53 protein-coding genes (2 of these 53 running past the window's edge) are annotated in these 56,763 nt (G+C 66.1%); 40 read left to right on the forward strand and 13 right to left on the reverse strand.

Features of this window, described 5'->3' with window-relative positions; genetic code table 11:
- Together AC0KXH_RS16810 and AC0KXH_RS16815 are read left to right on the forward strand one after the other, a co-directional pair.
- Window positions 1-1,271, forward strand: partial view of a peptidoglycan DD-metalloendopeptidase family protein gene (locus AC0KXH_RS16810; RefSeq protein WP_488223739.1) — the 3' portion only. Its footprint begins 118 nt before the window's first position; the window shows 1,271 of its 1,389 coding nt (coding positions 119-1,389); its start codon lies beyond the left edge, outside the window; the stop codon is at window positions 1,269-1,271.
- A gap of 2 nt (window positions 1,272-1,273) precedes the next feature.
- The gene (locus tag AC0KXH_RS16815) at window positions 1,274-2,365 is read left to right on the forward strand and encodes an anhydro-N-acetylmuramic acid kinase (RefSeq protein ID WP_488223740.1); all 1,092 of its coding nucleotides are present in this window, start codon (window positions 1,274-1,276) and stop codon (window positions 2,363-2,365) included.
- 48 nt (window positions 2,366-2,413) lie between these two features.
- On the opposite strand, the gene erpA is transcribed toward AC0KXH_RS16815, so the two are convergent.
- Complete coding sequence (erpA, locus tag AC0KXH_RS16820; RefSeq protein WP_041107988.1) at window positions 2,414-2,764, reverse strand: iron-sulfur cluster insertion protein ErpA; 351 nt, start codon at window positions 2,762-2,764, stop codon at window positions 2,414-2,416.
- A gap of 112 nt (window positions 2,765-2,876) precedes the next feature.
- Window positions 2,877-3,911 (reverse strand): N-acetyl-gamma-glutamyl-phosphate reductase, encoded by a 1,035-nt coding sequence (argC, locus tag AC0KXH_RS16825; RefSeq protein ID WP_165562711.1) that lies wholly within the window; start codon window positions 3,909-3,911, stop codon window positions 2,877-2,879.
- Window positions 3,912-4,045: 134 nt separating this feature from the next.
- Between argC and hemJ the strand changes: the two genes are divergently transcribed.
- On the forward strand, window positions 4,046-4,474 hold the full coding sequence (gene hemJ / locus AC0KXH_RS16830; RefSeq protein ID WP_043222077.1) for a protoporphyrinogen oxidase HemJ: 429 nt from the start codon (window positions 4,046-4,048) through the stop codon (window positions 4,472-4,474).
- A 34-nt stretch (window positions 4,475-4,508) separates the two neighbouring features.
- Window positions 4,509-5,408 carry a DUF805 domain-containing protein gene (locus AC0KXH_RS16835; protein ID WP_312764337.1) on the forward strand — a complete coding sequence of 300 codons (900 nt, stop codon included), beginning with the start codon at window positions 4,509-4,511 and terminating at the stop codon, window positions 5,406-5,408.
- Between the two features lie 5 nt (window positions 5,409-5,413).
- Here AC0KXH_RS16835 and AC0KXH_RS16840 read toward each other — a convergent pair whose 3' ends face one another.
- Window positions 5,414-6,892, reverse strand: a complete 1,479-nt coding sequence (locus tag AC0KXH_RS16840) for an AAA family ATPase (RefSeq protein ID WP_488223741.1) — start codon at window positions 6,890-6,892, stop codon at window positions 5,414-5,416.
- 79 nt (window positions 6,893-6,971) lie between these two features.
- Here AC0KXH_RS16840 and AC0KXH_RS16845 point away from each other — a divergent pair, with 79 nt between their 5' ends.
- From AC0KXH_RS16845 to AC0KXH_RS16865, 5 genes are all read left to right on the forward strand, one after another.
- Complete coding sequence (locus AC0KXH_RS16845) at window positions 6,972-7,313, forward strand: histidine triad nucleotide-binding protein (protein WP_041107996.1); 342 nt, start codon at window positions 6,972-6,974, stop codon at window positions 7,311-7,313.
- A gap of 49 nt (window positions 7,314-7,362) precedes the next feature.
- The gene (gene coq7, locus AC0KXH_RS16850) at window positions 7,363-8,010 is read left to right on the forward strand and encodes a 2-polyprenyl-3-methyl-6-methoxy-1,4-benzoquinone monooxygenase (protein ID WP_041107998.1); all 648 of its coding nucleotides are present in this window, start codon (window positions 7,363-7,365) and stop codon (window positions 8,008-8,010) included.
- 308 nt (window positions 8,011-8,318) lie between these two features.
- Window positions 8,319-8,798: an Lrp/AsnC family transcriptional regulator gene (locus AC0KXH_RS16855; RefSeq protein ID WP_041108000.1), complete on the forward strand. Its 480-nt coding sequence runs from the start codon at window positions 8,319-8,321 to the stop codon at window positions 8,796-8,798.
- Window positions 8,799-8,940: 142 nt separating this feature from the next.
- A complete protein-coding gene (locus AC0KXH_RS16860; protein WP_488223742.1) occupies window positions 8,941-9,333 on the forward strand; it encodes a globin in 393 nt (130 codons plus the stop codon).
- 175 nt (window positions 9,334-9,508) lie between these two features.
- Window positions 9,509-9,727 carry a DUF2788 domain-containing protein gene (locus AC0KXH_RS16865; RefSeq protein WP_003298283.1) on the forward strand — a complete coding sequence of 73 codons (219 nt, stop codon included), beginning with the start codon at window positions 9,509-9,511 and terminating at the stop codon, window positions 9,725-9,727.
- Between the two features lie 21 nt (window positions 9,728-9,748).
- Here AC0KXH_RS16865 and AC0KXH_RS16870 read toward each other — a convergent pair whose 3' ends face one another.
- A complete protein-coding gene (locus AC0KXH_RS16870) occupies window positions 9,749-10,384 on the reverse strand; it encodes a pseudouridine synthase (protein WP_488223743.1) in 636 nt (211 codons plus the stop codon).
- A 295-nt stretch (window positions 10,385-10,679) separates the two neighbouring features.
- Between AC0KXH_RS16870 and urtA the strand changes: the two genes are divergently transcribed.
- The 11 genes from urtA (at window position 10,680) to ureC (ending at window position 24,347) form a co-directional block, all read left to right on the forward strand.
- The gene (urtA, locus tag AC0KXH_RS16875; RefSeq protein ID WP_110775813.1) at window positions 10,680-11,948 is read left to right on the forward strand and encodes an urea ABC transporter substrate-binding protein; all 1,269 of its coding nucleotides are present in this window, start codon (window positions 10,680-10,682) and stop codon (window positions 11,946-11,948) included.
- A gap of 176 nt (window positions 11,949-12,124) precedes the next feature.
- Complete coding sequence (urtB, locus tag AC0KXH_RS16880) at window positions 12,125-13,696, forward strand: urea ABC transporter permease subunit UrtB (protein WP_488223744.1); 1,572 nt, start codon at window positions 12,125-12,127, stop codon at window positions 13,694-13,696.
- A 121-nt stretch (window positions 13,697-13,817) separates the two neighbouring features.
- On the forward strand, window positions 13,818-14,897 hold the full coding sequence (urtC, locus tag AC0KXH_RS16885; protein WP_041108012.1) for an urea ABC transporter permease subunit UrtC: 1,080 nt from the start codon (window positions 13,818-13,820) through the stop codon (window positions 14,895-14,897).
- Window positions 14,894-15,745: an urea ABC transporter ATP-binding protein UrtD gene (gene urtD / locus AC0KXH_RS16890; protein WP_003283036.1), complete on the forward strand. Its 852-nt coding sequence runs from the start codon at window positions 14,894-14,896 to the stop codon at window positions 15,743-15,745. The genes urtC and urtD overlap by 4 nt, the downstream gene beginning before the upstream one ends.
- A 94-nt stretch (window positions 15,746-15,839) precedes the next feature.
- The gene (urtE, locus tag AC0KXH_RS16895) at window positions 15,840-16,538 is read left to right on the forward strand and encodes an urea ABC transporter ATP-binding subunit UrtE (protein WP_488223745.1); all 699 of its coding nucleotides are present in this window, start codon (window positions 15,840-15,842) and stop codon (window positions 16,536-16,538) included.
- A 105-nt stretch (window positions 16,539-16,643) separates the two neighbouring features.
- Window positions 16,644-20,192, forward strand: a complete 3,549-nt coding sequence (mgtA, locus tag AC0KXH_RS16900; RefSeq protein ID WP_488223746.1) for a magnesium-translocating P-type ATPase — start codon at window positions 16,644-16,646, stop codon at window positions 20,190-20,192.
- A 178-nt stretch (window positions 20,193-20,370) separates the two neighbouring features.
- Window positions 20,371-21,204 carry an urease accessory protein UreD gene (locus tag AC0KXH_RS16905; protein ID WP_125865898.1) on the forward strand — a complete coding sequence of 278 codons (834 nt, stop codon included), beginning with the start codon at window positions 20,371-20,373 and terminating at the stop codon, window positions 21,202-21,204.
- A 170-nt stretch (window positions 21,205-21,374) separates the two neighbouring features.
- Complete coding sequence (gene ureA, locus AC0KXH_RS16910) at window positions 21,375-21,677, forward strand: urease subunit gamma (protein WP_061341417.1); 303 nt, start codon at window positions 21,375-21,377, stop codon at window positions 21,675-21,677.
- An 11-nt stretch (window positions 21,678-21,688) separates the two neighbouring features.
- On the forward strand, window positions 21,689-22,243 hold the full coding sequence (locus tag AC0KXH_RS16915) for an N-acetyltransferase family protein (protein ID WP_488223747.1): 555 nt from the start codon (window positions 21,689-21,691) through the stop codon (window positions 22,241-22,243).
- Entirely contained in the window at window positions 22,240-22,545 is a 306-nt protein-coding gene (locus AC0KXH_RS16920; protein ID WP_312359218.1) for an urease subunit beta, read from the forward strand. Before AC0KXH_RS16915 ends, AC0KXH_RS16920 begins: the two co-directional genes overlap by 4 nt.
- Before the next feature lie 101 nt (window positions 22,546-22,646).
- Entirely contained in the window at window positions 22,647-24,347 is a 1,701-nt protein-coding gene (gene ureC / locus AC0KXH_RS16925; RefSeq protein WP_488223748.1) for an urease subunit alpha, read from the forward strand.
- Window positions 24,348-24,593: 246 nt separating this feature from the next.
- Here the strand turns inward: ureC and AC0KXH_RS16930 are convergent, their stop codons facing one another.
- Window positions 24,594-24,860, reverse strand: a complete 267-nt coding sequence (locus AC0KXH_RS16930) for a DksA/TraR family C4-type zinc finger protein (protein WP_041108026.1) — start codon at window positions 24,858-24,860, stop codon at window positions 24,594-24,596.
- 189 nt (window positions 24,861-25,049) lie between these two features.
- Between AC0KXH_RS16930 and AC0KXH_RS16935 the strand changes: the two genes are divergently transcribed.
- Window positions 25,050-25,772, forward strand: coding sequence for a TorF family putative porin (locus AC0KXH_RS16935; protein WP_312571696.1), 723 nt, complete (start codon window positions 25,050-25,052; stop codon window positions 25,770-25,772).
- Window positions 25,773-25,780: 8 nt separating this feature from the next.
- Here the strand turns inward: AC0KXH_RS16935 and AC0KXH_RS16940 are convergent, their stop codons facing one another.
- Together AC0KXH_RS16940 and AC0KXH_RS16945 are read right to left on the reverse strand one after the other, a co-directional pair.
- Entirely contained in the window at window positions 25,781-26,644 is an 864-nt protein-coding gene (locus tag AC0KXH_RS16940) for an isocitrate lyase/PEP mutase family protein (protein WP_041108030.1), read from the reverse strand.
- Between the two features lie 167 nt (window positions 26,645-26,811).
- On the reverse strand, window positions 26,812-27,696 hold the full coding sequence (locus AC0KXH_RS16945; protein ID WP_041108032.1) for a DMT family transporter: 885 nt from the start codon (window positions 27,694-27,696) through the stop codon (window positions 26,812-26,814).
- A gap of 207 nt (window positions 27,697-27,903) precedes the next feature.
- Between AC0KXH_RS16945 and AC0KXH_RS16950 the strand changes: the two genes are divergently transcribed.
- The 7 genes from AC0KXH_RS16950 to AC0KXH_RS16980 all read left to right on the forward strand — a co-directional run bounded on the left by AC0KXH_RS16950 (window position 27,904) and on the right by AC0KXH_RS16980 (window position 34,859).
- The gene (locus tag AC0KXH_RS16950) at window positions 27,904-28,389 is read left to right on the forward strand and encodes a GNAT family N-acetyltransferase (protein WP_041108034.1); all 486 of its coding nucleotides are present in this window, start codon (window positions 27,904-27,906) and stop codon (window positions 28,387-28,389) included.
- Between the two features lie 171 nt (window positions 28,390-28,560).
- Window positions 28,561-29,061 carry an urease accessory protein UreE gene (gene ureE / locus AC0KXH_RS16955; protein WP_041108036.1) on the forward strand — a complete coding sequence of 167 codons (501 nt, stop codon included), beginning with the start codon at window positions 28,561-28,563 and terminating at the stop codon, window positions 29,059-29,061.
- Window positions 29,058-29,738, forward strand: a complete 681-nt coding sequence (locus tag AC0KXH_RS16960) for an urease accessory protein UreF (RefSeq protein WP_061341414.1) — start codon at window positions 29,058-29,060, stop codon at window positions 29,736-29,738. The genes ureE and AC0KXH_RS16960 overlap by 4 nt, the downstream gene beginning before the upstream one ends.
- A 1,169-nt stretch (window positions 29,739-30,907) precedes the next feature.
- A complete protein-coding gene (gene ureG, locus AC0KXH_RS16965) occupies window positions 30,908-31,522 on the forward strand; it encodes an urease accessory protein UreG (protein WP_041108040.1) in 615 nt (204 codons plus the stop codon).
- Window positions 31,523-31,727: 205 nt separating this feature from the next.
- Window positions 31,728-32,303 carry a HupE/UreJ family protein gene (locus AC0KXH_RS16970; protein WP_165562691.1) on the forward strand — a complete coding sequence of 192 codons (576 nt, stop codon included), beginning with the start codon at window positions 31,728-31,730 and terminating at the stop codon, window positions 32,301-32,303.
- 118 nt (window positions 32,304-32,421) lie between these two features.
- On the forward strand, window positions 32,422-32,793 hold the full coding sequence (locus AC0KXH_RS16975; protein WP_488223749.1) for a glucose dehydrogenase: 372 nt from the start codon (window positions 32,422-32,424) through the stop codon (window positions 32,791-32,793).
- On the forward strand, window positions 32,790-34,859 hold the full coding sequence (locus AC0KXH_RS16980) for a pyrroloquinoline quinone-dependent dehydrogenase (protein ID WP_488223750.1): 2,070 nt from the start codon (window positions 32,790-32,792) through the stop codon (window positions 34,857-34,859). The genes AC0KXH_RS16975 and AC0KXH_RS16980 overlap by 4 nt, the downstream gene beginning before the upstream one ends.
- Before the next feature lie 33 nt (window positions 34,860-34,892).
- Here AC0KXH_RS16980 and amn read toward each other — a convergent pair whose 3' ends face one another.
- The 4 genes from amn to AC0KXH_RS17000 form a co-directional block, all read right to left on the reverse strand.
- Entirely contained in the window at window positions 34,893-36,368 is a 1,476-nt protein-coding gene (gene amn / locus AC0KXH_RS16985) for an AMP nucleosidase (protein WP_488223751.1), read from the reverse strand.
- A gap of 187 nt (window positions 36,369-36,555) precedes the next feature.
- Window positions 36,556-38,067, reverse strand: coding sequence for a succinyl-CoA:acetate CoA-transferase ScpC (scpC, locus tag AC0KXH_RS16990; protein WP_041108048.1), 1,512 nt, complete (start codon window positions 38,065-38,067; stop codon window positions 36,556-36,558).
- Window positions 38,068-38,609: 542 nt separating this feature from the next.
- Entirely contained in the window at window positions 38,610-40,253 is a 1,644-nt protein-coding gene (locus AC0KXH_RS16995; RefSeq protein WP_488223752.1) for an acyl-CoA dehydrogenase family protein, read from the reverse strand.
- A gap of 121 nt (window positions 40,254-40,374) precedes the next feature.
- The gene (locus AC0KXH_RS17000; protein ID WP_488223753.1) at window positions 40,375-42,366 is read right to left on the reverse strand and encodes a sensor histidine kinase; all 1,992 of its coding nucleotides are present in this window, start codon (window positions 42,364-42,366) and stop codon (window positions 40,375-40,377) included.
- Between the two features lie 265 nt (window positions 42,367-42,631).
- Between AC0KXH_RS17000 and AC0KXH_RS17005 the strand changes: the two genes are divergently transcribed.
- From AC0KXH_RS17005 to lnt, 10 genes are all read left to right on the forward strand, one after another.
- Window positions 42,632-43,426, forward strand: coding sequence for a hydroxymethylpyrimidine/phosphomethylpyrimidine kinase (locus AC0KXH_RS17005; protein ID WP_041108065.1), 795 nt, complete (start codon window positions 42,632-42,634; stop codon window positions 43,424-43,426).
- 11 nt (window positions 43,427-43,437) lie between these two features.
- Complete coding sequence (thiE, locus tag AC0KXH_RS17010; RefSeq protein ID WP_488223754.1) at window positions 43,438-44,070, forward strand: thiamine phosphate synthase; 633 nt, start codon at window positions 43,438-43,440, stop codon at window positions 44,068-44,070.
- A gap of 46 nt (window positions 44,071-44,116) precedes the next feature.
- Window positions 44,117-45,400, forward strand: coding sequence for a glutamate-1-semialdehyde 2,1-aminomutase (gene hemL / locus AC0KXH_RS17015; protein ID WP_165562679.1), 1,284 nt, complete (start codon window positions 44,117-44,119; stop codon window positions 45,398-45,400).
- Between the two features lie 197 nt (window positions 45,401-45,597).
- Window positions 45,598-46,008 (forward strand): hypothetical protein, encoded by a 411-nt coding sequence (locus AC0KXH_RS17020; protein WP_488223755.1) that lies wholly within the window; start codon window positions 45,598-45,600, stop codon window positions 46,006-46,008.
- Window positions 46,009-46,120: 112 nt separating this feature from the next.
- Entirely contained in the window at window positions 46,121-46,657 is a 537-nt protein-coding gene (locus AC0KXH_RS17025; RefSeq protein WP_488223756.1) for a tetratricopeptide repeat protein, read from the forward strand.
- An 86-nt stretch (window positions 46,658-46,743) separates the two neighbouring features.
- Window positions 46,744-48,057: a tRNA (N6-isopentenyl adenosine(37)-C2)-methylthiotransferase MiaB gene (miaB, locus tag AC0KXH_RS17030; protein WP_043222142.1), complete on the forward strand. Its 1,314-nt coding sequence runs from the start codon at window positions 46,744-46,746 to the stop codon at window positions 48,055-48,057.
- A gap of 140 nt (window positions 48,058-48,197) precedes the next feature.
- Complete coding sequence (locus AC0KXH_RS17035) at window positions 48,198-49,202, forward strand: PhoH family protein (RefSeq protein WP_061337571.1); 1,005 nt, start codon at window positions 48,198-48,200, stop codon at window positions 49,200-49,202.
- Window positions 49,199-49,681: an rRNA maturation RNase YbeY gene (gene ybeY, locus AC0KXH_RS17040; protein ID WP_041108079.1), complete on the forward strand. Its 483-nt coding sequence runs from the start codon at window positions 49,199-49,201 to the stop codon at window positions 49,679-49,681. Before AC0KXH_RS17035 ends, ybeY begins: the two co-directional genes overlap by 4 nt.
- Before the next feature lie 10 nt (window positions 49,682-49,691).
- Entirely contained in the window at window positions 49,692-50,540 is an 849-nt protein-coding gene (locus tag AC0KXH_RS17045) for a CorC family transporter (RefSeq protein WP_041108081.1), read from the forward strand.
- Between the two features lie 129 nt (window positions 50,541-50,669).
- On the forward strand, window positions 50,670-52,187 hold the full coding sequence (lnt, locus tag AC0KXH_RS17050) for an apolipoprotein N-acyltransferase (RefSeq protein ID WP_488223757.1): 1,518 nt from the start codon (window positions 50,670-50,672) through the stop codon (window positions 52,185-52,187).
- Here the strand turns inward: lnt and AC0KXH_RS17055 are convergent.
- Together AC0KXH_RS17055 and AC0KXH_RS17060 are read right to left on the reverse strand one after the other, a co-directional pair.
- Window positions 52,140-52,961 (reverse strand): YdcF family protein, encoded by an 822-nt coding sequence (locus tag AC0KXH_RS17055; protein WP_488223758.1) that lies wholly within the window; start codon window positions 52,959-52,961, stop codon window positions 52,140-52,142. The genes lnt and AC0KXH_RS17055 overlap by 48 nt on opposite strands.
- Before the next feature lie 63 nt (window positions 52,962-53,024).
- A complete protein-coding gene (locus tag AC0KXH_RS17060; protein ID WP_061337568.1) occupies window positions 53,025-53,471 on the reverse strand; it encodes a hypothetical protein in 447 nt (148 codons plus the stop codon).
- 242 nt (window positions 53,472-53,713) lie between these two features.
- Between AC0KXH_RS17060 and leuS the strand changes: the two genes are divergently transcribed.
- Both leuS and AC0KXH_RS17070 read left to right on the forward strand, forming a co-directional pair.
- Window positions 53,714-56,320: a leucine--tRNA ligase gene (leuS, locus tag AC0KXH_RS17065; RefSeq protein ID WP_213151358.1), complete on the forward strand. Its 2,607-nt coding sequence runs from the start codon at window positions 53,714-53,716 to the stop codon at window positions 56,318-56,320.
- Between the two features lie 45 nt (window positions 56,321-56,365).
- Window positions 56,366-56,763, forward strand: partial view of an LPS-assembly lipoprotein LptE gene (locus AC0KXH_RS17070; protein WP_041108090.1) — the 5' portion only. It continues 208 nt past the right edge of the window; the window shows 398 of its 606 coding nt (coding positions 1-398); its start codon is at window positions 56,366-56,368; its stop codon lies beyond the right edge, outside the window.

Genomic DNA, 56,763 nt, shown 5'->3' on the forward strand with positions numbered 1-56,763 from the left:
CGAAGAAGAGCTTTATCGATCTGAAGCTCGAGTACGCGGCCGAGCAGGCGATGCAAAGCGAAGAATCAGTCGATCAGGCGAACGCCGACAGCGCTCTCGACTCGCCATTCGCCACAGTCGACCCTGCCAGTTCGCCCGCCACGGCCACGGCCGAGCCGGCTACCGAGCCAGCCGTCAAGGTCATCAAGGTCTCAAATGGCGATACGCTGTCGACGCTGTTTGCCAAGGCGGGCCTGCCTCCAAGCACTGTTCATGACGTGTTGGCCAGTAGCAAGGAAGCCAAGCAGCTTGCCCGTTTGAGAGTCGGACAGGCCCTCGAGTTCGACATGGACGACCAGGGCGCACTGCGCAGCCTGTCCAGCCAGGTCGGCCCCTTGCAGAGCGTGCGCGTCGAAAGAAGTGCGACGGGCTACTCCTTCAAGAAAGAAGAGATCAAGCCCAGCGTTGAAACACGCTACGCGCATGGCGAAATCAACAGCAGTCTTTTCCTGGCTGCCAAGCGCGCCGGTTTGAGCCACAACCTCACCATGGACCTTGCCAATATCTTCGGCTACGACATCGACTTCGCACTGGACATTCGCCAGGGCGACCGATTCGAAGTGGTATTCGAAGAGAAGACTGTCGACGGCAAGCGCGTGGGCACCGGCAATATTCTCGCGGCCCGCTTCGTGAACCGCGGCAAGACCTACACGGCCGTTCGCTACACGAGCAAGAGCGGTACGACGAGCTACTACACCGCCGACGGCGCCAGCATGCGCAAGGCTTTCATCCGCACACCGGTCGATTTCGCGCGTATCAGCTCACGCTTTTCCAACGGGCGTAAGCATCCGATTCTCAACAAGATTCGTGCACACAAGGGCGTGGATTACGCTGCGCCACGCGGCACCCCCATCAAGAGCGCTGGCGATGGCAAGGTGATTCTCGCCGGGCGCAAGGGTGGCTACGGCAACACCGTGATCATCCAGCACGGCAATCGTTACCGCACGCTCTACGCCCACATGCAAGGTTTCGCCAAAGGCGTGCGCAGTGGTTCTGCGGTCAAGCAAGGGCAGATCATCGGCTATATCGGAACCACCGGGCTCTCCACCGGGCCGCACCTGCACTATGAGTTTCAGGTCGATGGCGTCCATGTAGACCCACTCGGCTTGAAACTTCCAATGGCTGACCCGATCGCCAAGAGCGAACTACCACGCTTCATGGCCACCAGCCGCCCACTGATGGCACGCATGGATGAAGAACGCGCCACAATGCTCGCTCTGAAGCAGGACTGAGCGTGCTGCACTACCTGGGCGTGATGTCCGGCACCAGCCTAGACGGGCTGGACATCGCCCTGGTCGAGCAATCCGATAGACCCAGGTTGGTCGCCAGCCATTTCGTCCCTATGCCTGCGCGGCTCCGCGCAGAACTCCTGGCGCTGTGTGAGCCAGGCCAGGACGAATTGGCCCGAGCAGCGACTGCCGAGAACGAGTGGGCACGCTTGGCAGCGAACGCAATCGGCGAACTGTTGGACGCACAAGCGCTATCGCCAGCCGCGGTTCGAGCCATCGGCAGTCATGGGCAGACCGTCCGCCACGAGCCCCAGCGGGGCTTCACCATTCAGATCGGCAATCCGGCACTGCTTGCAGAGCTGAGCGGAATCTCCGTGGTCGCCGACTTTCGCCGTCGCGACGTCGCCGCCGGCGGCCAGGGCGCCCCATTGGTCCCGGCCTTCCACCATGCGCTGTTTGCCGATGGCCGAACCCGGCAGGCGGTTCTCAATATCGGCGGGTTCAGCAATCTTAGCCTGCTTGCTCCGGAGCAGCCCGTGCGCGGCTTCGATTGTGGGCCTGGTAATGTGTTGATGGACGCCTTCATCCAGCGTGAGCAAGGCCTCGCCTTCGACCGCGATGGTGCATGGGCTGCAGCGGGAAGTCCCGATAGCGATCTGCTTTCGGCTTTCCTCAAGGATGGCTTCTTCGCCACCAGCGGCCCCAAAAGCACGGGTCGCGAACTGTTCAACCTGGCCTGGCTGGATCGCCACCTCGCCGAGCGAGCCCCCATTGCCGGCCAAGATGTCCAGGCGACCCTGCTTGAACTGACCGCCCGCTCGATCAGCGAAGCGCTGGCGAGCGCCCAACCCGGCACCGAGCGCGTTCTCGTCTGCGGAGGCGGTGCGCGGAACAAAGCGCTGATGCAGAGGATCGCCCAGCTCGTCAGTCCTGCCGAAGTCCTGCCAACCGACTCGCTGGGTATTCCAGCCGACTGGGTCGAGGCGATGGCGTTCGCCTGGCTGGCGCACTGCTGCCTGGAACGAATTCCCGGCAACGAACCGGAGGTAACCGGCGCGGCGGGACCTCGCGTGCTGGGCGCAATCTATCCGGCATAAAAAAGCCGCGCCCAGCAGAGCGCGGCTTTCTTCCGTTCGGCCGTCAGCTCAGATAGAGAACGACTGACCGCAACCGCAGGTAGTGGTGGCGTTCGGATTCTTGATGATGAACCGCGAACCCTCCAGGCCTTCCTGATAGTCGACTTCCGCACCGGCGAGGTACTGGTAGCTCATCGCATCGACCACTAGGCTGACACCCTCTCGCTCGATGATAGTGTCATCGTCGGCGACGTCCTCATCGAAGGTGAAGCCGTACTGGAAACCGGAACAGCCGCCACCCGTCACGAACACCCGCAATTTGAGCCGAGGATTACCCTCTTCCTCGACCAGATTCTTCACTTTGCTCGCAGCCCCCTGAGTGAACTGGATAGCCATGGGCGTGAAGGATTCGACACTCATTCGGTTCTCCTAGCGTGCACGACGCCAAACTGCCTGATGCTGGGCATTATCCGCTTACCCAAGCGAAATGATCAACTATTCAAAGGCCAGCCGTCGGTCGGCACTGGCTCACTCACGGCAGCAGGGCCGGGGCCATAAGGCCCAACCGCTCATCGAGCCCGAAGAGAATATTCATGTTCTGGATCGCCTGTCCCGACGCCCCTTTGACCAGGTTGTCGATCACCGAGAGCACCACCACCAGATCGCCACCCTGCGGCCGGTGCACGGCTATCCGGCACAGATTCGCCCCACGCACGCTTCGCGTCTCCGGATGGCTGCCCGCTGGCATCACATCGACGAACGGCTCGTTTGCGTAGCGCTGTTCGTACAGCGCCTGCAGATCGGCCGAGCGATCCGCAACGGTCGCGTACAGCGTCGCGTGAATTCCCCGGATCATCGGCGTCAGATGCGGTACGAAGGTCAGCCCGACGTCGCCGCCGGCGGCGCGCCGCAGCCCCTGGGTGATCTCCGGCAAATGGCGATGCCCCTTGACCGAGTAGGCCATCATGCTCTCGCCCGCTTCGGTGAACAGCGACCCGATCTTGGCGGCTCGCCCGGCACCGCTGACACCCGACTTGCAGTCGGCAATCAAATGCGCAGCGTCGGCCAGGCCGTTCTCCAGCAATGGCAGGAAGCCCAGTTGCGTGGCGGTCGGATAACAGCCTGGCACCGCGATCAGCCGAGCCCCCTTGATCTGCTCGCGATTCACTTCCGGCAGCCCGTACACGGCCGACTCGAGCAGTTCAGGCGCGCCGTGCGGCTGTCCGTACCACTTGGCCCACTCGTCGGCATCCTGCAGACGGAAGTCTGCCGAGAGGTCGATTACCCGGGTGCCCGCCGCCAGCAGTTCGCCAGCCAGCGCATGCGCTACGCCATGTGGCGTCGCGAAAAACACCACGTCGCAGCTGCCCAGCGTCTTCGCGTCGGGAACACTGAAGGCCAGCTCGTCATAGTGCCCGCGCAAGTTGGGGAACATGTCTGCGACCTTAACGCCCTCTTCCGAACGCGAGGTAATGACCGCCACCTCTGCCTGCGGGTGCTGTGCCAGTAGGCGCAACAACTCCACACCGGTGTAGCCCGTCCCGCCGACGATACCGACCTTGACCATGCACTGCCTCGCGAACAAAAGCGCCATTGAAGGGCGTGATGATAAAGCCGCTTTGTACAGGGGCCAACCGCCGGGATGACGAGCAGTCACCCGAACCACTACTATCGCCCGCTCCGACCTCAAGGATCGCCCCGATGCTCTATCTGTGGATCAAGGCGCTGCATGTGATCGCCATCGTCTGCTGGTTTGCCGGCCTTTTCTACCTGCCGCGCCTGTTCGTGTACCACGCCATGAGTGAGGACGTGCCCAGCCGGGAGCGCTTCAAGGTGATGGAACGCAAGCTGTATCGGGGCATCATGGTGCCATCGATGATCGCCACCCTGATCTTCGGGATCTGGATGATCGTGCTCAACCCGGCGCTTTTCGCCACCGGCGGCTGGCTGCACGCCAAGCTGGCGCTGGTCGTATTGTTGATCGGCTATCACCACCTGTGTGGCGCGCAGCTCAAACGCTTTGCACGGGACGAGAACACCCGTGGCCATGTGTTCTATCGGTGGTTCAACGAGGTGCCGGTACTGTTTCTGATCGCGATCGTCATCCTGGTGATCGTCAAACCCTTCTGAGGCGCGCCTGCCTCCCCTGTGACATGGATGCCACATGACCCAATCGACCTATCGGATCGTCTTTTCCGGCCAGTGCGCGTCGGGCACCGCCCCCGAGGATGTGAAACGCAATCTCGCGACGCTGTTCAAGACCGATGAAGCACGCTTCGCCGCGTTCTTCGACGGGGCCGAACGGGTGTTGAAAAAAGGCCTGAGCGCCGACCAGGCGGCGCGTTACCTGGCCGCCCTGCAGCACGCCGGTGCCTTGGCGCGTCGCGAAGCGGAAGCGCCGCCGCCATCGCTCAGCCTTATGACCATCGAAGCGCCGACCGAAGCCGGCCCCGGCCGGCGCATGACCTGTCCGAAATGCCAGACCGAGCAGCCACAGGCCGAGCAGTGCTCGCACTGCTCGATCTTCATCGACAAGTATCTTGCCAGGCAGGCGGCGCTCTCCCAGACCGCTGCTGCCGCCACGTCAGACTCGCCCTATGCACCTCCTCGCACACAGCTGGACGAGCCCCCCGCTGGCTTTGCCGAGCTAAAGGTATTTTCGCTCAAGGGCCGTATCGGTCGCCTGCGCTACCTGGCCTGGTCGCTGGTCGCGATGATGGCGCTGGTCGCGCTAGTCCTGGCAATCATGCCGCTGTTCGCATGGCTGGCGCCCGCGGCGATCGTTCTGGCGGTTGTCATCATCAGCGCGGCGGCTGTGGTCAACGTCCAGATTGGCGTGCAGCGGCTGCACGACATGAATCTCTCCGGCTGGCTCATGCTGTTGCACTTCGTGCCGGTCGTCGGCAGCCTCATGCCGCTGGTGCTGGCAGCAGTACCGGGCAAAGCCGGCAACAACCGATTCGGCGCGCCGCCTCCACCTAACGGCACGGCAGTCAAGGTGCTGGCCGCCCTGTGGTTGCTGGTATTGATCGGCGCCTTCTTCACGGGCACGCAGCACGGCTAGCCGCGCTAGTCGGCCATGACCGTACGCCCCGCGGCCCACGCGCGCAGGGCTGCGATCTCCTCGGCCATCACCACGGACAACGGCGCAGTGGCACTGATGCAGCTCAGCAGCATGCCCTGGGTCACAGCCTGGCGCTGCGCCTGCCCGGCATAAACCGCACTGACGACCGCCTGTTCGATTTCCGCCCCGGAGAACCCCTCGCTCGCCGCGGCCAGAGCCTCCAGGTCGAACGCCGTGCTGTCCAGCTCGCGCCGAGCCAGGTGAATGCGAAAGATGTCCGCGCGCACCTGGCGATCAGGCAGGTCGACGAAAAACAGCTCGTCGAAACGACCCTTGCGCAGCAGCTCTGGGGGCAGACGGTCGATCGCGTTGGCCGTCGCCACCATGAACACCGGCGCAGTGCGCTCGGCCATCCAGGTCAGGAGCGTCCCCAGAACGCGCTGGCTGACCCCGCCATCCATCTCGCCGGTAGCCAACCCCTTCTCGACCTCATCCATCCACAGTACGCAAGGCGCCATCTGCTCGGCCAGACGCAGCGCCTCACGCAGGTTGCGTTCCGTTTCGCCGAAATACTTGTTGTACAGGCAACCAAAATCCAGGCGCAGCAACGGCAGCCCCCAGAGACCCGCAACTGCCTTGGCGGCCAGGCTCTTGCCGCTTCCCTGCACACCGACCAGCAGGACGCCCCGCGGCAGGTCCGTACCCTGACCGGAAAGAAAGGCCCCTTGCCGCTCGCCCAGCCAGCGCTTGAAGGTGCGCAGACCACCAACCTCGGCGAACCGCGCGGTTTCGTGCTCGAACCCCAGCACGCCGTCCATGTCCAGCAGACGAAACTTCGCACGGTTGAGCTCCGGCAGGTCTTCCTGGGTGATCGCTCCGTCATCGCAGATCAGAGTGCGCGCCAGGCTACGCGCCTCGCCGTGCCCCATACCGCGCAAGTTCTTCACTACCTGCTGCAGGGTGAGGTTGTCGGTTTTCACGCGCAGGCCCTGATTGCGCTCGCTCCAGCGCGCCGCCTCTTCGCGCACGATCGCCAACAGGTCGTCATCACCCGGCAGCGCCAGGGAGAAATGCGCGGCCAGACGCTGGACCTCCGCCGGCAACTTCAGCGCATGCGATACCAGCACAAGCGTGGGCGCATCGACCGCCTGGGCCAGCGCGATTTCCTTGATCAAGCGCACGATGCGTGGATCGTCGAGGAACGGGTGCAGATCGCAAAAGGCATAGAGCCCGGCCTGGGGCGCTCTTCGCAGCCGTTTCAACGCCACCTCCGGCGCCGTACTGTCTTCGTCGCCCAGCGGCTCACCGTCGAACCCAAGGCGGCGCAGCCCTTCGGTCACTGACCAGACGCACAACCCGGTGCCCCGTTTGATCGCCAGCCCGGTCAGCAGCTCCAACACCCGCGGTTCGTCCCAGGACTCGATGACCACCAACCGCACGCGAGACTCGAGCACCAGGCTCAGATCGTGAATGTCATTGCGCAACGCCCACCTCCCTGTCGAGATTCATCGGCTCCGTGACGGGCTGATACACTGTCTGGCATTCGAGCACCGGAGAAACACGATGGATTGTCTGTTCTGCAAGATCGTGGCGGGCGACATACCTGCGCGCAAGCTCTACGAGGACGACGATGTGATCGCCTTCCATGACATCGCTCCTCAGGCCCCGGTCCACTTCCTGGTCATTCCGAAAAAGCACATCCCCACGCTGCATGACCTGAGCGAAGAGGACGACAAGCCGCTCGCCGGCCACATCCTCTTCACGGCACAGCGCCTGGCCGAGCAGCTTGGCTGCGAGGACGGCTTTCGCGTGGTGATGAACTGCAACGACCTCGGCGGCCAGACGGTCTACCACATCCACATGCATGTACTTGGTCAGCGCCAGCTGCACTGGCCACCGGGCTGAGCGGCCACATCGACCGCATGCCCAAGGTAATGACTATCGGGAGCCCAGCATGACAAGCCAGCGTCATTATTCACCCGTCGATCGCCTGCTGATGCAGGCCGACTCAGCCCTGCGCACCCTGCTGCCGTTCAGCGGGCAGCCCGGCCGCCCCTCGCCCGCCGTGATCAAGCCGGACGCCGAACTGAGCGAAAGCGAAGCTCGGCACGTGGCCGGCCTCATGCGCATCAACCATACCGGCGAGGTCTGTGCCCAGGCGCTCTATCAGGGCCAGGCGCTGACTGCGCGCCTGCCGCGTGTGCGCGAATCGATGGAAAAGGCGGCCGACGAGGAGGTCGACCACCTGGCCTGGTGCGAACAGCGCATCCGCCAGCTCGGCAGCCATACCAGCGTGCTCAACCCCCTCTTCTATGGCCTGTCCTTCGGTATCGGCGCCTCCGCCGGCCTGATCAGCGACCGCATCAGCCTGGGGTTCGTTGCGGCGACGGAGGATCAGGTGTGCAAGCACCTCGACGAACATCTGCAGCAGCTGCCGACTCAGGACGAGAAGTCACGGGCTATCCTCGAGCAGATGCGCGAGGATGAAGCCAAGCACTCCACCTCGGCGCTCGACGCCGGAGGCTTGCGCTTCCCGGCGCCGGTCAAATTCGGCATGAGCCTGGTCGCCAAAGTGATGACCAAGACTACCTACCGGATCTGAACCGCGAGCGGAAAAAAAAGACCACGCCTAGGCGTGGTCTTTTACTTCGAGGGGTTGGCCGTGGATAACGGCATCTTCGGCAGCGCCGTAGTGAGGCGGTGCAGCTCCGGAATGCGAACCCTTGTGAGGCGAGCATGGGACACCAGCGGGTTAGCCTGTGTCGCGTTCTGCCGGAAGCGGAAGTTGGGAGTAGCTTACGCGCCGCGGCGCGACAGGTGTTTTCTAAAATTGCTGCTCTACAGATAAATTGCGCAATAAATCTCTACAGAGATAGATTCTGCACAATAAATTTCCATCAGTAGGCAAGCATGAGCAAACTCGATCGCTACGACCTGCGTATCCTCGCGGAATTGCAACGCGATGCGCGTATCTCCAACCAGGAACTGGCCGAGCGCATCGGCCTGTCCGCCTCGCCCTGCTCGCGCCGCGTCAAGCAGCTCGAAGATGACGGCTACATCGCCCGCCAGGTCGCCCTGCTCGAACGCAAGAAACTCGGCCTGACACTGACCGCCTACGTGCTGATCGGCATGGACCGGCATACGCCGGAACGCTTCGAGCATTTCGAAGGCGTGATCGGCAAATGCCCCGAGGTACTCGAGTGCAGCCTGGTCACCGGTATGGACGCCGACTACCAGCTCAAGGTCGTGGTGCCGGATATGGACCACTACCAGCAGTTCCTGCTTGGCACGCTGACGCGCATCGAAGGCGTCTCCAGCGTGCGCTCCAGCTTCGTGCTGCGCCAGGTGGTCTCCAGCACCGAACTTCCGCTCGAGCATTTGCGAAGCTGAGACCGGGCGCACAGCCCATCCCTGGCATTCGAAGGGCTACTGCCTATAATCCGCGCCCTTCTGCGCCGGTCCGCCTGTTATCGACCGGCCACCGTCGCGCGCCCAGACGCGCTGCAACAACCCTTCGTGCCCAGGAAAGACCATGAAAGACACCAACCGCGTCATGCAGAGCTATGGCCGCTGCTGCGCGAGCGCAGGCTTTTTCGACGACTTCTACGCTGCCTTTCTCGCCAGCTCGCCCGCCGTGCGCGAAAAATTCGTGCGTACCGACATGACTGCGCAGAAGCAGCTGCTGCGCGCCGGCATTCTCAACCTCGTGTTGTTCGCCCGCGGCATGCCAGACACCAAGCTTCGCGCGCTGGGCCAGAGCCACTCACGCGCAGGCCTGGATATCCGCCCAGAGCTCTACGACCTGTGGGTCGACGCGCTGCTCAAGACCATCCGCCAGCACGATGGCGAACTGCAGCAACAGGACCTGAAGGCCTGGCACATGGTCTTGAACAAGGGCATCGACGTGATCAAGGCGGCCTACTGAATACCGGTGAGACATTTCGCCGCACCGGCGCCCGGTCGGCGCGATCCGAACGCTTTCCGAGCTCGACCGTCCAACCAGCGGTGGCACACCCACCACTCGCTAGCGGCGTATACTGCGCCGCTTTCGCGCCCGGCCTGCCACGGGCGCATTCGTCGAAGTCACTCAGGAGATCCCTGTGGAGCCCGAAGTTTTCGAAAAGTGGATGATGATCGTGCTCGTCGGCGGGCTGATGGCCTTCATGGCGTTCATCATCTGGGACCTGGCCAAGAAGTCGAAGGCCGGTCGCCTCGGCACTGCCATCCTGTTTCTCGGTTTAGGCCTGTGTCTGTTCGCCTTTCTCGCCAAGCCGGTCATCGGTTACGTCATCGAAGTCACTCAGGGCATCCCGCACTGAGTTGAGGCGCCAGCCGGTGCACTACAGCTGCGCCGGCACCTCCCGCCACTCACCCGGCTGCAGGCCATCGAGCGCCCACGGCCCGATGCGCACCCGCACCAGACGCAGGGTCGGCAACCCGACCGCCGCCGTCATGCGTCTGACCTGGCGATTACGCCCCTCGCGAATCACCAATTCCAGCCAGCTGGTCGGCACGCTCTTGCGAAAGCGCACCGGCGGGTTGCGTGGCCATAGCTCGGGCTCGTCCAGCTGCCGCGCTTCGGCGGGCAGGGTCAGGCCGTCGTTGAGTTCGACGCCATCGCGCAAGCGCTGCACTTGCTCGGCAGCGACCTCACCTTCCACCTGCACCCAGTAGGTCTTGGGCAACTTGTGCTTCGGGTCGGCGATGCGCGCCTGCAACTGACCGTCGTTGGTCAAGAGCAACAGACCCTCGCTGTCGCGGTCCAGTCGACCGGCTGGATAGACGCCCGGCACCTGGACGAAATCCTTCAGCGTCGCGCGGCCATCGGCATCGTTGAATTGCGTCAGCACGTCGAACGGCTTGTTCAGCAGCAACAGCCGCGGCTCGGCCGGCGGTGCCTTGGCGACGCGCCGCGGCGCCTGGGTGCGGCCTGAGCGGGCGGGGCGGGATGCTTGAGCGCGGGGCGGGCGGGACATGATGGGGCGGTCTCGATACGGGCTGGCCATGCTAGAAGCCGGTGCCCGCGGCTGCAACAAAACGGCCGCACCGGCAACGTGCACCGAAAGCGGACCAAAGCGGGCCTTGGCGGTGCACCACGCGCCCCGCGGCGCACCAGCATGGCACCTTCATTGCGCCCGACGAAACCGTGCCCCCCCTGCAAAGCCCCGTCGGCTCTGGCTTTGCGCGACCTGGCACGGATGCTGCCATTGCTCCTGGCGTTCCGATGTTTTCAGCCCACAGTTGCGCACGGACAGCCAAGGAGCCCCAAAAATGAAACGCCGTCCTCTGATCAAGACCACCCTCGCCGCCAGTGCCCTGATGCTCAGCGGTCTGTTCCCCTTCACCCTGCAGGCCGCCGAAACCATCAAGGTCGGCATCCTGCATTCGCTGTCCGGCACCATGGCCATCTCCGAGACCTCGCTCAAGGACATGGCGCTGATGACCATCGATGAGATCAACGCCAAGGGCGGCGTGCTCGGCAAGCAGCTCGAACCGGTGGTGGTCGACCCGGCTTCCAACTGGCCGCTGTTCGCCGAGAAGGGCCGTCAGCTGCTGACCCAGGACAAGGTGGCGGTGACCTTCGGTTGCTGGACTTCGGTTTCGCGCAAATCCGTGCTGCCGGTCTATGAAGAACTCGACGGCCTGCTGTTCTACCCGGTGCAGTACGAGGGCGAAGAGCTGTCGCCGAACGTCTTCTACACCGGCGCGGCGCCAAACCAGCAGGCCATCCCGGCGGTCGAGTACCTGATGAGCGAAGACGGCGGCGGCGCCGAGCGCTTCTTCCTGCTCGGCACCGACTACGTCTACCCGCGCACCACGAACAAGATCCTGCGCGCCTTCCTGATCAGCAAGGGCGTACCGGAATCGAACATCGAAGAGGTCTACACGCCGTTCGGTCACAGCGATTACCAGACCATCGTCGCCAACATCAAGAAGTTCTCCGCCGGCGGCAAGACCGCGGTGGTGTCGACCATCAACGGCGACTCCAACGTGCCCTTCTACAAGGAACTGGCCAACCAGGGCCTGGAAGCCACTGACGTTCCGGTGGTGGCCTTCTCGGTCGGCGAGGAAGAGCTGCGCGGTATCGACACCAAGCCGCTGGTTGGCCACCTGGCCGCGTGGAACTACTTCCAGTCGGTGGAGAACCCGGTCAACGAAGCCTTCGTCAGCAAGTGGAAGGCCTACGCCAAGGCCCAGAACCTGCCGGGCGCCGACAAGGCGGTGACCAACGACCCGATGGAAGCCACCTACGTCGGTATCCACATGTGGGCGCAGGCGGTCGAGAAAGCCGGCACCACCGACGTCGGCAAGGTGCGCGACGCCCTCGCCGGCCAGACCTTCGAGGCGCCAAGCGGCTACACCCTGACCATGGACGAGAAGAACCATCACCTGCACAAGCCGGTGATGATCGGCGAGGTCCAGGAGGACGGTCAGTTCTCGGTGGTCTGGGAAACCGAAAGCCCGGTTCGCGCGCAGCCATGGAGCCCCTACATCCCGGGCAACGACAAGAAGCCGGACTACGCGGTGAAGTCGAACTAACCGCTGCGGTCGTCATGGTGGATGGGTGACGCACCGATTTCGCGTCCCGATCCACCCCACGATCACTCGGCTTTCGTTGGGCGGATCGGAACGCGTAGTCGAGACGTTCTCATCCGCCTGCCCACCGCCGCCAGCTCCGCCAAGAGAGCACGCGGCGCCCCCTGGGGAATGCACAGATGAACACTGCCCTGCACCGATTATTGTTGCTGCTCCTGCTCGCCCTGCCTTGGGCAGTGCACGCCGGAGAAGCGGCCGACTACGCCAAGGCGAGCCCGGCCAAACAGGCCAAGCTGCTGGAAAGCTGGGCCGCCGTGCCCGCGCCTGAGCGCCTGCCGTTGATCGAAGCGCTGCGCGCCAGCCGCGTGGGGATCGACCAGAACAAGACGCCCTTCATCGAGGAAAACGGGGCCTACCGTGCCCTCGAAGGCGACGCCGAGCCGGTCGGCACGCCGAAGAAGCTGCGCCTGAACAACCGCCTGCGTGGTCTGCTCAACACCGCTCTGGCCAGCCACCAGCTGTTCGCCGAAGACCCCGCGCAGCGCCTCGCTGCGGCCAAGCGCCTGCAGCGCAGCGGCAAGCCGGAACAGCTCGAGCTGCTCCAGCAGCGCCTGGACGTAGAGGAAGATGCTGCCGTCAGCGAAGCGCTGACCCTGGCGCTAGCCAACCTGCAGCTGACCGCGAGCGACCCGGCCGTGCGCCTCGCCGCCGTGCGGTTGCTTGGCGAAACCGGTGCTCCGCTGGCGCGGGTAAGGCTGGAAAACCTGCTCGCCGACGAGGCGGAAACCGACGCCGCCGTGCGCAAGGCCGCCGAAACCAGCCTGGCCCAGGTCAAACGCAAGCTCTTGATTGGCGAACTACTCGGCCAGGCCTTCAGCGGCCTGTCGCTGGGCTCGATCCTGCTACTCGCCGCCCTCGGGCTGGCGATCACCTTCGGCCTGCTCGGCGTGATCAACATGGCCCACGGCGAGATGCTGATGCTCGGGGCCTATACCACCTATATGGTGCAGGTGCTGATGGCGCGGCTAGCGCCTGAAGCGCTTGCCTTCTACCCACTGGTGGCGCTGCCGGTGGCCTTTTTCGTCACCGCCGCGATCGGCATGGCGCTGGAGCGCACGGTGATTCGCCACCTCTACGGCCGCCCGCTGGAAACATTGCTGGCGACCTGGGGCATCAGCCTGATCCTGATCCAGCTGGTGCGCGTGCTGTTCGGCGCGCAGAACGTCGAGGTCGCCAACCCCGGCTGGCTCTCCGGCGGCCTGCAGGTATTGCCGAACCTGGTGCTGCCGTACAACCGCATGGTGATCATCGGCTTCGCGCTGTTCGTGGTGCTCTTGACCTGGCTCTTGCTGAACAAGACGCGCCTGGGCCTGAACGTGCGTGCGGTCACGCAGAACCGCAACATGGCCGCCTGCTGCGGCGTGCCCACCGGGCGCATCGACATGATGGCCTTCGGGTTGGGTTCCGGCATCGCCGGGCTCGGCGGTGTTGCACTTAGCCAGATCGGCAACGTCGGCCCGGATCTCGGCCAGAGCTACATCATCGACTCCTTCCTGGTGGTGGTGCTCGGCGGTGTCGGCCAGCTGGCCGGCAGCATCTTCGCCGCCTTCGGCCTGGGCATCGCCAACAAGATCCTCGAACCGCAGATCGGCGCCGTGCTGGGCAAGATCCTCATCCTCGCGCTGATCATCCTCTTCATCCAGAAGCGTCCTCAGGGACTGTTCGCGCTGAAAGGGAGGGTGATCGATTGAAAAGCCTCCACCTCTCGCCGCGTTGTCCCCGTAGGAGCGAGCTTGCTCGCGAACCAGAGCTTGCCGACACCCGCGTGTTTACCCTTTCGCGAGCAAGCTCGCTCCTACAGGAGAGCTGCGCATGAACCAGCCACTCGCAATCACCGCTGCGCGGAAGGCCGGCCCGACACTCACCGCCGTGGCGCTCGGCGTGGTCCTAGCCGTCCTCGTCGCCATGCCGCTGCTGCACCTGCTGCCGGCCGAGCATGCCCTGCACGTTTCGGCCTACACCCTGACCCTGGTGGGCAAGATCCTCTGCTACGCCATCGTCGCCCTGGCGCTGGATCTGGTCTGGGGTTACGCGGGGCTCTTGTCCCTCGGCCACGGCCTGTTCTTCGCCCTCGGCGGTTACGCCATGGGCATGTACCTGATGCGCCAGAGCGCCGGTGACGGCCTGCCGGCATTCATGAGCTTCCTCGCCTGGAACGAGCTGCCCTGGTACTGGTATGGCACGTCGAGCTTCCTCTGGGCCATGTGCCTGGTGGTGCTGGTGCCCGGCGTGCTGGCCTTTGTCTTCGGCTTCTTCGCCTTCCGCTCGCGGATCAAGGGCGTGTACTTCTCGATCATGACCCAGGCGCTGACCTTCGCCGGCATGCTGCTGTTCTTCCGCAACGAGACCGGCTTCGGCGGCAACAACGGCTTCACCGATTTCAAGACCATCCTTGGTTTCTCGATCTCGGCGCCGGCGACCCGCGCCACGCTGTTTCTCGCCACCGTGGCGCTCCTGGCCGGCAGCCTGTACCTGGGCTTTCGCCTGGCGCGTAGCAAGTTCGGCCGGGTGCTCACCGCCCTGCGCGATGCCGAGAACCGGCTGATGTTCTGCGGCTACGACCCGCGCGGCTACAAGCTGTTCATCTGGACCCTGTCGGCGGTGCTCTGCGGCCTGGCCGGTGCGCTCTACGTGCCGCAAGTCGGCATCATCAACCCCAGCGAGATGGCACCGACGCAATCCATCGAGGCGGCCGTCTGGGTCGCCCTCGGCGGACGCGGCACGCTGATCGGCCCGCTGCTTGGCGCCGGCCTCGTCAACGGCATGAAGAGCTGGTTCACCGTGGCCTTCCCCGAATACTGGCTGTTCGCCCTCGGTGCGCTGTTCATCGTCGTCACCCTGTACCTGCCCAAGGGCGTCATCGGCCTCATCAAGCGGAGGGGCGAAGAATGAAAACCGTACCCTGCAGCGCCGTCATCGACGGCTTCGACCCCACCGGGGGCGGCCTGACCCGCGATGCCATCGGCCTCGGCCGGGTCGCCGAGAAGGGCCTGGACGTACGCCACGGCACCATCCTCAGCCTGGAAGACATCAACGTCAGCTTCGACGGCTTCAAGGCGCTGACGGATCTCAGCCTGTACATCGGCGTCGGCGAGCTGCGCTGCATCATCGGCCCCAACGGCGCCGGCAAGACCACCATGATGGACGTCATCACCGGCAAGACGCGCCCCACCAGCGGCAGCGCCTGGTTCGGCGAAACCCTGGACCTGACCCGCATGAGCGAGGTGGACATCGCCCAGGCCGGCATCGGCCGCAAGTTCCAGAAGCCCACGGTGTTCGAGGCGCTTTCGGTGTTCGAGAACCTGGAGCTGGCGCAGAAGACCGACAAGTCGGTGTGGGCGAGCCTCAGGGCCAGGCTTTCCGGCGAGCAGAAGGACCGCATCGACGAAGTGCTGGAGACCATCCGCCTCGGCCAGTCGCGTCATCGCCCGGCCGGGCTGCTGTCCCACGGGCAGAAGCAGTTCCTCGAGATCGGCATGCTGCTGATGCAGTCGCCGCAGCTCTTGCTGCTCGACGAGCCGGTAGCCGGTATGACCGATGCCGAGACCGAATTCACCGCCGAGCTGTTCAAGTCCTTGGCGCGCAAGCATTCGCTGATGGTGGTCGAGCACGACATGGGCTTCGTCGAGACCATCGCCGACCACGTCACCGTGCTGCACCAAGGCCAGGTGCTGGCCGAGGGTTCGCTGCAACAGGTGCAGGCGGATGAGCGGGTGATCGAGGTGTATCTGGGGCGTTGAGCAAAAAAGGTGGATGGCTTCGGCCGCCCACCCTACGCCCACCAAAAACGGCGCAGCCTTTTCCACGCGTCACGAAAGAAACAAGGACATCGACATGCTGCAAGTCCAGCAACTGCACCAGTACTACGGCGGCAGCCATATCCTGCGCGGCCTCTCGTTCGGGGCGAAGGTCGGCGAAGTCACCTGCCTGCTCGGACGCAACGGCGTCGGCAAGACCACCCTGCTCAAGTGCCTGATGGGCCTGATCCCGGCCAAGGAAGGCGCGGTGAACTGGGAGGGCAAGCCGATCACCGGCTTCAAGCCGCACCAGCGCGTGCACGCAGGCATCGCCTATGTGCCGCAGGGGCGCGAGATCTTCGGCCGCCTGACCGTCGAGGAAAACCTGCTGATGGGCCTGTCCCGTTTCAGTGCCAGGGAAGCCAAGGAAGTCCCCGAGTTCATCTACGAGCTGTTCCCGGTTTTGCAGGAAATGAAGCACCGCCGCGGCGGCGACCTCTCCGGCGGCCAGCAACAGCAGCTCGCCATCGGCCGCGCGCTGGCGAGCAAGCCGCGCCTGTTGATCCTCGACGAACCCACCGAAGGCATCCAGCCCTCGGTGATCAAGGAGATCGGCGCGGTGATCAAGAAGCTCGCGGCCCGCGGCGACATGGCGATCTTCCTGGTGGAGCAGTTCTACGACTTCGCCGCCGAACTGGCCGACCAGTACCTGGTGATGAGCCGCGGCGAGATCATCCAGCAGGGCCGTGGCGAAAACATGGCCGCCGAGGGTGTGCAACGCCTGGTGGCGATCTAGCCTTGCTGCAGCGCCCTCACGGGGGTGCCTGATCGGTGTCAATGTCCGGCTCTCCCGCCGGGCCGATGATTGACAGCGTTGGCTCCAGCAGGGGGGGTGTACGGCATGCACGATGCGTTCGACTCTTCCGCCCCGACCGAACATGCCAGGCCGCTGATCTGGCTGTCCTGGCTGTTGGGCGCGGCCATGCTCGGCGCGCTGGTGGTCGGCGTCCTGCAGCTGGCCGACGCCAGCCACTTCGCCCTGGCTCTCAGCCAGGCCGAGCCGGCCTGGCTGCTGGTCGCCATCGCGCTGCAGGGGCTGACTTACGTCGTCCAGGGTCAACTGTATCGCCAGGTACTGACGGCCGCGGGCACGTCGCTGCCGTTGTGGGACGCCACCAAACTCAGCCTGACCAAGCTGTTCATCGACCAGGCCCTGCCTTCCTCCGGATTCAGCGGCGCGGTGGCAGTGGTCGCCCTGCTAAAACAACGCGGCATCGCTGCGTCTCAGGTTTCCAGCTGCTTCATCGTCAGCGTGTCGGCCTATTTCGTGGCCTACCTGCTGGCGCTCGGCGCCGCCCTGTTCATCGCGATCGACAGCGGCCATGGCAGTCTCGCCGTGATCGCCACCAGCGCAGCCTTCATGCTGTTCTGCGGCCTCATGGCGATCGCCGCGCCGTTGATCGCCGGGCTGCCGCAGGGCGCCCTGGCCAGGCGCCTGCAACACGTGCGCTGGATGCAGCGCCTGCTGGCGATGGTGTTCGCGGCCGAGCCCCGGCTCACGCGCAATCCGCGCCTGCTGAGCTGGGCCAGCGGCTATTCCCTGCTGATCGTCCTGCTTGACGCCCTGACCCTCTGGGCGCTGCTTCACGCGGTCGGCCACGCGGCGCCCTTCGCCGGCATCTTCGCCAGCTTCATGCTGGCCAGCGTGTTGCGCAGCGTCGGCATCGTGCCAGGTGGGCTGGGTGCGTTCGAGGCCGCCGCGGTGGCGACCCTCAGCTGGGCCGGCGTGTCGCTGGCGGCCGGCCTGTCGGCAACGCTGCTGTTTCGCGTATTGAGCTTCTGGCTGCCGATGCTGCCCGGCTTCTGGCTCTCCCGGGACGCCTTGCGGGCCGGGGCCGCAGACCACCACGAGACGGTCACGCCGGACTACTGGAGCCAGCCGCTGGATGAGCTCTACGCCAGCCTGAAGAGCGGCCCAGGCGGGCTCGCCAGCGACGCTGCCACCGCGCGTCAGCCGTCGGTCAGGCGTACGTACCGGCCGAACCTGGCGCGACAGGTCGGCGCCTCGCTGCTGCGCCAGCTGTCCAGCCCGCTGGTGCTGATCCTGTTGATCGGCGCGCTGGTGGCGCTGATCGCCCATGACTGGCTGGATGCCCTGATCGTGTTGGCCATCGTCATCGCCAGCGCGCTGGTCGGCAGCCTGCACGAGGTCCGTTCCAACCGCGCGATTGCGCGCCTGCGCGAACAGGTGGCCAGCCGCGCCGATGTCTGGCGCGACGGGCGCCTGCAGAGCCTGACCGCGGATGAAGTGGTGCCCGGCGATATCGTCGAGCTCTCGGCCGGCAGCCTGATTCCGGCCGATGGCCGGCTGGTCGAGGCGCGCGACTGCTTCGTCAACCAGGCCCTGCTGACCGGCGAGACCTTTCCGGTGCAGAAGCAGGCGAGCCGGATCGCCAGCGACGCCGCCCTGGCGCAGCGCGACAACTGCCTGTTCCGCGGCACCTCGCTGCGCAGCGGCACGGCGCGCCTGCTGGCCGTGCGCTGCGGCCTGCATACCGAGCTGGGCCATATCGAGCGCTCGCTGGTGCTGCGCCCGCCGGAAACCGAGTTCGAGCGCGGCCTGCGCCAGTTCGGCGGTCTGCTGCTACGGGTGATGCTGGTGATGGTCACGGCGGTGCTCGGGCTCAACCTGTTTCTCGACCGACCGCCGCTGGACACCCTGATGTTCGCCATCGCCCTGGCCGTCGGGCTGTCGCCGGAGCTGTTGCCGGCGATCCTCAGCGCGACCCTTTCGGCCGGCGCGCGACGGATGGCGGGGCGCGGCGTGATCGTGCGCCATCTCAACGCCATCGAGAATCTCGGCGCGATGGACACCCTCTGCACCGACAAGACCGGCACCCTGACCCGCGGCGTGGTGGCCCTCGACGGGGCGCTGGACGCCGACGGCCAGCCCAGCAGCAGGGTGCTGCGCATGGCCTGGCTCAACGCATCGCTGCAGACTGGCCTGCACAACCCGCTGGACGAGGCGATCGGCGACTACGCCCGCGACAAGGCGCCGGCCATGACTGGCGCCGACAAGCTCGATGAAATTCCCTACGACTTCGTCCGCAAGCGCCTGAGCGTGCTCTTGCGCGACGCCGGCGAGCCCACGCCACGGCTGATCTGCAAGGGTGCGCTGGATAACGTGCTGCAGGTGTCGGCGTTCGTGCAGCAGGGCGATGCCGTGCTGCCGTTGACCGCCGAGCGGCGTGAGGCGCTGGCGGCCCGCTTCGCTGCCTGGAGCGCCGCCGGCTATCGGGTGCTCGGCCTGGCCTGGCGCTCCATGGAAGGCGAGCGCTGCACCGTCGATGATGAGCAGGCGCTGGTCTTCGCCGGCTTCCTGCTGTTCTTCGACCCACCCGAGCCCGGTGTGCGAGAGGAACTGGCGGCGCTGCGCGAGCTGGGCGTGGCGGTGAAGATCATCAGCGGCGACAACCGCCTGATCGCCCGGCAGGTGGCCGAGAGCGTCGGCATCGATGTCGAGCGCGTCATCACCGGCGCCGAGATCGGGCAGATGCGCGACGAGGCGCTGATCAACCTGGCGCCGCGGGTCAGCCTGTTCGCCGAGGTCGATCCCAACCAGAAGGAGCGCATCATCCGTGCGCTGCAGAAGACCGGCCACGTGGTGGGCTTTCTCGGTGACGGCATCAACGACGCGCCGGCACTGCATGCCGCGGACGTCGGCATCTCGGTGGACAACGCGGTGGACGTGGCCAAGGAGGCGGCCGATTTCGTCCTGCTGCGCCACGAGCTGGGCCTGGTCCGTCAGGGCATCGACGAAGGCCGGCGTACCTTCGCCAACACGCTGAAGTACATCTACCTGACCACCAGCGCCAACTTCGGCAACATGATCAGCATGGCCGTGGCCTCGTTCTTCCTGCCCTTCCTGCCGCTGCTGGCCAAGCAGATCCTGCTCAACAACTTCCTCTCCGACATCCCGGCCATCGGCATCGCCGGTGACCGCGTCGATGCCGACTGGTCACGCACGCCGCATCGCTGGGACATCGGCGAGGTGCGCCGCTTCATGATCCAGTTCGGCCTGATCAGCTCGGCCTTCGATCTGCTCACCTTCGGCGTGCTGCTGTACCTGGTGGGCGAGCATCCGGAGCTGTTTCGCAGCGGCTGGTTCGTCGAATCGCTGATCACCGAACTCGTGATCATCTTCGTGGTGCGCACGCACAAACCGTTCTACCGCAGCCGTCCGGGGCGCTTCCTGCTCGTCAGTTCACTGCTCATCGCGCTGCTGACCGTGCTACTGCCCTATACGCCGGTGGGCGCCTGGTTCGCCCTGCAGCCACTGCCGGCCACGGTGCTCGGCGCGGTTCTGCTGATCACGCTGCTCTATGCGGCCTGTTCGGAATGGACCAAGCAGCGCTTCTTCGCTCAGGCCAGCGCTTCGCGGCAACCCTGAGCGCCGGCGCCTCATTTCGGGGCACCGCTTGGCGTGCGCAGATATCCCGCACCAGTACGGTGCGGGACCTTCCCCGCCGCACCTCAACCAGCCAGCGTTCGGGCCCGCCGCGTGGGCCAGCGCCGGCGAAGGCACGACTATTGCTGTCTGCCCAGTCAACTACCACTGGCAGCCAGGCATGACCGTTCTGACTCACCCCTTCACCCCGCACTGGCAGGCCGAGCTCGAGCTCGGCTATACCCGCATCGGCGACGCGACGCGCCCGGTGCTGCGCCGCCATAGCGGACCGTTACGGGTGCAGAAGCACCTTTATCCCGAGGGGCCGGAAGTCTGCCAGCACATCATCGTCCACCCCCCGGGCGGCATCGCCGGCGGGGATCGGCTGGACATCAGCGTCACGCTCGGCCCCGGCGCCTGGGCGCAGCTGACCAGCCCTGGTGCAGCCAAGTGGTATCGCGCCGCCAGCCCGGCTTTTCAGGACCTGCAGCTGCGCGTCGAGGCCGGTGCCACGCTGGAATGGCTGCCGCAGGAGACCATCGTCTATTCCGCGGCGCAGGCCGAGCTGAACACTCGCATCGAGCTGCACGGCGACGCCCGGCTGTTCTACTGGGACATCGTCGCCCTCGGCCGGCCGGCAGCAGGCGAGCGCTTCGACGCCGGGCATTTCCAGGCGCGCCTGGATATCCGTCGCGACGACCGGCTGATCTGGCACGAACGCCAGCGCATCGCCGGCGCCGATGCGTTGCTCGACTCGCCGATCGGCCTCGACGGGCGTTCGGTGTTCGCCACCCTCATCGCCAGCGGCGAGCTCGACGCGGACCTGCTGGAACGCTGCCGTGAACTGCCCAGCCGCGTGCGCGGTGACCTGACGCAACTGCCGGGGCTCATCGTGGCGCGCTGTCTGGCCGACGAGGCGCTGCACGCCCGCGCCTGGCTGATCGACCTGTGGCGGCTGTTGCGCCCCGCACTGCTGGGCCGCGAAGCGGTACCGCCGCGAATCTGGAGTACCTGAATGATCGGTGGGCACGGCTGCGCCGCTGCCCTCCCTACGCCGGCGCCCCGGCGTGCGCGCACTATCTGGTAATCGTATCGGTGGAAAACCGCGCAGCGTTTTCCACCGATACGGACCGAACAACAACACGACGGGCGCGGCATCGCTCCCGTCAGCGACTGGAAGCCACCATGGACCTCACACCCAGAGAAAAAGACAAGCTGCTGATCTTCACCGCCGGCCTGGTGGCCGAGCGCCGGCTGGCCCGCGGTGTGAAGCTCAACTACCCGGAGGCCATGGCCTACATCTCCGCAGCACTGCTCGAAGGTGCGCGCGACGGCCAGACGGTCGCCGAGCTGATGCACTACGGCACCACCCTGCTCAGCCGCGAACAGGTCATGGAAGGCGTGCCGGAGATGATCCCGGAAATCCAGGTCGAGGCGACCTTCCCGGACGGCACCAAGCTGGTCACGGTGCATCAACCAATCGCCTGAAATATCGGTCAATGTCTACTGCCCATGACCTTGAACCGTTCTTGAAGGAAACCAACGTGCAGATACGCGACGCCCTGGACACCGACCTCGAAGGCATCCTGCAGATCTACAACGACGCGGTGCAGAACAGCACGGCGATCTGGAACGACCGGATCGTCGACCTCGACAATCGCCGCGCCTGGCTGGCCGAGCGCCACGATCAGGGTTACCCGGTGCTGGTGGCCATCGACGAGGGGGGCCAGGTGGCCGGCTATGCCTCGTTCGGCCCCTGGCGCCCGCATGACGGCTTTCGCCACACCGTGGAGAACTCGGTGTACGTGAGCCCCGACCACCGCGGCAGCGGCATCGGCCGCAGCCTGATGAAGGCGCTGATCGAGCGCGCCCGGATGCTCGAGAAGCACGTGATGGTCGCCTTTATCGAAAGCGAGAATCGCGCCTCGGTGCATATGCACCAGCAGCTCGGCTTCATCCACGTCGGCCAGATGCGTCAGGTCGGCTGCAAGTTCGGCCGCTGGCTGGACCTGACCATGATGCAACTGACCCTGAACAGGACGTCCCAACCATGATTCCCGGCGAATACCAGATCCAGGACGGCGAGATCGAGCTCAACGCCGGCCGCCGCACCCTGACCCTCTCCGTGGCCAACAGCGGCGACCGGCCGATCCAGGTCGGTTCGCACTACCACTTCTTCGAAACCAACGACGCGCTCACCTTCGATCGCGCCGCCTCGCGCGGCATGCGCCTGAACATCCCGGCCGGCACCGCGGTGCGCTTCGAACCGGGCCAGAGCCGCGAGGTGGAACTGGTCGAGCTGGCCGGCGAGCGCCGGGTGTTCGGCTTTGCCGGGCGGGTAATGGGCGCGCTCTAGGGCACAGCGCTTTTCGTAGGGTGGAGAACGCCGAAGGCTTTTCCACCGTGAACAGGATCGGTGGATGGCTTCGGCCATCCACCCTACGCGAGACGATACGGATGAAGATTTCCCGCCAAGCCTATGCCGACATGTTCGGCCCCACCGTCGGCGACAAGGTGCGCCTGGCCGACACCGAGCTGTGGATCGAAGTCGAAAAAGACTTCACCACCTATGGCGAAGAGGTGAAGTTCGGCGGCGGCAAGGTGATCCGCGACGGCATGGGCCAAAGCCAGCTGTGCGCCGCCGAGGTGGTCGATACCCTGATCACCAACGCGCTGATCCTCGACCACTGGGGCATCGTCAAGGCCGACGTGGGTCTCAAGGACGGCCGCATCGCCGCCATCGGCAAGGCCGGCAACCCGGACATCCAGCCGGACGTGACCATCGCCATCGGCGCCAGTACTGAAGTGATCGCCGGCGAAGGCATGATCCTCACCGCCGGCGGCATCGACTCGCATATCCACTTCATCTGCCCACAGCAGATCGAAGAGGCCTTGATGAGCGGCGTCACCACCATGATCGGCGGCGGCACCGGGCCGGCCACCGGCACCAACGCCACCACGGTGACGCCCGGCCCGTGGCACATGGCGATGATGCTCAAGGCCGCCGACGCCTTCCCGATGAACATCGGCTTTACCGGCAAGGGCAACGCCTCGCTGCCCGAGCCGCTGATCGAGCAGGTCAAGGCCGGCGCCATCGGCCTCAAGCTGCACGAAGACTGGGGCACCACCCCGGCGGCCATCGACAACTGCCTGAACGTGGCGGACCAGTACGACGTGCAGGTGGCGATCCATACCGACACGCTGAACGAATCGGGCTTCGTCGAGACGACCCTCGGCGCGTTCAAGGGCCGCACCATCCACACGTACCACACCGAGGGTGCCGGCGGCGGCCACGCGCCGGACATCATCAAGGCCTGCGGCTTCCCCAACGTGCTGCCGAGCTCGACCAACCCGACGCGGCCGTTCACCCGCAACACTATCGACGAGCACCTGGACATGCTCATGGTCTGCCACCATCTCGACCCAAGCATTGCCGAGGACGTGGCCTTTGCCGAGAGCCGCATTCGTCGCGAAACCATCGCGGCCGAAGACATCCTCCACGACCTCGGCGCCTTCTCGATGATCAGCTCCGACAGTCAGGCCATGGGCCGCGTCGGCGAGGTGATCACCCGCACCTGGCAGACCGCCGACAAGATGAAAAAGCAGCGCGGCGCTCTGCCCGGTGATGGCGCCGGCAACGACAACTTCCGCGCCAAGCGCTACATCGCCAAGTACACCATCAACCCGGCGATCACCCACGGCGTCAGCCATGAGGTGGGCTCGGTCGAAGTGGGCAAGTGGGCCGACCTGGTGCTCTGGCGCCCGGCCTTCTTCGGCGTGAAGCCGAGCCTGATCCTCAAGGGCGGCGCCATTGCCGCCAGCCTGATGGGCGACGCCAACGCCTCGATCCCGACACCGCAACCGGTGCACTACCGGCCGATGTTCGCGAGCTTTGGCGGCTCGCTGCATGCATCGAGCTTCACCTTCATCAGCCAGGCCGCCTTCGAGGCCGGCGTGCCGGAACAGCTGGGACTGAAGAAGAAGATCGGCGTGGTCCGGGGCTGCCGCCAGGTGCAGAAGAAGGACCTGATCCACAACGACTACACGCCGGACATCCAGGTCGACCCGCAGAACTATCAGGTGCGCGCCGATGGCCAGCTGCTCTGGTGCGAGCCGGCCGAGGTGCTGCCGATGGCGCAGCGCTATTTCCTGTTCTGACCCTGGCTGGTCTGAACTGGCGCCGCCGCAACCCCGACTCGGTGGGCTGAAGCCCACCCTACGAGGCTGGAATAACCCGCTCGGCGGCTCCGCCGGGCACCGCCCCCGTAAGAGCCAGCTTGCTGGCGAAGCGCTCGAGCCCTGATCGCGAGCAAGCTCGCTCCTACAAACAGCAAACAGCGGCCGCTCCGGGTGATCCAGTAGGCTGGGTTTCAGCCCACCCGGGCAGGGTGTCGCTCGCGCCGTTCAGCGCAGCTGGCTGTCCTTGCTGCCGCGGCGGTTGTAGCCGCTGAACTTGGCTTCCTGCTTGTCCAGCTCGGCCTGGCATTTCACGCACAGCCGCACCCCCGGCACGGCCTGGCGCCTGGCCTCGGGGATCTTCGCGTCACACTCCTCGCAACGCGTCAGGCTCTCACCTCGCCCGAGCCGGCTGCGCGCACGTTGCACCGCATCCTCGATGGTACTGTCGATCTGGTCCTGCACCGCGCCGTCGCCGGCCCAACCAGTGGCCATGGCTGCCTCCTCCCGCTCGGGTCTCGTCACCTCTTCGATAGAGTCCGCCAGCACGCCCCATTCGTCGAGCGGCCCGCTGGCAATCGACGAACGGAGCCCGCCATGCGGCCTCGCTGGTTATCCTCTGACCGCTCTGCCATGCGGCTTGACGCCGCCTGATCACGCTCTGAAACGACCTTCGCCGGGACCATGACCAGGATTCTTTTGCCGCTCTGCCTCGCCGCCCTGGCCGGTTGCGCCACCGATACGCGGGTGATCGAGCGCGACCTAGGCGAGTTCGATCTCAAGCTTGGCACGGCGCCGACCCGCAGCATGGCCCAGGGCCTGGTCGCACCGACCACCGCCGGTGCCTTTCATGGCGGACTGGACCTCAGCCATGCCAGCGGCTGGTACGTCGGCCAGTGGTCGCCGAGCGCGGGCATCAGTGCCGACCACCAGCTCGAGTTCAATTCCTATCTGGGCTACGCCACGCAACCGCAGAGCGGCGCACCGGGCTATGAGCTGGGGCTCATCCGCTACAGCTTTCCCGAAGTGCAAAGCTGGGACCGCAACGAGTACTACGCCGGCCTGACCCTGGACGAGAGGCGTATCGGCGCGGCCCTGAGCGACGCCGCCGGGCGCACCGACAGCACGCTGTACCTGGACCTTGGCCGGGTGACGCCCTTTGCCGTGGGCGTGCGCATGAAGTACGCAGCCCACGCACTGGAGGCTCCGCACCTGCTGCCCGGCGGCGACCAGGTCCGCATGTTCAGCGACTGGTCGCTGAACCTTTCGCGCCCCTGGCTGGGCATCCAGCTGGACCTGTCCTACACCGACTCCAACCTGCGCCCCCACGAGTGCGGTGCCTACTCGGGGATGAATGCCGAATGCGGTGAGGTGATCACCTTCCGCGCCGAGCGCCTGCTGTTCTGAGAGGCCTGCTATTCCTTGACCTGCATGAATTCCTCGGCCCAGACCATGTATTCGTCGGCCGTCGAGTACTTGACCGAGAGTTCCGAGGCGCTGAGGTCGCTGGCGTCGATCTGGCGCTGCTCGCGCAGGCAGTCGTAGGTCGCCTTGATCGCGGCGAAGTAGGCGGCGTGACCGTTGACCACGATGCGTACGCCGAGCGCCGCCAGCCGTGCGCTGTCGCGCAGGCGCGGATTGCCGTAGGTGACCAGCATCAGCGGCACGCTGACCTTTTCGGCGATGCGTTCGAGGTGTTCGAAGTCCTCCACGCCGACCACGCAGATGCCGTCGGCACCGGCCTTTTCATAGGCCTGCGCGCGGGCGATGACCTCTTCCACGCCAATCACCGCGGCATTGGTCCGCGCAATGATGGCCAGCTCCGGGTCGACCCGCGCTTCGATCGCCGCGCGGATCTTGCCGACCGCCTCGAACATGCCGATCAGGTCGGTGGACTTGCGGCCGAATTTGGCCGGCAACAGGGTGTCTTCGATGGTCAGCGCGGCGATGCCGGCGCGCTCCAGCTCGATCACCGTGCGCATCACGTTCAGCGCGTTGCCATAACCGTGGTCGGCGTCGGCAATGATCGGCAGACGCGCAACGCGGCCGATGCGCGTGGCCTGCTCGACGAATTCGCTGAGGGTGATGAGCGCGAAGTCCGGCGCGGCGAGCACCTGCAGCGAGGCGACCGAGCCGCCGAGAATGCCGACTTCGAAGCCGAGGTCGGCGGCGATGCGCGCCGACATGGGGTCGAACACCGAAGCCGTCGAATAGCAACGGTCGGAAGCCAGCAGCTGGCGGAAGTCGCGGCGCAGGCTGTGGTGGGAATGTCTTTGCATTGTTCTGGTTACCTGAATTGAACTACCACGCAAGGCGGGCCGCGCCGCTATGCTCGCTCCGGTCGCAGGCCGGCGGGTGAATGCCGGAGCCGACCGAATGCGGGGACGCGGGCCCATGTTCTGTCTACTGGGAAGCTGTCCGGACGGTCAAAAGACACAATCCGCGCTCAGCCTCCCGATGCCGCCAACCGCCGGGCCTGCGCCCGCTGGACCCAGGCCATGCACAACCCACTGACGATGATGATCACCATGCCCAGCAGCGCACCCCGGTCCGGCACGTGACCGAAGGCGATCAGGCCGACCAGCCCGGCGAACAGGATCTGCCCATAGGTGAAGGGCGCCAGCGTCGCGGCGCTGGCGAAGCGGAAGGCATTGGTCAGCAGCAGATGGCCGAGCATCGCCATCGCTCCGAGCAGGCCCATTGCCAGCGCATCCTGCGGCGTCGGCGTACGCCAGTTGAAGATCACCAGCACGCTCAGCACCAGGGTGCCTACCAGACTGGTGAGCAGGTTGCTCGTCACCGCATGATCGGTTTCGGCCAGGCGGCGCGTCACCAGTTGGTAGCAGGTGAAACACAGCGCCGCGGCGAACGGCAGCAGCACCGCAGGCGTGAACAGCGCACCGCCGGGGCGCACCACGATCAGGACGCCGACGAACCCCACCGCGACGGCCAGCCACTGCGCGGCGCTGACCTTCTCGCCCAGCCAGGCCGAGGCGATGGTGACCAGCAGCGGTGTCAGGAAGATGACCGCCGTGGCCTCGGCCAGCGGGATGTAACGCAGGCCACTGATGAAGGTCAGGCTGACACCCACCAGGCTCAGCCCACGCAGCAGCTGCGGCCAGGGCCGCCGGGTCTGCAGCAGGCGCCGCCCCATGCGCGGCGTGAACAGCACGAACATCAGCAGCGTCTGCGACAGATAGCGAGCCCAGACCACGAGAAACACCGGATAGAACTGGGTGAGGTGCTTGGAGAGTCCGTCGTGGCTGGCCAGCACCAGCCCGGACAGCAGAATCAGCAGCACGCCGTAAAGCGGATGGCGGTTTTCAATCAAGGCACTGGACCGTCGATGTCGATAGGCGACTAACGATTATGCCCTCATCAGGCTGTCACGTCAGGCGGCGATCATTCCGTTGGGCGGATCGGTGGCCCGGCCCGCCGACACCCGCGCGGCGGAATCGGCTATCATCGCCGCCCTTTGCCGGGCCGCGCGGCCATCCAGCGGTGTTCGAGTAGCAAAGCGATGTACGAGTTGAGACCCATGCAGGAGGGCGACATTCCTGCCGTGCTGCGCATTCAGGCCCAGGTCTATGCAGCCGAAGTTCTGGAAGACGAAGCGGTGATTCGCAGCCGTCTGCAAGCCTTTCCCCAGCTGGCCTGGGTCGCCGAAGACGCCGACGGTGTGTGTGCCTACCTGTTCGCCTACCACTCGCGGGTCGGCAAGGTGACCCCGCTGGACGGCGAGTTCGAGCAATACGACGAACCGAACTGCCTTTATCTGCACGACCTCGCGGTAGCGCCACGCGCCGGCGGCCGCGGCGTCGGCCCAGCGCTGGTGAGGCGCAATCTCGAGCAGGCCCGGAGCAGCCGGTTGCGCTATTCGGCGCTGGTCTCGGTGCAGGATTCCGAGGCCTTCTGGTCGCGCCAGGGCTACGAGCCCCACGAGGCGCTCGATTCGCGGCAACAGGCGCATCTGGCCAGCTACCGCATCCCGGCGGTGTACATGGTGCGCAGCCTGCACCAGTAAGGGGCGCTTGGCAGCCGGCCTGCCGAAGGCCGCACCAAAACGACACAGCCCCGGCCTCCGCGGCAGGACAGCCGTGCCCGTTCGAGGGCCATGGGCGCCCGATTGGCGGGCGCTGCGGCGGCTTGGCAAGCCGCTTGCTGTATCACCGGCATCTCAACGACGGATGCCCCCATGCTGGTGATACACAGTCGCACCCCTGCCTGCGACAGCTGGCAGGCCGAACTCGAACTGACCTACGACGCACGCAGCAAGAGCCGCCTGCGCTGCTTCAGCAGCAGCGGTGAAGAAGTCGGTCTGTTCCTCGAGCGCGGCCAGGCGCCGCTCGCCGACGGTGAGTGCCTGCTGGCCAAGGACGGGCGCATCGTCCGAGTGCGGGCACGCGCCGAGCAGCTGCTGCATGTGACCTGCCGCAGCGCCTTCGAGCTTACCCGCGCCGCCTACCACCTCGGCAACCGCCATGTCGCCCTGCAGATCGGCGACGGCTGGCTGCGCCTGCTCGACGATTACGTACTCAAGGACATGCTGCTGCAGTTGGGGGCGACCGTCGAATCGATCGAGGCACCCTTCCAGCCCGAGCACGGCGCCTACGGTGGCGGCCATCACCATTCACATGCCGGCGAGGCGGAGTTCAGCTACGCGCCACGGCTGCACCAGTTCGGAGCACACAGGTGAACAGCCCGGCGGCCTGGGGCCTGTTGCGCCTGGCCAGCCCGCAGCTGCCGATCGGCGGCTACAGCTATTCGCAGGGGCTGGAAATGGCGGTCGAACAAGGCCTGGTCGCCACGCCGGAGCAGGCCGCCACCTGGCTCGAGGATCAACTGCTGCTGAACCTGGCGCGCTTCGAGGCGCCTCTGCTGCTCGCGCATTGCGAAGCCGCAGCACGCGAGGACTGGTCGGCGCTCGCCGAGCTCGCCGAACGCCATCGCGCCAGCCGAGAAACCCGGGAGCTGCAGCTGGAAAGCCGGCAGATGGGCTATTCGCTCGGCCAGTTGCTCGACGGCCTGCCGGAGCTGGACGAGCCAGCCCGCGCCCTGCTCGACCGCACTCGCGAGCCCGGCCTGGCGCTGACCTGGGCATTGGCCGCCCGCGCCTGGCGTATCCCGCCGAGCGAGGCGCTGGCCGCCTGGTTGTGGGGCTGGCTGGAGAACCAGCTCGCCGTACTGATGAAGACCCTGCCGCTGGGGCAGCAGGCGGCGCAGCGGTTGACTTCGCGGCTGTTGCCGGTCCTGAGCCAAGCGCAGCGGGAGGCCAGCGAACTGCCGGAGCGGGAATGGGGCAGCGCGCCGTTCGGGTTGGTGCTGACCAGCATGGCGCATGAGCGGCAGTACAGTCGGTTGTTCAGGTCATGAGTGGATCGAGTCCGGCTTTGCCGTGCGCGTCTGCAGGAGCGAGCGCTGCTCACGAACCCGGGGGTCACTCGTGGCGCACGGTGTTCACCGAACCAACGCGAAGGAATCTTGGCCGCGAAACTGTTGGCTTTCTGCCTGAGTGCCGGCGCTCCGCGCTTTCCTCGGCGCGAGCGACAGGTTGCGCCTCTCACGGCGCCTTACTTTTCTTTGCACGCGCAAAGAAAAGTAAGCAGGAGAAAGCGCGCCCCTGCATCCGGCCCTGCGCTACGCGCAGGGTTCGTTCGCTCCATCGCCGCTTCAGGGGCCGGCTTACAAGAGCCATCCATGGCCCTTTAAGCGGGGACGCCTCAGTCCTTTCGCCGCATCCATGCGGCTCATCCCCTTACGCAACGAGTCCGCTCAGCCCCCTGACGGGGAATCGGGTCCTGCCTGCCAGCCCGCGGATGGATAAGCGAACGCCAGTGCGACGCAATGTAGGGAGGAAAACTGCGCAGCATGTTCCACCGCTGGCTACAAGCAAGTTCTCGCCCGGCCGTGGCGTATTACTTTTCAAACCGGTGGGTAAGCTCCGCGTTACCCACCCTACGGACTTCACGCCCCTCCACGCGGAATCCATTCGGCCTAGTTTTGCGTCGCCTGTTAGTCCGCACTCACGCAAACAAGCAAAGCGTTTCGCTTCCCTTGCTTCATACCCTCCAGGCGACTCGGTCCCGAATCCCCTTCAGGAGGCCGAGCGTAGGCGTTGCGCAGGGGGACGCGAGGCAGGACGCCGAGCGAGGAGTGAAGGGACAGGGACGTCCCTTCGCGACGGCCCCCGGAGTAACGCCGGAGGGAGCGGAGTTTTGCGCAGCAAAACCCGGATGCAGGGGTGGCCTTCTTTTTGGTTACTTTTTCTTGGCCACACAAGAAAAAGTGACGCGCCGTGCGAGGCGCAACCTGCAGTCCCAGCCGAGGAAAGCGCAGCGCCTGACAACGCTGCGTACGCCACCATCCACCATCCAAGCCAGAATTTTATTCAAGGCGCTCTGCGCCTTGCGCGGCGCTACGCAGAGCGCGGCTACGATCACCCCTCACCCAACGAATCCCACCCCCCTGCTCCCAATCGGCAGCGGCCCACCCTTTCGCATCAACCCCGAGGCAGCCACACCGCCTTCCAGAGGAGAACACTCATGAACAGCCAACCCCTGCGCGTCGGTATCGGCGGCCCGGTCGGTTCCGGCAAGACCGCGCTGACCCTCGCCCTGTGTCAGGCCCTGCGCGATCGCTACAACATCGCCGTGGTCACCAACGATATCTACACCCAGGAAGACGCCCAGTTCCTCGTGCGCAATGAGGCGCTGGCGCCCGAGCGGATCATCGGCGTCGAGACCGGCGGCTGCCCGCACACGGCGATCCGCGAGGATGCCTCGATCAACCTCGAGGCGGTCGAGCAGCTCAACCGGCGCTTTCCAGGCCTGGATCTGATCATCGTCGAATCCGGCGGCGACAACCTCTCGGCGACCTTCAGCCCGGAGCTGTCGGACCTGACGCTCTATGTCATCGACGTCTCGGCCGGCGACAAGCTGCCACGCAAGGGCGGGCCGGGCATCTGCAAGTCCGACCTGCTGGTGATCAACAAGGTCGACCTGGCGCCCATGGTCGGCGCCTCGCTGGAGGTGATGGACCGCGACGCCCGCAAGATGCGCGGCGACAGGCCGTTCGTGTTCAGCAACCAGAAGGTCGGCCAGGGGCTGGACGAGATCATCGCCTTCATCGAGACGCAGGGGATGCTCAGCGCCGCCTGAACCCATCGCATCGGGAGGCGCCATGCCCGAACCGAGTCGGCCAGGCGACGCGAGTTAACTCGCAGCCGCAAGCAACGCGCCACCGTAGGCGCGAGCTTGCTCGCCAACAGCAAGGATCAAAGCCCGGCGCCAGCAAGCTGGGCCTACAGAGACGAACCGCGAAGTCTCGCGACGATTCGCACTCACACACCGGAGGGAACATCGAATGAACCTGAACAGAAAAATCCTTATTGCCACCACCCTGCTGCTCAGCCCGGCGCTGGCCTTCGCCCACCCCGGGCATGACCACGCCGGCGTCATGTCGGGCCTCGCGCATCCACTCTTCGGCCTCGACCACCTCCTGGCGATGCTCGCTGTCGGGCTCTGGGCCGCGCAGCAGCGTGGCGCCGCGCGCTGGGCGCTGCCGCTGACATTCGTCGCCACCATGCTGTTTGGCGGGCTGCTCGGTTTTGCCGGCATCGAGATGCCGCTGATGGAAACCGGCATCGCCGGCTCGGTGCTGGCGCTGGGCTTGCTGGTCGCGCTGGCGGTACGCCCGCCGTTGGCCATCGCCGCGGGGCTGACCGCACTGTTCGCCGCCAGCCATGGCGTCGCCCACGGCCTCGAGCTGCCGGCGCTGTCGAGCCCCTGGGGTTATGCCGCCGGCTTCGTTGCCGCCACCGCCGCCCTGCATGCCGCCGGCTATGCCGTGGCACGCAGCCTGCCGCAGGCCGCCGCGCCGCTGGTACGCATCGCCGGCGTCGCCTCTGCCCTGACTGGCGCCTGGCTGCTCGCGGCCTGATCGGACACAAATCGAAACATTCACGGAACTCAAGCCTCCCTCCCGGACCCCAAACCTGAGTCACCCCGTCGGCGCCGCCGACGGCGGCTCATCCACCGGTCACAGGAGGAGGCGCCACGTGCCTGCATCGCCCCACGCCCAGGGTTTCACCTACTGGGCACTGAAAATCTTTGCGCTCATCGTCGCCCTGTTCGGCCTCGCGCTCGCCGCGGGCGGGCTCTGGCTGATCACCCTGGGCGGCTCCTGGTACTACCTGCTCGCCGGCGCCGGCATGCTGGCCTCCGGCGTGCTGCTGTTCCTGCAGCGCCTGAGCGGCGTCTGGCTGTACTGGCTGGTGTTCCTCGGCACGCTGGGCTGGGCGCTCTGGGAAGTCGGGCTCGATCCCTGGGCCTTGCTGCCGCGCGTGCTGGCGCTCGCCGTGATCGCCCTGCTCAGCCTGGCCTTCGTCCCCTGGCTCCGCCGCCACAACGCGCGGGAGGTGCACGCATGAAGCGCATCGCCACCTGCCTGAGCCTGCTGACATTCGCCTGGCTGCCTCTCGGGCATGCCCAGCAACCCGCTGCCGATCCAGGCCTGGAGCCGAGCACGACCCTCGCACCGGCTACCACCGGCAAACCGCCAGCCGGCGACTGGACCGCCTACGGCCGCGACAAGGCCGCCACGCGCTATTCGCCACTCGATCTGATCAACCGCGACAACGTCGCCGAACTCAAGCCGGTGTGGGGCTATCGCACCGGCAACCTGCCCGAGCAGGCGGTGCTCGACAAGAAGTGGGCGCCCGAGACCACACCGCTGAAGGTGCGCGACAACCTCTACCTGTGCGACGCACTGAACGTGCTGGTCTCGCTCGATGCCGGCACCGGGCGGGAGCGCTGGCGCTACGATCCCAAGGTATCGACCGACCACATCCCCTACTCGGCGACCTGCCGCGGCGTGAGCTACTACGAAGTCCCGGACGCACCCTCGGACGCGGCCTGCAAGCGCCGCATCATCGAGGGCACGCTCGATGCCGAGCTGGTCGCGGTCGATGCCGACACCGGCCAGCCCTGTGCCGACTTCGGCGATGGCGGCCACGTCGACCTGATGGAGGGCATGGGCGACTCGGTGCCCGGCTACGTCGCCGTGACCTCGCCGCCCGCCATCGTGCGCGGCGTGGCCGTGGTCGGGCACCAGGTGCTCGACGGGCAGAAAGAGGATGCCCCGTCCGGGGTGATCCGCGGCTATGACGCGGTGACCGGCGAGCTGGCCTGGGCCTGGGACATGGGCCGGCCTGGAAAGACCGGCCTGCCGGAAGGCGACGAGGTGTATACCCGCGGCACGCCGAACGCCTGGACCAGCTTTACCGGCGACGACGCGCTCGGCCTGGTCTACGTGCCGATGGGCAACTCCGCGGTGGATTACTGGAGCGGCAACCGCCGCGAGTTCGAAAAGCCGTACTCCACCGCGCTGGTCGCGCTCGACGTCACTAGCGGTGAGGTGCGCTGGGTGTTCCAGACCGTGCACAACGACGTCTGGGACTACGACCTCGGCTCGCAGGGCACACTGGTCGACTTCCCGGCGCAGGACGGCCGCACCTCACCGGCGTTGATCCTGCCGACCAAGCAGGGCGACATCTTCGTCCTCGACCGACGCACCGGCGAACCGCTGACCGCGGTGGAAGAGCGCCCGGTGCCGGCCAGCAGCCTGCCTGACGAGACGCTGTCGCAGACACAGCCAGTCTCCACCGGGATGCCGAGCATGCCGCGAGCGGAGCTGACCGAGGCCGATGCCTGGGGCGTCACGCCGCTGGACCAGCTGTGGTGTCGCATCCAGTTCAAGCGCGCCAACTACCAGGGCATGTACACCCCACCGAGCGCCGACCAGGCCTTCATCCAGTGGCCGAGCTACAACGGCGGCAACGACTGGGGCGGCGCGGCGGTCGACACCGCGCGCAACATCCTGGTGCTGAACTACAACCACATCGCCATGCATGACCAGCTCATCCCGCGCGAGGAGGCCGACAAGCGCGGCATGGTGCCGCTCGGCGTACCCGGCGGCACCACCTCCTCGGGCGGTTCGGTGCCCCAGTCGGGCTCGCCCTATGCGGTATCGATCCAGGCCTGGCGCAACAGCTTCACCGGCGTCCCCTGCACGGAGCCGCCGTTCGGCGGGATCATGGCCATCGACCTGCAGACGCGCAAAGTGCTGTGGAACGAGCCGCTCGGCACTGCACGACGCAACGGGCCGTTCGGCATCGCCTCGCATCTGCCGGTGACCATCGGCACACCCAACAACGGCGGCCCGGTGGTGACTGCGGGTGGGCTGATCTTCATCGCGGCGGCGACCGACAACCTGATCCGCGCCATCGACATCGACACCGGCGAAGTGGTCTGGGAAGACGCGTTGCCCGCCGGTGGCCAGGCCACGCCGATGACCTACGAGGTCGACGGACGCCAGTTCCTGGTCATCGTCGCCGGCGGCCACCACTTCATGGAAACGCCGCCGGGTGACTATGTGATCGCCTACAGCCTGCCAGCCAAAGGCGACCCGAAACTGCCCGACTTCCTCAAGGACTGACGGGGCCTTCCGGTCGCCAGCACGGCGAGCCGCCTAGCGGAACGGCGGCTCGTCGAAGCTGCGCAGCTTGCGCGAGTGCAGCGAGTTGAGCTGGCAGCGCAACAGCTCCAGCGCGCAGATGCCGATCTTCAGGTGCTGGGTCACCGCGCGCTCGTAGAACGCGTTGGCCGAGCCCGGCAGCTTGATCTCGCTGTGCAGCGGTTTGTCCGACACGCACAGCAAGGTGCCGTACGGCACCCGCAGGCGGTAGCCCTGAGCGGCAATGGTGCCGCTTTCCATGTCCACCGCCACGGCCCGCGACAGGTTGATGAACGGCCGTTCCTGCGCCCAGCGCAGCTCCCAGTTGCGGTCGTCGTAGGTCAGCACCGTGCCGGTGCGCAGACGCTTCTTCAGCGCATCACCCTGTTCGCCGGTGATTTGCGCGGCGGCGTTCTGCAGCGCCAGCTGCACCTCGGCCAACGCGGGCAGCGGAATGTTCGGAGGCAGCACGCGATCGAGAATCCCGTCGCGGCGCATGTAGGCGTGCGCCAGCACGTAGTCGCCGATCGACTGCGACTGCCGCAGGCCGCCACAGTGGCCGATCATCAGCCAGCAATGCGGGCGCAGCACGGCGAGGTGATCGGTGATGTTCTTCGCGTTGGACGGCCCGACGCCGATGTTGACCAGGGTGATGCCATGGCCGTCCTCGGCGATCAGGTGGTACGCCGGCATCTGGTAGCGATGCCAGAGCACGCCGCCAATGATCGCCTGTGCCTCGCCTTCGTCCATGCCGCGTTCGACCACGACGTTGCCCGGCAGCACCATGCGCACGAAGCGACTGTCCTCACGCAGCACGTCGAGGCCGTGGCGGATGAACTGATCGACGTAGCGGTGGTAGTTGGTCAGCAGGATCCATGGCTGCACATGGCGCCAGTCGCTGCCGGTGTAGTGCACCAGCCGGCGCAGCGAGAAATCCACCCGCGCCGCATCGAACAGCGCCAGCGGGTAGGGATCGGCGTTCTCCCAGTCGTACAGGCCGTCGGCGATGTCATCGGTGGCCGCCGACAGGTCGGTGCTGGGAAACACCCGCGCGAGTTCGGCGGCGGTCACCCCGCTGCCAGCCAGCTCGTCGCCCTGCTCGATCACGTAGGGATAGGGGATGTTGCGCTCGCTCATGCCCACTTCGACCTGCACGTTGAAATCGCGCATCAACGGGCGCAGCTGATCGAGCAGGTAATTGCGAAAGGCGGCCGGCTGGGTGACCGTCACGGCGTAGACGCCCGGTGCCTGGACCTTGGCATAGGCACGCGTGGAGGCCGGCACCTCGCCATGGCACTGGTAGGTCAGCCGCAACTCCGGGTAACGGAACAGGCTGCGCTCGGCCGCGTTGGGCTCGGTGCGCGCGGAGATATAACGCTTGAGCGCCTGATTCAGCGCCGTCGTCGCCTGGACATGCAGCTCGGCCAGCTGGTCGACGGCCGCCTCGGCACTCGCGGCAACGGTAAAGGTTCTGGATTCGATAGCAGTCATGACAAGTCCCGGCTAGATACCTGCGCCTATCTTGGCTGCATTTGGTGACGAATGTATACGCGCCAGCCCGGCCAATGCCGGCACTGCCCGGCGCCGTTCGGGCAAAAAAAATCCGACGCCAGCGACTGGCGTCGGATCTCGCAGCACACCGGCTCGGCAGCCTGCTCTCGCAGGCCGCCGTTCACGGTTACTTGTCCATCAGCATGGTGCCGTGCTCGGCAAAGTGGCGATGCCAGGAGAAGGCCTTCTCCAGCACGTGCGGAGTGTGGCCACCGCGCTGCTTCGCTTCCTCGAGGTAAGCCAGCGCCTGTGGCTTGTAGTCCGGGTGCATGCAGTTCTCGATGACCCGCGCCGCAGCCTCGACCGGCGCCAGGCCACGCAGGTCCGCATAGCCCTGCTCGGTGATGATGACGTCGACGTCGTGGTTGGTGTGGTCCACGTGGGTGACGAACGGCACGATCGAAGAAACCTTGCCGTCCTTCGCCGTAGAGGTGGTCACGAAGATGCTGATACGCGCGTTGCGAGCGAAGTCACCCGAACCGCCGATACCGTTCATCATGTGCGTGCCGTTGACGTGCGTGGAGTTCACGTTGCCGTAGATGTCCGCCTCCAGCGCCGTGTTGAAGGAGATGATGCCCAGGCGACGAATCACTTCCGGGTGGTTGGAAATTTCCTGCGGACGGAACACCACCTTATCGGCGTACTTGGCCATGTCGGTGGCGAGGGTTTCCACGCGCTTCTTCGACAGCGAGAAGGCCGTCCCCGCGGCGAACTTCACCACACCGGCATCGATCAGGTCGAACACACCGTCCTGCAGCACTTCGGAAGCGACGGTCAGGTCCTTGAACTCGGAGGTCTTCATGCCGGCCAGCACCGCGTTGGCCACCGAGCCGACGCCGGACTGAAGCGGTGCCAGGCTGTTGGTCAGACGGCCGAGCTTCACTTCCTGGCGCAGGAAGTCCAGCAGGTTGTCGGCGATCTTCTGGGTCTCGGCGTTCGGCTCGAACAGCGGGGAAGGAATGTCCGGCTCGCTGGACAGCACGATGCCGCGCACCTTGGCCGGATCGACCGGAATGCCGATGGAGCCGATGCGCTTGCTGACGTTGTAGACCGGGATGTCCTTGCGCGAATCCTCGCCGGCCGGGCCGGGGATGTAGATGTCGTGCATGCCTTCGTACTCGCGCGGAGCGGACGTGTTCAGCTCGATGATCACGTGCTTGGCGTTCTGTACGAAGATCGGCGAGTTGCCCACCGAGCCGGTCGGGATGATCTGCCCGTCCTCGGTGATCGCGGCCGCTTCGATCACGGCGTAATCGACCTGCGGCAGCACGCCCTGGCGCAGCAGCTCGGCGGTGTGCGACAGGTGCTGGTCGATGTAGAGAATCTCGCCAGCGTTGATCTTCTTGCGCTGAACCGCGTTGCCCTGATACGGGATGCGCTTGTTGATGATGCCGGCTTCGGCCATGGACTGGTCAGCGGCGGGCCCCATGGAGGCACCGGTGAACAGGTTCACCTTGAACTTTTCATGCTGGCCACGCTCGGACAGCGCCTTGGGAAACACCTTCGGCTCACCGAACAGGGTGAAGCCGCTCATGCCCAGCGTCATGCCGTCCTCGATCCAGGAGGCCGCCTCTTGGGCGGATACCACCTTGTCGATGAACGCAGCATTGCGAATGTACTTGCTCAAATCCGTTGCCATGCAACACCTCTGAAATTGTTCTGAATTCGTCCGTGGTCGGTTCTCGATACCCTTTGCATAACCTGACGGCGTATGGCCGAGTGCCGCGGCAGACCTGCCCGGCTCGCCTTTAAAGGTTCGCTCCGCCCCCTGGCGGAACGCGCCGATCACAACCCCATTCTAGGGACCCGGGCCATTTCGACAGCTATACCAAGGTCGACCGTCCCGCTGAGCCCCAGCGAGCACGCCGTCACCGGCAGCTAAGCACAAGACGCCAGGCAGAAAAATTACCGCGGACAAGAACGCCCATGAGGCAGCGTTTTCCGCCCAGCGCATCGAGTGTAGCCGCGCCAGCACCACCGCGCGGCCGATGCCTGCAGGCGGCCAATGGAAACGCTACACCGAGCCTCGCTCCGCCATGGACACGCCCGCGGCTCGAGGTAGACACGGGGTCGCCAGCCTCTTGAATTCATCCCCGCGCCTGCGGGGAACACTCCAATCGTATGCGTCTGATCGGCAATGGAAAATCCCTATCGCCGCAATCTACGGCGCCTGCCGGTCGGTCAGTCCGGGCTGGAGCGGTCGAGGATTGGCGGCAGTGCGATGCCGCGCGGCAGGGTGCCGTAGGCACGGCGGCTGGTGGCCAGGCGGCTGGCGATGAAGGCGTCGCTCACGGCGCTGTTGCCGGCTTCGAGCAGTAGCTTGGCCTGCAGTGCGATGGCCATGTCTTCGGTGAGCTGGCGGGCGCGGTATTGGATGTCGTCGGTGTCGTGCAGGTCGCGCTTGAGGCGGGCGATATGCGCCGCCAGATCGCGGTCGCCCTGGCCGTCACCGAGCTCGGCGAAGAAGACGTCGAGCACACCGACCTCCTTCGACAGGGCGCGCAGCACGTCCAGGCATTGCACGTTACCCGAGCCCTCCCAGATGGAGTTGACCGGCGCCTCGCGGTAGAGGCGCGGCAGGATGGTTTCCTCGACGTAGCCGGCACCACCCAGGCACTCGCTGGCCTCGGCGATCATTTCCGGGGCGCGTTTGCAGATCCAGTACTTGCCCACCGCGGTGACCAGGCGGGCGAACTTGTCCTGGGCCTCGTCGGCCCGGTTGTCCAGTGCGTGCCCCATGCGCAGGGTCAGCGCCAGCGCCGCTTCACTCTCCAGCGCCAGGTCGGCGAGCACGTTCTGCATCAGCGGCTGGTCGAGCAATGCGCGGCCGCCGACCAGCCGATGCCGGCAATGGTGCAACGCCTGGGTCAGCGCCTGGCGCATGAGGGAGCTGGAGCCGATCATGCAGTCGAAACGGGTCGAGGCGACCATCTCGATGATGGTCGGCACGCCGCGGCCCTCGTCGCCGACCATCCAGGCCAGCGCGCCGCGAAACTCCACTTCGCTGGAGGCGTTGGCCCAGTTGCCGAGCTTGTTCTTCAGGCGCTGGATCTGGAACGCATTGCGCGTGCCGTCCGGGCGATGGCGCGGCAGCAGGAAGCAGGACAGGCCCTTGTCGGTCTGCGCCAGGGTCAGGAAGGCGTCGCACATCGGCGCCGAGCAGAACCACTTGTGGCCGACCAGCTCGTAGGCCTGCCCCGGTCCACCGGCACCGAGCGGCAAGGCGCGGGTGGTGTTGGCGCGCACGTCGGTGCCGCCTTGCTTCTCGGTCATGGCCATGCCGATGGTGACACCGGCCTTGTCCTCCATCGGCACGTTGCGCGGGTCATATTCGGTAGCAAGGATCTTCGGCAGCCAGCGCTCGGCAAGGTCTGGCTGCAGGCGCAGCGCCGGCACGCTGGCGTAGGTCATGGTCAGAGGGCAGCTGGTGCCGGCCTCGGCCTGATTGTGCAGGTACATCAGGCCGGCGCGCGCGACCTGCGCACCGGGCTGGGGGTTGGTCCAGGGCAGCGAGGGGATGCCGTGCTCGACGGCGCAGCGCATCAGCTCGTGGTAGGCCGGGTGGAAGTCGACCTGGTCGATGCGATGGCCGTAGCGGTCATGACTGCGCAGCACCGGTTTGTTCTCGTTGGCGAGAAAGCCGGCGCCCATCAGCGGCCCACCGGCGAGCGCGCCGTAGGCGTCCAGCCGCTGCTCGGCCCAGCCGCCGCCGAAGCGCGCGACCCACTGTTGCAACGGCACGTCGAGGCGGTAGAGGTTGGCCCCGTCCAGTGGCGGCACCTGGTTGGTGACCTCGTGGGTATCGGCGCAGGCGTTGGGCAACATGGCGGGCTCCTCTCGATCGACCGGGGCGATCAGATGAGTGAAGCACGATCACCGAGAGGGCTGAAGCGAGGTTTCGGCCAAAGCGCCCGGCGATCCCCCGCTGGCGGATGCGCCTCGCGTCTCAGGCGACCCGCTCGTTGCAGCGCTCGGCACCGCAGGCCACGGCGCTACGCGGCAGGCTCAGGCTGAGGGCGAAGCAACTGCCGGCGCCCGGGCTCGAGCGATGTTCGAGCTGCCCGCCCAGCACCCTGGCCAGCAGGCTGCTGATCGCCAGGCCGATACCCAGGCCGCCATGGCGTCGGGTCAGCGAGCCGTCGAGCTGGCGGAAATGCTCGTAGACCAGCCCGTCGCCCTCCGCCGCGGCGAAACCGATCCCGCTGTCGATCACCTCCAGACGCACCGACAACGCCTCGCCCTGCTCGGCCAGACAGACCAGGCGCAGGGTCACACCGCCGTGGTCGGTGAACTTGATGGCGTTGTCCAGCAGGCGGGTCAGGCATTGCCGGATGCGCTCTTCGTCACCGACGAGCGTCTCGTCCAGGCGCGCGTCGCATTCGACTCGCAGGATCAGCCCCTTGGCCTGGGCCAAGCCCTCGAATCGCTGCCGCAGCCCGTCGCCGAGCGCACGCAGGGAGAACACCATCGGCCGTGGCGATACCCGGTTGGCGCGCAGCTCGCAGAGCAGCAGCAGGTCGTCGATCATGCCCAGCATGGTGGCGGCCGAGCCTTCGGCAATGCCCTGGAACTGCTCGCGTTCCTCGGCGCTATCGGCTTCGGGCAGCAGCTGCAGGGCCCCGGTCACGCCCATCATCGGCGTGCGCAGCTCATGGCTGACGGTCGAGAGGAACTCGTCCTTGAGGCGGTTGCTTTCGGCCAGCTGGCGGTTGAGCGAGGCCAGCTCGGCGCCGGTCGCCTCGAGGATCGCCGTGCGCTCGTCGCGCAGCGTATTGATACGGTCGGCCAGGGCGAGAGAAAGCAGCGCCACTTCGATCGCCGAGCCGATCTGGCTGGCGTACATGGTGAAGAAGCTGTGCGGCAGGTAGCCCAGCACCATCAGGGTGTTGATCTGCCCGCCGACGAGCAGCGCACTCCAGGCGATGACGAAATAGCGTGCCATGCGCATGCCGCGGACCCAGGCGGCGATGCCCGCGGCGAATACCACGAGCGTGAACAGCAGGGCCAGCAATGTCGCCGCACGCAGCGACAGGCTGTAGTCGACCCACACCGCGAGCGCCATGACCACCGCCGCCATGGCCATCATCAGGATCAGCAGGCGATCGATCCACGGGCTGTGCCGATCGGTCTGCAGGAAGCTGCGGGTGAACTGGCAGCCGAACAAGCCCGCGGCGCCGATCAGCAGGGGTGTGGCGAGGTTCGCCCAGTGCGGGTTGTCGGGCCAGAAGTACTGTACGCCGGCGCCGTTGACTGACACCTGATAGAGACCAAAGGCAGCGATGTAGGCGATGTAATAGAGGTAGCTGATGTCGCGGATGCTGAGGTAGACGAACAGGTTGTACACCAGCATCACCAGCAGCACGCCGTAGATCAGCCCGAGCACGTAGATCCGGCCTGGCTGCTGTTCGAGATAGGCGTTTTCGGTCCAGAGGGTCAGCGGCACCTGCACCGATCCCTGGCTTTGCACGCGCAGGTAGACGCGCTGCGGCTGCGCCGGCTGCAGATCGAGTGCGAACAGGTAGTCGGCCTGGCGGAACTGCCGACTGTCGAACGGGTGGGTGTCGCCGGTTCGCCAGGCCAGGCGATAGCCGCCCTCGGCCGCCGGGACGAAGAGCTGGATGTCATCCAGCGGCGGATAGGCCAGCTCCAGCAGCCAGCGCCGCGCGCTGTCGGCCACCTCGGGACGGTAGGTCAGGTCCAGCCGCAGCCAGAAGGCCGAGCGCGAGTAGCCGGCATTGAGCACCGGCCGCTCGTTGGCCGTGAACCGTTCGTCAGACAGGGCGCTCACCTCGGTGATGTCGGCCTTTCCGCTGGGGTCCTCGAACACCTGCAGATGGTGGCCGAGCGGCAGACGACCGACATGCTCGTCGAATTCGACCGCCACGGCGGGCGTCGACAGCAAGCCGAGCAGGAAGATGAACAACAACAGACGTCCCATGAGGCCTCTCGGCGGGCTGGTCGAACAACAGGGTGTGACATTAGCGCCGCAGTTATCAAAGTGGAATCACGAAAAACCCGTCGGGACGGACGGACGTTTTTCGCCACCAGGTAGGCTCAGACTACCGCCGCCGGTGTTGCGGCACATCGCCAGCCCGCGACCGGCCAGCGGGGTTTGATGATAAGCTCTCGCGCCATGTCAGTCCCCGCCCGCCAGCGCAGGCATGCTTTGCCGGTGCGGCGGCCCAGTGCAGGAAAACAGCCGCATGACCACCCCCACGTCGCGCCCCGTCGTTCTCTGCCTGTCCGGCCATGACCCGGTCGGCGGCGCCGGCCTGCAGGCCGACATCGAGGCGCTGCTGGCGCAGCAGTGCCACGCTGCTCCGGCGGTCACCGCCCTGACCGTGCAGGACACCGTCGACGTTTCCGATTTTCGCGTACTGGATCGCGCCTGGGTGCTGGCTCAGGCCGAGGCGATCATCGCCGACCTGCCGGTCGCGGCGGTCAAGCTCGGCATGCTCGGATCGGTGGAAATGGTCGAGACGGTGCTCGAGATCATGCGCCGCCTGCCTGGCGTGCCACTGGTCTGCGACCCGGTGCTGCGCGCCGGCGGCGGCGGCTCGCTGGGCAAGGACGAAGTCGGCTATGCCCTGCGCGAGCGGCTGTTCCCGGCGTCGACCATTGCCACACCAAACCTGCCCGAAGCGCGCATTCTCGCCGAGCTGCCCGAGGGCACGGCAGACGAATGCGCCGAGCGGCTGTTGCCGCACATCGAGCACCTGCTGATCACTGGCGGCCATGGCGACGAGCATGAAGTGCACAACCGGCTCTACAGTCGTGATGGCAGCCGTCACGACTTCACCTGCGCGCGCCTGCCGGGCAGCTATCACGGCTCCGGCTGCACACTGGCCAGCGCCCTGGCCGGCCGCCTGGCGCTCGGCCAGGACGTCGCCGGAGCCGTGCGCAGCGCACTCGACTACACCTGGCGCACGCTGCGCGATGCCGAAGCGCCGGGGCGTGGGCAGTACATCCCGCGGCGCCTGCCGCTGGATCTGGAGTGAGGCAGCCCGTAATGAAAACGCTTCGTGGCCTCTATGCCATCACCGACAGCCATCTGCTTGCCGACGGTCGCCTGCTGCCCTACGCCGAGGCGGCGCTGCGCGGCGGCGCACGGCTGCTGCAGTACCGCGACAAGTCGCCTGAAGAACAGCGCCGTTTGCGCGAGGCTCAGGCGCTGCAGGCGCTCTGCGAACGCTACGGCGCCGAGCTGATCATCAACGATGACGCCGAGCTTGCCGCACGCCTGGGCGTCGGCCTGCACCTGGGCCAGGACGATGGCTCGCTGTCGGCAGCACGAGCCCTGCTCGGCCGCCAGGCGATCATCGGCGCGACCTGCCATGCGCGCCTGGAACTCGCCGAGCAGGCGGCCAGCGAAGGCGCCAGCTATGTCGCCTTCGGCCGCTTCTTCGACTCACGTACAAAGCCGGGTGCACCTGGCGCCGATCTCGCCCTGCTCGAGCAGGCTCGCCGCCGGCTGCACCTGCCGATCGTCGCCATCGGTGGCGTCACCCTGGATAACGCCACATCCCTCATCGCTGCCGGCGCCAGCCTGGTGGCGGTCATCCATGCACTGTTCGCCGCCGACTCGGCCGCCGAGGTCGAGCGCCGTGCGCACGCGTTCAGCCAGTTGTTCGAACCCATCTGACCATCCGCGGCGGTCGTCACCGCCGCTGTTTTCCGCGAGGCCCCGCATGTCCCGTTCCGAAGCGCTTTTCAACCAGGCCCAGACCCACATCCCCGGCGGCGTGAACTCGCCGGTTCGTGCTTTCCGCAGCGTTGGCGGCACGCCGCTGTTTCTCAAGCATGCCGAGGGCGCCTATGTCATCGACGAGGACGACAAGCGCTATGTGGATTACGTCGGTTCCTGGGGGCCGGCGATCCTCGGTCACAGCCACCCACAGGTCCTCGATGCCGTACGCCGGCAACTTGACCACGGCCTGTCCTATGGCGCGCCGACTGCGATGGAAACGGCGATGGCCGAGCGCGTTTGCGCGCTGGTGCCGTCGATGGAAATGGTGCGCATGGTCAGCTCCGGCACCGAGGCGACCATGAGCGCCATCCGCCTGGCCCGTGGCTACACCGGGCGCGACGCGATCATCAAGTTCGAAGGCTGCTACCACGGCCACTCCGACAGCCTGCTGGTCAAGGCTGGCTCCGGTGCCCTGACCCAGGGCGTGCCGAGCTCGGCGGGGGTGCCGGCGGACTTCGCCAAGCACACCCTGACCCTGGCCTACAACGATCTGGCCGAAGTCCAGGCCACGCTCGAGGAGAAGGGCGAGCAGGTCGCCTGCATCATCGTCGAGCCCGTGGCTGGCAACATGAACTGCGTGCCGCCGGCGCCGGGCTTCCTCCAGGGCCTGCGCAGCCTGTGCGACGCGCATGGCGTGGTATTGATCTTCGACGAGGTGATGACCGGCTTTCGCGTCGCCCTCGGTGGTGCCCAGGCCTATTACGGCGTGACACCGGACCTGTCGACCTTTGGCAAGATCATTGGCGGCGGCATGCCGGTCGGCTGTTTTGGCGGCAAGCGCGCCATCATGGAAAAGATCGCCCCGCTCGGCCCGGTCTACCAGGCCGGTACGCTGTCAGGCAATCCGCTGGCGATGGCCGCCGGCCTGACCACGCTGGAGCTGATCAGCCGCCCCGGCTTCCACGCCGAACTGAGCGACTACACCACGCGCATGCTCGATGGCCTCAAGGCACGCGCCGACGCGGCGGGCGTCGCCTTTGTCACCACCCAGGTCGGTGGCATGTTCGGCCTCTATTTCAGCGAGGCGAGCGAGATCGTTACCTTCGCCGACGTCATGGCCAGTGATGTGGAGCGCTTCAAGCAGTTCTTCCACCTGATGCTCGAAGGTGGCGTCTATCTCGCCCCGAGCGCCTTCGAGGCGGGCTTCACCTCGATCGCGCATGGCGCGGCAGAGCTGGAAATCACCCTCGATGCCGCCGAGCGTGCGTTCGCCAAGCTGAAATGAGCGCGTTGCCGCAGGTGCTCGCGGCCGCCGCCCTGGCGCTCACCGCTGGCGCCTCGACATTGGCGGTCGGCTGCCTGCGCCGTCAGGCGGGCGAGGCCTAGCGACCGGCACTGTTCTGCGCCCTGCTCGGCCTCGGGCTGGCAACCGCGCTCGGCGCCTGCCGCCTGGCCAGCAGCATCGGCATAGCCACCGGGGCGGTGCAGGTCTGGTTCGAGCAGGCCACGCTGCAGCTCGGCGTACCGCTGATTGCGCTGGCCTGCCTTGCCAGCGCACGCGGCTGGCATTGGAGCGGGCCGACCTGGGGCCGCCTGCTGCTGGGGCTGTGCGCGTTCTTCGAGCTGGCGCGCCAGTTCGGCGCCAGCGAACCATACGCACTTGGCCTGAGCCTGCTCAGCGCACTGCTGATGACCTACGCCGGCCTCGTCCGCTGGCCGGATCGGCATGCGGCCCTGGCGGGCGCGCTGGGCGGGCTGCTTCTACTGGCGGCGGCGTGGGCCGGCCCGCACGGGGACGTCGCGGCGACTTTTGCGCTGGCGCTGGCGGCCCCGCTGTTGGCACTGCTGCTACGCCGCCTCGACCGGTCGGCGGAGCCGCTGGCAAATGGCTGAACGACTGCCCGAAAGGCTTTGTAAGCTGTCGGCAGCTTATCCATAATGTGACAGCCGACGCGTTTGCCCGGCAGTTCGTTAAAACGCCCTGATCCTCGAGGCGCTCCAATTGATGACCCGCACCGGCCGCATCCTGTCTTTGGGCTGTCTGCTCCTCGCGTTACCGACGATGACGATGGCCGGTGGCAATTCGCTGCTGGTGCCCGCGACGGCACGCTGTGCGCTCAATGCCTTGCCCGAGGAACTGCCGACGGCGCTGCGCGCCTGCCAGCAGGCGGCTAGCGAAGGCGACGCCCAGGCGGCCTTCGAACTGGGCGAGTTCTACCATGATGGCAAGCGTGCCCCACGCGACCTGAACAAGGTGCTGTACTGGTTCGAGCAAGCCTCGCTCAAGGGGCATGCCACCGCGCAGCATCGCCTGGGCATCATGTTCTTTCGCGGTGAGGGCGTACCGGCCAACAACGTGCAGGCCTACATCGTGCTGAAGATGGCGGCGGTCAACGGCGACGAGGATGCGCTGGACACCGCCGACCGCGTCTCGACGCAGATGCGCCGTGACGAGCTGGAGATCGCCACCCAGGTGCTCGGGCAGATCTTCCGCGAGTACCTGCTGGAACTGCAGGCCGCCGACTCGCCGTTCGCGCCCTGACGGCCAGGCGACGATCGCGCGCTTTCCCCCTCCCCTGCGGACGCTTATAATCGCCGGTCATTTTTTGAACAACGCCGGCCCGTAACATGTCCCGCAAGCTTTTCATCGAAACCCACGGCTGCCAGATGAACGAGTACGACAGCTCGCGCATGGCTGACCTGCTGGGCGAACACCAGGCCATGGAGATCACCGAGAACCCGGCCGATGCCGACGTGATCCTCCTCAACACCTGCTCGATCCGCGAGAAGGCTCAGGAAAAGGTCTTTTCCCAGCTCGGCCGCTGGCGCGAGCTGAAGCAGGAGAATCCGCAACTGGTGATCGGCGTCGGCGGTTGCGTGGCCAGCCAGGAAGGCGCAGCCATCCGTGATCGTGCCCCTTACGTGGACGTCGTGTTCGGCCCGCAGACGCTACACCGCCTGCCAGAGATGATCGATGCGGCGCGCAGCACCCGCACGCCGCAGGTGGACATTTCCTTCCCCGAGATCGAAAAGTTCGACCGCCTGCCCGAGCCCCGGGTCGACGGCCCGAGCGCCTTCGTCTCGGTCATGGAAGGCTGCAGCAAGTACTGCACCTTCTGCGTGGTGCCCTACACCCGCGGCGAGGAAGTCAGCCGGCCGTTACCGGACGTGCTTGGGGAAATCCTCCACCTAGCCGAAAACGGTGTGAAGGAAGTGACGCTGCTCGGCCAGAACGTCAACGGCTACCGCCACGACGGCAGCGATTTTGCCGATCTGCTGCACGCCGTCGCGGCGATCGAGGGCATCGAGCGCATTCGCTACACCACCAGCCACCCGCTGGAATTCTCCGATGCGATCATCCAGGCCCATGCCGAGATTCCGCAGCTGGTGAAGTACCTGCACCTGCCTGTGCAGTCGGGCTCGGACCGGGTGCTGGCGGCAATGAAGCGCAACCACACGGCGCTCGAATACAAGTCGCGCATCCGCAAGCTCAAGGCCGCGGTGCCCGACATCCTGATCAGTTCGGACTTCATCGTCGGTTTTCCCGGCGAGACCGAGAAGGATTTCGAGCAGACCATGAAGCTGATCGAAGACGTCGGCTTCGACTTTTCCTACTCGTTCGTCTACAGCGCCCGCCCCGGCACGCCGGCCGCGGACCTGAACGACGACACGCCCGAGGAGGTCAAGAAGCAGCGCCTCGCCGTGTTGCAGCACCGGCTCAACGAGCAGGGCTTCGAGAACAGCCGACGAATGGTCGGCACGACGCAGCGCATTCTGGTGACCGACTACTCCAAGAAGGACCCGGGCATGCTGCAGGGCCGCACGGAGCACAACCGCATCGTCAATTTCCGCTGCGACAACCCGCGACTGATCGGCCAGTTCGTCGAAGTCCACATCGACGACGCCCTGCCGCACTCGCTGCGTGGCAGTCTGCTCGGCTGAGCAGGCCCGCGCCTCGGTGCCCGGCCGGACTGACCGACGTCAACCGGCCCGGGAACCGAACAAGCGCCAGCTTTCGGCTTTGCCGCGGCGGCGCTATTCTCTTTTCACCAATTCGCCGCCTACGGCCATATCGAAAGCCCTTGAACGCACCCATAGAACCTCATCGCTTCACCCTCGAACCCTTTGAAGCACGCCGCTTCGCCAACCTCTGCGGCCAGTTCGACGAGCACCTGCGACTGATCGAACAGCGCCTGGCCCTGGAAATCCGCAACCGCGGCAACCAGTTCGAACTGGTCGGCCCGCAGGACGCTGCCAAGTCCGCGGAAAACCTGCTGCGCCGCCTCTACCGCGAAACCAAGACCACCGAGCTGTCGCCGGACATGGTCCACCTGTTCCTGCAGGAGTCGGGCATGGAGGAGCTGGCCAACCCCAGCGCCAACCAGGGCGTGAGCCTGCGCACGCGCAAGGGCAACATCCGCCCGCGCGGGGCCAATCAGCAGCGCTACGTCAAGGCCATCCTCGACAACGACATCAATTTCGGCATCGGCCCGGCAGGCACCGGCAAGACCTATCTGGCGGTCGCCTGTGCGGTGGATGCACTGGAGCGCGAACAGGTACGGCGCATCCTGCTGGTCCGCCCGGCGGTCGAAGCCGGCGAGAAACTCGGCTTCCTGCCCGGCGACCTGGCGCAGAAGATCGATCCTTATCTGCGCCCGCTGTACGACGCGCTCTACGAAATGCTCGGTTTCGAGCACGTGGCGCGGCTGATCGAGAAGCAGGTGATCGAGATTGCACCGCTGGCCTACATGCGCGGCCGCACGCTGAACAACAGCTTCATCATCCTCGACGAGAGCCAGAACACCACCCAGGAGCAGATGAAGATGTTCCTGACGCGTATCGGCTTCGGCTCCACCGCGGTGATCACCGGCGACATCACCCAGGTCGACCTGCCGCGCGGCACCAAGAGCGGTTTGGCGCACGTGATCGACGTGCTGCGCGACGTCAAGGGCATCAGCTTCACCCATTTCCAGCCCAAGGACGTGGTGCGCCACCCCCTGGTGCAGCGCATCGTCGAGGCCTATGACGCCTTCGAAGAGCCGCAGCCGATGCCGGCCCGACGGGCGAATCAGGAATCGCCGTCGTGATCGAACTCGATCTGCAGCTGGCCTCGGAGGCGCAAGCGCCGTCGCAGGCCGACTTCCAACGCTGGTGCGAGCTGGCCCTGCGGCAACGCAGCGCCGATTCCGAGCTGACCATTCGGGTGGTCGACGAAGCCGAAGGGCGCGAGCTCAACCGCACCTGGCGGCACAAGGACTACGCCACCAACGTGCTGTCGTTTCCGGCCGATGTGCCAGACGGCATCCTCGACATTCCGCTGCTCGGCGACCTGGTGATCTGCGCGCCAGTGGTCGAGCGCGAAGCCGCCGAGCAGGGCAAGCCGAGCCAGGCGCACTGGGCCCACCTGGTCATCCACGGCTGCCTGCATCTGCTGGGTTACGACCATATCGAGGACGACGAGGCCGAGGAAATGGAAGCGCTGGAACGCGAGCTTCTGGCCGAACTCGGCCACCCCGACCCCTATGCCGAACAACAGCCCGAAACGGGCCACCGCATGGACCACTGAGCCACACGACATGAGCGAAGACCGATCGATCAGCGGGCAGAAGTCCTGGCTGGAGAAAATCACCCAGGCTTTTGCCCACGAACCCAAGAACCGCCAGGAGCTGCTGGAGATCCTGCGCGAGGCCCACGACAACAAGCTGCTCGACAGCGAGGCCCTGGCCATCGTCGAGGGCGCCATCCAGGTCGCCGACCTGCAGGTGCGCGACATCATGGTGCCGCGCTCGCAGGTCATCAGCATTCGCGCCGACCAGTCGCCGCGAGAGTTCCTTCCGGCAATCATCGAAGCCGCGCATTCGCGCTACCCGGTAGTCGGCGAGAGCCTCGACGAGGTGATCGGCATCCTGCTGGCCAAGGATCTGCTGCCGCTGGTCCTGCAAGGCGAACAGCAGAGTTTCAACATCAAGGATCTGCTGCGCCCGGCCACCTTCGTGCCCGAATCCAAGCGCCTGAACGTATTGCTGCGCGAGTTTCGCGCCAACCACAACCACATGGCCGTGGTCATCGACGAATATGGCGGCGTCGCCGGCCTGGTCACCATCGAGGACGTGCTGGAGCAGATCGTCGGCGACATCGAGGACGAGCACGACGTCGAGGAAGACAGCTATATCCGCCCGCTGCCCTCCGGCGATTTCCTGGTCAAGGCGCTGACGCCGATCGACGAGTTCAACGACTACTTCGAGGTCGCCTTCCCCGACGACGAGTTCGACACCGTTGCCGGCCTGGTGATGAATGCCTTCGGCCATCTGCCCAAGCGCAACGAAGTGATCGAGATCGACGGTTTCCGTGTGCGCGTGCTCAATGCCGACAGCCGCCGCGTCCACATGCTGCGCCTGTCGCGCCTGGAGCGCGAGGCGCACTGAGCGACCGAGGGCCGTGGCGGGTTTCTGCCGCCCGCACGCGGCCTGCGCCTCGCCACGTAAACGCGCTTCGCTTGCGGCAGGCCGAGCATGGCCGTAGCCTCGCCTGCATTTGTCCCGCAAGGAAAATCGATGTCCTGGATCACCCGTCCTGGCTGGCTCGGCAATCTGCTGGCGCTTGTCGCAGGCACGCTTACCACGCTGGCGCTGGCGCCGTTCGACCTTTGGCCGCTGGCGCTCGTCTCGATCGCCCTCCTGTTCCTCGGTCTGCGCGAACTCGCCCCGGGCCAGGCTGCGCGACGCGGCTGGTGCTACGGTTTCGGCCTGTTCGCTTCCGGCGTGAGCTGGGTCTACGTCAGCATCCACGATTTCGGCGCGGCCTCGCCGGCGCTTGCCGGCCTGCTAACGCTTGGCTTCGTCGCCGGGCTGGCGCTGTTCTTCATGCTCTTCGGCTGGCTCTGGGCGCGCTGGCTGCGTGGACAGCAGACACCCCTGCGCGACGCACTTGGCTTCGCCGCCCTGTGGCTCGCGCTGGACGCCCTGCGCGGCTGGCTGCTGACCGGCTTTCCGTGGCTCTATGCCGGCTACAGTCAGCTGGATGGGCCGCTCGCCGGGCTGGCGCCGCTAGGCGGCGTCTGGCTCCTGACCTTTGCCATCAGCCTCAGCGCGGCACTGCTGGTAAACCTGCCGCGCATGCGCGGTCGGCCCTCGCAGCTGGCCGCCGCGGCCCTGCTGCTGGTTGCGCCCTGGCTGACTGGAGCGCTGCTCGACGAGCATGCCTGGACGCAACCCAAGGGCGACCCGCTGAGCGTCGTGGCGGTGCAGGGCAACGTCCACCAGAGCCTAAAGTGGGATCCCAAGCAGCTGGAAATGCAGCTGGTGTTGTACCGCGACATGACCTTCCGCAGCCGACCCGCCGACCTCATCGTCTGGCCGGAAACCGCCGTGCCGATCCTCAAGGAACATGCCGAAGGCTACCTGTCGATGATGGCCGGCTTCGCCCGACAGCGCGATTCGGCGCTGATCACCGGGGTGCCGGTACGCCAGCCCAACGATGCCGGCGAACTGCGCTATTACAACGGCCTGACGGTCACCGGCGAAGGCAGCGGCACCTACCTCAAGCAGAAACTCGTCCCCTTCGGCGAGTACGTTCCGCTGCAGGACCTGCTGCGCGGACTGATCGCCTTCTTCGACCTGCCCATGTCCGACTTCGCCCGCGGCCAGCCTGGCCAACCACTGCTGCAGGCCAAGGGGCTGCAGATCGCTCCCTATATCTGCTACGAGGTGGTCTACCCGGAATTCGCCGCCGCACTCGCCGCCGACAGCGACCTGCTGCTGACGGTGAGCAACGACGCCTGGTTCGGCCGCTCCATCGGCCCGCTGCAGCACCTGCAGATGGCCCAGATGCGCGCCCTGGAAGCCGGCCGTTGGATGATCCGCGCGACGAACAACGGCATCACCGTGCTGATCGACCCGTTCGGCCGCGTTACCGAAGGGGTGCCGCAGTTCGAAGAGGCCGTGCTTTACGGAGAAGTCAGCGCCATGCAAGGGCTGACGCCCTACCTGCGCTGGCGCTCCTGGCCGCTGGTGCTGGTCTGTTCGTTACTGCTGGGCTGGGCCTTGATCGGCTGCAACCGGGGGCGCGGGTGATACGCCCACCGCTGGGCGGTACAGCAGCGGATAGACGAGCATTCCGGCGGCCTCGTTGATCAGCAGGCTGGTCTGCCACACCGCTTTGGCTTCCGGGAGCCAACCACCCAGCGGGCGCCCGTTGGGCACGCCCATGAACCCCACCGGTGCGGCGACGACCTCGATGCCGTTCTGCTCGAAGCACCAGCGCGAGCGCGGCATGTGCACCGCAGAGGTCACCAGCACGACCCGCTCGATGCCGGCCGCCTTGAGCATTCGCGCGCTGTAGACAGCATTCTCCCAGGTCGTACGGCTGCGCTCCTCCAGCCAGCGGGTCGGCACCTGGAAGTCGCGCTGCAATACCTCGGCACCGATATATGCCTCGCTCGGCGGCTGGCCGAAGTGCAGCCCGCCGCTGGTGAGGATCGGCAGCCCGCTGGCACGCGCCAGACGTGCCGCATAGCGCAGCCGCTCGAGCGCCAGATGGCCCGGCTGGTCGCCGCCCCAGGCCGGATCGGCGAGCTCACGCCCGGCGCCGAGCACGACGATGGCTCCCGCCTCGGCTGCCAGCCCGCCCCAGCGCGCCTCGGCCAGCGCCGGCTCACGCTCGAGCAGTCTGGCACCCCACTCGACGAACACCGGCAGGCTCATTGCCGTCAGGCCGCCAAGACCGATGGCGAAGCACAGCGCGGCGAACCGCGGCCGCCGGCGCCGCAGGAGCCAGGCAAAGGCCAGCAGCAGCACAAAGCCGCCCGGAGGAAGTAGCAGCTGTTTGAAGAAATAGCGAATCGGCACCCGGCAACCCCTTGTCTCTCAGCAGGTGCCCGCCACTCTAACCGCTAGTCTTACGGCCCTGCATCAGTGCCGCTCATGCCGACGCAAGCGCCTTGCGCGCAGCAGCTGCGACCCGCAGGCCTCGCAGCAGGCAGGTCCCGCACCTTCCGGCCAATGCACCTCGGCCTGGCACAGCGCACAATTGAGCGACTGGCGCAGGGCAAAGCGGTTCTGTGCCTCGCGCGGTGCCGAGCGTTTTTCCGGTGCGCCACGCACCACGGTCTTAGGGCGCGGGCGAGACAGGCGGGCATGCTCCTGAGCGGCGGCATGCCAGCCCGACAGCCAGCGTTCGTCACCGCTCAGGTAGGCCCTGATCAGCTCGCATTCGGCAGGTGTCAGGCCGTCGACCTCGAGCTCGCCCGCCTCGCCGACGCCGGCCGATCCATCACGCTCGGCCTGCTCCAACGCCAGGGACAGGCGCCGCAGCACACGCCCGTACAGGTTGCCCCGATCCGGTGGCTCTTTGATCATCTCTAGCTACCTCGCTTCCCCTTGCACAAAGCGTAGCTCAGCCCTGGCTGGCCACCCCCAACACGACGGATGGCAAAGCGACTCGGACGGCAAATCAGGTTTCCCTAGGCTGCAAAGGGTCATGTATGCTACGGCGCTTCCATGCCTCTGCCCGCAGCCTCGCGCGCCCACGGATCGGTCTTCCGAGCCGTCGTCTGACTCGCCGCGGCGGAGCGCCCGCCCTCTCCTCAACGCCAGTAGCCATGCACGAACAGTATCTGCCCCGCGAAATCGAAGCCGCCGCCCAAGCCCAGTGGGAAGCGAACAAGTCCTTTGAAGTCAGCGAGGAACCCGGCAAGGACACCTTCTATTGCCTGTCGATGTTCCCCTACCCCAGCGGCAAGCTGCATATGGGGCACGTGCGCAACTACACCATCGGCGACGTGATCGCACGCTATCAGCGCATGCAGGGCAAGAACGTCCTGCAGCCCATGGGCTGGGACGCCTTCGGCATGCCGGCCGAGAACGCCGCGATGAAGAACCAGGTGGCGCCGGCGAAGTGGACCTACGAGAACATCGCCTACATGAAGGCCCAGCTGAAATCGCTGGGTCTGGCCATCGACTGGTCGCGCGAAGTCACCACCTGCAAGCCGGACTACTACCGCTGGGAACAATGGCTGTTCACCCGCCTGTTCGAGAAGGGCGTGATCTACCGCAAGAACGGCACCGTGAACTGGGACCCGGTCGACCAGACCGTGCTGGCCAACGAGCAGGTCATCGATGGCCGCGGCTGGCGTTCGGGCGCGCTAATCGAGAAGCGCGAAATCCCGATGTACTACTTCAAGATCACCGCCTACGCGGATGAGCTGCTGGAGAGTCTGGACGAGCTGGACGGCTGGCCCGAGCAGGTCAAGACCATGCAGCGCAACTGGATCGGCAAGTCGCGCGGCATGGAGATCAGCTTCCCCTACGATGTCGCCAGCATCGGCAGCGAGGGGGTGATGAAGGTCTTCACCACCCGCCCCGATACGCTGATGGGTGCGACCTACGTGGCCGTTGCAGCGGAACATCCGCTGGCCACTCTCGCCGCGCAGAACAACCCCGAGCTGCAGGCCTTCATCGACGAGTGCAAGCGCGGCGGCGTCGCCGAAGCCGACATCGCCACCCAGGAAAAGAAAGGCCTGGCCACCTCCCTGCGCGTGCAACATCCGCTGACCGGTGAACTGCTGCCGGTATGGGTCGCCAACTACGTCCTGATGAACTATGGCGAAGGCGCGGTCATGGCCGTGCCGGCGCATGACGAGCGCGACTTCGAATTCGCCAGCAAGTACGGTCTGCCGATCAAGCCGGTGGTGCGCACCAGCGCCGGCGACGAGACGCCCGCGCCCTGGCAGGACGCCTACGGCGAGCACGGTCAGCTGATCAACTCCGGCATCTATGACGGCCTGGATTTCGAAGGCGCCTTCGACGCCATCGAAGTGGCGCTGCAGAAGAAAGGCCTCGGCCAGGCGCGCACCCAATTCCGCCTGCGCGACTGGGGCATCAGCCGCCAGCGCTACTGGGGCTGCCCGATCCCGATCATCCATTGCGACAGCTGTGGCGACGTGCCGGTGCCAGAAGACCAACTGCCGGTCGTGCTGCCCGAAGACGTGGTGCCGGATGGCGCCGGCTCGCCGCTGGCGAAGATGCCTGAGTTCTACGAGTGCAGCTGCCCGAAGTGCGGCGCACCTGCCAAGCGCGAAACCGACACCATGGACACCTTCGTCGAGTCGTCCTGGTACTTCGCCCGCTACGCCAGCCCGAACTACGACCAGGGCATGGTCGACCCTGCGGCTGCCAACCACTGGCTGCCGGTGGACCAGTACATCGGCGGTATCGAACACGCCATCCTCCACCTGCTCTACGCGCGCTTTTTCCACAAGCTGATGCGCGACGAGGGCCTGGTCAGTTCCAACGAGCCGTTCAAGAACCTGCTGACCCAGGGCATGGTGGTCGCCGAAACCTACTACCGCACCCTGGAAAACGGCGGCAAAGACTGGTTCAACCCGGCCGACGTCGAGGTCGAGCGTGATGCCAAGGCCAAGGTCATCGGTGCCAGGCTGAAGACCGACGGGCAGCCGGTGGAAATCGGCGGCACCGAGAAGATGTCCAAGTCGAAGAACAACGGCGTCGACCCGCAGGCGATGATCGATGCCTACGGCGCCGACACCTGCCGTCTGTTCATGATGTTCGCCTCGCCGCCGGACATGAGCCTGGAATGGTCCGACTCCGGCGTCGAGGGCGCCAGCCGCTTCCTGCGCCGCGTCTGGCGTCTGGCCCACGCACACGTCAGCGCCGGGCTGCCGGGTACGCTCGATCTGGCCACACTGAACGACGAGCAGAAGGCCGTGCGCCGCGCGATTCATCTGGCGATCAGGCAGGCCAGCACCGATGTCGGCCAGCACCACAAGTTCAACACCGCCATCGCCCAGGTGATGACGCTGATGAACGTGCTGGAGAAGGCGCCGACTGCCAGCGAGCAGGACCGTGCCCTGCTGCAGGAAGGCCTGGAGACCGTCGCCCTGCTGCTGGCCCCGATCACCCCGCATATCTGCCACGAACTCTGGCAGCAGCTGGGCAAGCCGGGCGCGATCATCGACGCGCAGTGGCCGAAGGTCGACGAGTCCGCCCTGGTGCAGGACAGCCTGACTCTGGTGGTTCAGGTCAACGGCAAGCTGCGTGGCCAGATCGAAGTGCCGGCCAGCGCCAGCCGGGAAGAGGTGGAGGCCGCCGCGCGCGGCAACGAGAACGTGCTGCGCTTCACCGAAGGCCTGACCATCCGCAAGGTCATCGTGGTTCCGGGCAAGCTGGTCAACATCGTCGCTAACTGATTCGGCTCCGACGCTGCAGGCGGGGAGCCCACGAGGGATATACAGATGATCAAACGGAATCTGGCTGTGCTGGGCCTGGCCGCCCTCCTCGGTGGCTGCGGCTTCCAGCTGCGCGGCACCGGCGATGTGCAGTTCGGCCTCAAGGAGCTCGATCTGCAGGCGCGCAACAGCTATGGCGAAACCCGCCAGCAGCTCGAGGATGTACTCGAGCGCAACGATGTGCGCGTCCATCCCGGCGCCCGCTACCGCCTGGATCTGGTCAAAGAGAGCACCCGCCAGCGCGTCGCCAGCTACACCAGCGCGGCGCGCAGTGCCGAGTACGAGCTCACCAGCGAGCTGACCTATCAGTTCCGCGGCCCGCAGGATCGGTTGCTGCTCGAGGACAACGTCGAAGTGCAGAAGGTCTACGTACACGACGAGAACAACCTGATCGGTTCCGACCA

Source organism: Stutzerimonas sp. CXK-1 (assembly GCF_057738225.1).

What these genes read in the sequence shown, in the direction of transcription:
- erpA (WP_041107988.1), bottom strand. Translation starts at nt 2,764, where the DNA reads ATGAGTGTCGAATCCTTCACGCCCATGGCTATCCAGTTCACTCAGGGG.
- argC (WP_165562711.1), bottom strand. Translation starts at nt 3,911, where the DNA reads ATGGTCAAGGTCGGTATCGTCGGCGGGACGGGCTACACCGGTGTGGAG.
- hemJ (WP_043222077.1), top strand. Translation starts at nt 4,046, where the DNA reads ATGCTCTATCTGTGGATCAAGGCGCTGCATGTGATCGCCATCGTCTGC.
- AC0KXH_RS16835 (WP_312764337.1), top strand. Translation starts at nt 4,509, where the DNA reads ATGACCCAATCGACCTATCGGATCGTCTTTTCCGGCCAGTGCGCGTCG.
- AC0KXH_RS16845 (WP_041107996.1), top strand. Translation starts at nt 6,972, where the DNA reads ATGGATTGTCTGTTCTGCAAGATCGTGGCGGGCGACATACCTGCGCGC.
- coq7 (WP_041107998.1), top strand. Translation starts at nt 7,363, where the DNA reads ATGACAAGCCAGCGTCATTATTCACCCGTCGATCGCCTGCTGATGCAG.
- AC0KXH_RS16855 (WP_041108000.1), top strand. Translation starts at nt 8,319, where the DNA reads ATGAGCAAACTCGATCGCTACGACCTGCGTATCCTCGCGGAATTGCAA.
- AC0KXH_RS16860 (WP_488223742.1), top strand. Translation starts at nt 8,941, where the DNA reads ATGAAAGACACCAACCGCGTCATGCAGAGCTATGGCCGCTGCTGCGCG.
- AC0KXH_RS16870 (WP_488223743.1), bottom strand. Translation starts at nt 10,384, where the DNA reads ATGTCCCGCCCGCCCCGCGCTCAAGCATCCCGCCCCGCCCGCTCAGGC.
- urtA (WP_110775813.1), top strand. Translation starts at nt 10,680, where the DNA reads ATGAAACGCCGTCCTCTGATCAAGACCACCCTCGCCGCCAGTGCCCTG.
- urtB (WP_488223744.1), top strand. Translation starts at nt 12,125, where the DNA reads ATGAACACTGCCCTGCACCGATTATTGTTGCTGCTCCTGCTCGCCCTG.
- urtC (WP_041108012.1), top strand. Translation starts at nt 13,818, where the DNA reads ATGAACCAGCCACTCGCAATCACCGCTGCGCGGAAGGCCGGCCCGACA.
- urtD (WP_003283036.1), top strand. Translation starts at nt 14,894, where the DNA reads ATGAAAACCGTACCCTGCAGCGCCGTCATCGACGGCTTCGACCCCACC.
- urtE (WP_488223745.1), top strand. Translation starts at nt 15,840, where the DNA reads ATGCTGCAAGTCCAGCAACTGCACCAGTACTACGGCGGCAGCCATATC.
- mgtA (WP_488223746.1), top strand. Translation starts at nt 16,644, where the DNA reads ATGCACGATGCGTTCGACTCTTCCGCCCCGACCGAACATGCCAGGCCG.
- AC0KXH_RS16905 (WP_125865898.1), top strand. Translation starts at nt 20,371, where the DNA reads ATGACCGTTCTGACTCACCCCTTCACCCCGCACTGGCAGGCCGAGCTC.
- ureA (WP_061341417.1), top strand. Translation starts at nt 21,375, where the DNA reads ATGGACCTCACACCCAGAGAAAAAGACAAGCTGCTGATCTTCACCGCC.
- AC0KXH_RS16915 (WP_488223747.1), top strand. Translation starts at nt 21,689, where the DNA reads ATGTCTACTGCCCATGACCTTGAACCGTTCTTGAAGGAAACCAACGTG.
- AC0KXH_RS16920 (WP_312359218.1), top strand. Translation starts at nt 22,240, where the DNA reads ATGATTCCCGGCGAATACCAGATCCAGGACGGCGAGATCGAGCTCAAC.
- ureC (WP_488223748.1), top strand. Translation starts at nt 22,647, where the DNA reads ATGAAGATTTCCCGCCAAGCCTATGCCGACATGTTCGGCCCCACCGTC.
- AC0KXH_RS16930 (WP_041108026.1), bottom strand. Translation starts at nt 24,860, where the DNA reads ATGGCCACTGGTTGGGCCGGCGACGGCGCGGTGCAGGACCAGATCGAC.
- AC0KXH_RS16935 (WP_312571696.1), top strand. Translation starts at nt 25,050, where the DNA reads ATGACCAGGATTCTTTTGCCGCTCTGCCTCGCCGCCCTGGCCGGTTGC.
- AC0KXH_RS16940 (WP_041108030.1), bottom strand. Translation starts at nt 26,644, where the DNA reads ATGCAAAGACATTCCCACCACAGCCTGCGCCGCGACTTCCGCCAGCTG.
- AC0KXH_RS16950 (WP_041108034.1), top strand. Translation starts at nt 27,904, where the DNA reads ATGCAGGAGGGCGACATTCCTGCCGTGCTGCGCATTCAGGCCCAGGTC.
- ureE (WP_041108036.1), top strand. Translation starts at nt 28,561, where the DNA reads ATGCTGGTGATACACAGTCGCACCCCTGCCTGCGACAGCTGGCAGGCC.
- ureG (WP_041108040.1), top strand. Translation starts at nt 30,908, where the DNA reads ATGAACAGCCAACCCCTGCGCGTCGGTATCGGCGGCCCGGTCGGTTCC.
- AC0KXH_RS16970 (WP_165562691.1), top strand. Translation starts at nt 31,728, where the DNA reads ATGAACCTGAACAGAAAAATCCTTATTGCCACCACCCTGCTGCTCAGC.
- AC0KXH_RS16980 (WP_488223750.1), top strand. Translation starts at nt 32,790, where the DNA reads ATGAAGCGCATCGCCACCTGCCTGAGCCTGCTGACATTCGCCTGGCTG.
- amn (WP_488223751.1), bottom strand. Translation starts at nt 36,368, where the DNA reads ATGACTGCTATCGAATCCAGAACCTTTACCGTTGCCGCGAGTGCCGAG.
- scpC (WP_041108048.1), bottom strand. Translation starts at nt 38,067, where the DNA reads ATGGCAACGGATTTGAGCAAGTACATTCGCAATGCTGCGTTCATCGAC.
- AC0KXH_RS16995 (WP_488223752.1), bottom strand. Translation starts at nt 40,253, where the DNA reads ATGTTGCCCAACGCCTGCGCCGATACCCACGAGGTCACCAACCAGGTG.
- AC0KXH_RS17000 (WP_488223753.1), bottom strand. Translation starts at nt 42,366, where the DNA reads ATGGGACGTCTGTTGTTGTTCATCTTCCTGCTCGGCTTGCTGTCGACG.
- AC0KXH_RS17005 (WP_041108065.1), top strand. Translation starts at nt 42,632, where the DNA reads ATGACCACCCCCACGTCGCGCCCCGTCGTTCTCTGCCTGTCCGGCCAT.
- thiE (WP_488223754.1), top strand. Translation starts at nt 43,438, where the DNA reads ATGAAAACGCTTCGTGGCCTCTATGCCATCACCGACAGCCATCTGCTT.
- hemL (WP_165562679.1), top strand. Translation starts at nt 44,117, where the DNA reads ATGTCCCGTTCCGAAGCGCTTTTCAACCAGGCCCAGACCCACATCCCC.
- AC0KXH_RS17025 (WP_488223756.1), top strand. Translation starts at nt 46,121, where the DNA reads ATGACCCGCACCGGCCGCATCCTGTCTTTGGGCTGTCTGCTCCTCGCG.
- miaB (WP_043222142.1), top strand. Translation starts at nt 46,744, where the DNA reads ATGTCCCGCAAGCTTTTCATCGAAACCCACGGCTGCCAGATGAACGAG.
- AC0KXH_RS17045 (WP_041108081.1), top strand. Translation starts at nt 49,692, where the DNA reads ATGAGCGAAGACCGATCGATCAGCGGGCAGAAGTCCTGGCTGGAGAAA.
- lnt (WP_488223757.1), top strand. Translation starts at nt 50,670, where the DNA reads ATGTCCTGGATCACCCGTCCTGGCTGGCTCGGCAATCTGCTGGCGCTT.
- AC0KXH_RS17060 (WP_061337568.1), bottom strand. Translation starts at nt 53,471, where the DNA reads ATGATCAAAGAGCCACCGGATCGGGGCAACCTGTACGGGCGTGTGCTG.
- leuS (WP_213151358.1), top strand. Translation starts at nt 53,714, where the DNA reads ATGCACGAACAGTATCTGCCCCGCGAAATCGAAGCCGCCGCCCAAGCC.